Here is a 57,671-nt window from a genome sequence, read left to right as displayed (position 1 = left end):
TTGCGTTTCTGTCCTTTAACCGACTCCGATAAACTGTCTTTTACCCAGGCCAACCGTTCATGAGAATAGTCCACATCACTTCGGGGCTCAGCGTGGGCGGGGCGGAAATGATGCTGTACCGCCTCATCAAGACATCCCAGCGTGAGGGCGTTCAGCACACGGTGATCTCGTTATCGTCGGTGGACATGCTGGGGGATCGAATCAGAGCGCTGGGCGTCGAGGTCAAGATTCTGGGCATGTCCCGCAGTGCGCCTAATCCCTTCCTGCTATTCAAACTCGTGCAATGGATCCTGGCTTATCGTCCGGACGTCGTGCAAACCTGGATGTATCACGCCGATCTGTTCGGCGGGATCGCCGCCTGCATGGCACGATGGGTCGTCAGGTGGCGCGGCGTTGACGCCGAACGCCTGACGCTCGCATGGGGCGTGCATCAGACCGAATTTCCGCCCTTTAGCGCAAACAAGAAGCTGGCGCTGATTGCAAGGACCTGCGCCGTGCTTTCACGATACGTTCCGGATGTGATCGTGTGCTGCGCAGAGGCGGCCAAACGCACTCACAGCGCAGGAGGCTACTGTGCACCGCGCATGCAGGTCATCCTGAACGGCTTCGATCTAGAACTCTTCAAGCCGCAGGCGCGTCAGCACGATCCCTTGCGAGCGCTCCTTGGCGTGGCTGCCGATACGCCTATCGTCGGCATAGTCGGGCGCGTCGATCCGGCCAAGGACTACGAGAATTTCATCACGGCGATCGGCAAGACATCTCGCGCATTCCCGCATTGCCACTATGTGATGATAGGAAAAGGGCTCGATGCGACAAACGTCGAGCTCACATCGCTGATTCGCAAGGCGAAGGTGGCGGACGTGTGTCATCTTCTTGGCGCGCGGGACGATGTTCATCGACTGATTCCGTTCTTCGATGTCTTTTGCCTTTCTTCCCGCAGCGAGGGACTGCCGACGGTTGTCGGCGAGGCGATGGCTTCCGGCGTTCCATGCGTGGCGACCGATGTGGGAGATACCGCGACGCTGATCGGCGCGACGGGCCATCTCGTGCCCAAGGAGGACGCCGATGCGCTGGCGTCGGGACTGATCGCATTGCTCGGCCTGAGCGATGAAGCTCGCCTCGAACTCGGCATGAAGGCCCGTCAGCGTATGCAGACACATTTCTCGATCGACACGAGCTGGCGAACCTATGAAACCGCGTATGAGCGTGTGCGCAGCTTGTTTAAAGGCAAGCCGGCGATGCAAGGCCATTCAACCGGGGAGTATTAGCGAGAATTGAAGTCGAGTCGCCATTATTTTAATGTCCATGATCTTTCTTGAAGAATGGACGAATAAATCGACTCGACGGGCATGGCATTATGAGTGTGACGTGGTTTTCTAATAGGCGAATTGCGCATTACAGAAATAAAAAGGAAGTCGAAATTCGAACGACTGTGACGCAGATTGGGCACAATCTGCGCAGCGTTTATTCGCATCGCAATTATTTCAAGCGGTAATTGGGCGTTACATCGACCTCCCGTGCGGCCCTGCCCAGCCGTCCCGCCAGACTCCCGCACTGCGAATTCATCAGACGAAATCGCTCAATCTGACCGGTCGACCTTCAACCGGGCCGGTATTCTTCTGACGTTTTCAGCGCGCAATTTACTCGTGAACTGCGGCATCTACACGCAAACGGGCCACAAACTATCAACGGTACGTTGGTAATTCATACTGATGCCTTGCCGTGTGACCGGAAAGTTTTTCTCAGGTCAAGTACTCATACAAAGCGTTTCGAAGTGTTACAAAGATCATACGTTACTACAATTGAGAGCGGTTATCCTCGCGTTTCGTTGCAAAGTGTCTGTCGCAAACGTTTTAGCGCGATTTCTTCATACAAGTAATGAGGACAGCTTTGTTTTTGTGGCCGTAATGATTCTTCTTTTTTCTAATGCGCATTCATCTACTTAAATCCCTCTATAGCTCAATCCTTCCCTCCCGTTCCTCACAAAGCACTGGTCTTTTGTCGGTAGGATTGGCGCTCGCTTTCAGTGTCACGCTCTCCGCGTGTGGCGGCGACAGCGGCGCAAGCGACGCAGTCGACTCCACGGTCAAAGCGACCAAAGCCGCTGCGACCTCCACTCAGCCGTTCACGGCACCAACCCTCGTTAATCCGATCAATCCGCAGCAATACGGCGCAAAATGCGACGGCGTGACGGACGACTCCAAAGCCTTCCAGTCCGCAGTTAATGCCGGAGACGTAAAAGTCCCCGCCTCAAAGACGTGCTTGATCAATAAGACCGTCAATATCACGACCAGCTATCGACACATCGAATGTGCGGCTGGCGCTGTTATCAAACAGACGAACCCGTATGCGGGAAATGTCTTCCGTGTGTTTTCACCGTCGGGCGCATCGCTCAGCGGCGACAGCATTGTGAACTGCACATTTGTCGGTGCTAATTCGGTAGCGCCGAAGTATTACAACAACGACGACCGTCACTGGAACATTGCCGTCCAGACGGGCGACCGCGTCAGCAACTTCCTGCTCGCCGGAAACACGTTCAAGCAGTTCTTTGGACAAACAGCCTTCCAGACCTACGGTACGGTGGACGGCGGTAGCGGCGACCGTGTCGAATACAACACGTTCCAGAGCTGTGGCTACTACGGTCCGGCGTTCGTTGCGCACCGAAATGGCTACATGGGTCACAACAAGCTGATCGATTGCGCAATGGGCGTGGAGAATGACAACGCCTCGCAGAATACCGGCGGAAACGTCATCGAATACAACACCCTGACGGCCGTCCACGGTTATGGCGCGCCGGACATGAACAATTCGGTCATGTTGACGGGCGGCGTTGCTGGCAACGCGAACTATTCGACGAACATTGTCCGTAACAACACGGTCTCGGGTGTCAGCGATTCCGCGGCGTTCCAGCGTGCGGGTCTGCCCAGCGCGATCTGGCAACGGGCGACGGCCGGTGCAGCACAGTATCAGAACAACACCTGCTCGTCGGGCTGCCAGACGTATCGGTAACCGGGCGCCTTTCAGCGCGGTGAGAAGCGATCGTTCCTGATCCTTCTGCGCCGCGCGACTTGAGGGCAAACGCAAGGTTGTCGGCGCATCTACGCTAATCAAGCGTGATGCGCCGTTTTTTATGTGCGCGTGCTTTGCGCTCGCCGCGGTTCACTGGCCGTCAGTCGGCACTTCTGTTTCGAGCCGAACTTCGGCCACGCCGATGACCTTGCCCTTTGGAGCGTTGTTGCCGCTCACGCGAACCAGCGTGACGACCATCTGAGCCGTGGCCGGCACACCGAGATTCGCGAGCACTTCGTTGGCGCGGAACTTGATTTCGCCACCGCCGTGATGCGTTGCACCTGCAATCTCGAACGGGCCAAGCGTGCCTAGAAAGTACTTCGACAGATCGGTGTCCGGAAGCGGTCCGGCCGGCAAGTTGAGGTACACGTTATAAAAGTAGCCGCCTTTCTTGCCCAATCCGGTGACGGACAAGCCATCCATCACGACATTGATCACCGTCGCGGACGAAGGGGCCGCTTCCGTCGTCGCTGCTGCTGCGGGTGCCGCCGCCACCAGTCCCCTCAGCTTCGTGGTGTCGGCCGCCTGCACAGGCAACGCGATGCTCACCGAGTTGTCGGCAACGTTGAGGTTCTTGACGCCCCCGAGCGAGCGCCGGTTGGCTGTGATCGATTTGGCCGGCGAAGTCGTCAGCGCAGTCAGCGGCGGCCGGCTCATGAGCGGAGCAACCTGAGCCTGAACACGCACGATGTGGCCAGCATTGGCCTGCCGAGGCAAGGCGGTCGGGCGAGTGAGATTCGCATAGTCATAGCCGAGGCCCGTCGTGTCGTATGTTTGCGTCTTGGCGATGCTGACGTTTGGACCGTAAGTGAAACTTCCATTCCAGTAACGGTTGTTCCGCGCAGGCATGGTGCCGCCGGTGAGCGACCACGCGCGCCAGAGGCGGTCGATGTTCGAATGATGCAGGAAAAAAATTGGATCCATGGGCGAAATCATGTCGGCCATGTAGCCGCCGATCAAGTCATGCACCGGATTGTGCGGCGCATCTTCAAGCGAAGCCTCGAACGAATTCGCCGTGCCGCGCTGAAAGTTTTTGACGCTCGCTGCGAAAGGGGTCAGCGACAGCGCGTTATAGACATTCGTGCCCGTGCGAGACACATAGAGCGGATTTTTGCTTGCAGGATCGGTGAATTCGCTTGGAATGTTCGGATTGGCGTAATAATCCCAATAAGGCAGCGTCAATCCAGTGTCAGCGGACACGGTCCGCAACCATTGCTCGAAGTGGTAGATATAGCCGCGATGCCAGGCGAGAAAATAGGCGATGCCATGCGGGCAATAGTTGACATGGGCGTTGACCCAAAACTGCCACGACGACGGTGAGTTCGCGTTGCTATTCCTTTTCATGACGCTCACGGCAGTCAGGAAGGACGAAAGGTGCCCTGACGTTTTGAAATCTTGCCATTCGAGCCGCTTTAAGGTTGCTGCCTCTGAAGTGATCGGAAGAGTCAGCATTGCCACTGCGGCGGCCGATTCCTTTAGGAAGTCCCGCCGGCCGTTCTTCGTTAGTGTCATAGAGCCCCCAGGAGGAGATGTCCTTTTCAGGTTAATCAGCAATTCATCGCTGGCGCAGGACGCGTTGGCATTTCTTTTGATTCGTCTTACGCCAATTTGAATCGTAAGCCTGGGAGATCAAGGAAGGGATCGGCCGAAAGGCAAACGTTTGCGGGTGGCCGGGAAATCTGCTTTAGAAGTGACTCGAGGTCACATCAACCCAGGGTGGTGACAGCGTATCCACATTCACTTGAGCGCTATGTGCGCATGGACACATTCAACCATTAGTTTGAACGCTATAAAGACCCGTCTTGCTTACGCTTTCGACCATCCTGCAAAGAGCAGATGGTTCGGGTAACGTACGAACATAAGCGGCCGTTCCACTCGATGCTTGTCTATCAGTGGGTGTCGTTCGAATTGAGACTTCGCCGACGCGTCGATGTGCAAACGTCTGCAGTATCTGAGGCGATGCCCGTTTGTGTATGAAACGCTCAACCCAGTCGCATACCAGCCGTAAGTTCAATGGGGCATTCCATGAATACGACGACGATCTCGAGCTTCAAGACGCGGGTCAAGCGCAAGATAAAGTGGCCGTTGATCGCCGCTGTCGCAGCATTGCCCGACTGGGCGCAAACGCTGTTGTTCGTACCGGTGATTCGCCGCCTTGGGGAACGCGTTCCTGTATTGCGTGTGGTGTACAGCGGATGCTATCGCACGCATCCCATCGACCGGAGACTCGGCACCGATACAGGCGGAATCTATCCGCCGGAGTCGCTCAGCGGCACGGGCGTGGGAGCGGGAAACCTGCCTTATATGGGATCGCAACCGAGCATCGTGCGTCGGGCACTGGAGCAGGTCGGCGACGTCCGAGGGCGGACGTTCATCGATATCGGCTGCGGCAAGGGACGGCCGATGATCGTTGCCACCGAATTTCCCTTTGAAGCGGTCCTCGGCTACGATCTCGCCGCGCCGCTGGTCGAGATCGCGAACAGCAACGCAGCGATCGTGGCGCGCCGGTTTCCCCAAAGAACACCGATGCGCGCTTTCGTGGAGAATGCGCTCGAACTCAAGTTCTCGAAGGGCAGGCTCGTCATCTTCCTGTTCAATCCGTTCGGCGCCGCGCTCATGACGACGCTCCTGCACAATCTCGAGAAGGGGCTCGCGGACGGCACCATCGAAGAGATGACGGTGGTCTATATCTATCCTGTCTGCGCGCATGTGTTCGATCAATCGAAGAGGCTGACGAGGCAATTCGCCCTATCCATGCCCTACGCCTCGGACGAGATCGGCTACGGCACCGAAGCGCAACAGGACGTGATCATCTGGAACAGTGTGCCGCAGCGGTAAATGCGCGCCGCGAAACCCAACGTGCGCCGCGCAATACGACTTGCCGCGCACGACATATAAAACGCTAAAGACTGTGGCGACAGACCCGGCAACGGTGGACGAAGCGGCGCCGCGCGTCGAACTGTGCATCGGTCGGGCCGCCGCTCCCTTCATCGCCACGCTTTGACGCAGGCCAACACCCAGTTTCCCCCCGCTCCAAAACCCTGCCCGCCCGCTCCGCAATTCAGGAGGACGGCGCTCGATCGACCTCGCCATCGGCCGGAACAAGCGCCGAAAGAAGTTAAACAAGTTCGACGGAAGCCGCTTCGGGTATATCCCGAGACGTCGCCGCAAACGTCCGCCGGCAAAGCGACAAAGCCCCGCGAAGCCTTGTTTGACGGCCCACTCGACAAGGCGCATTTGCTTGACAGCAGCTTACGCGGTTAGCTATTTTCTGAGGTTTCAGAAGTACAAGAATGCCGGCGTAAGAATCGACCGGTCGCTTATCAAACGAAAAGAGTGAGGAGACACCATGAAGTTGCGTTCAACGTTGTCAGTCAGGATGGCGGCGCTGTGCGTCGCGATGAGCGCAGTGATGGCGACGGCCGCCCATGCGGCGGACCCCGTGTCGATCAATGTCGTCGATGTCGCGGGCAACCTGCAACTGACGCAAAAGGCCTTCGAGGCGTTCAAGGCGAAGAACCCGAATCTCGTCGCCAACATCACGTTCACGAATGCGCCCGCGCCGCAACTGCCCGGCAAGATCAAGGCGATGCAGGCCGCGGGCCGCTCGGACATCGATCTCGTGCTGACAGGCACCGATGCGCTCGCCGCCGGTATTCAGCAGGGGCTTTGGGAAAAGCTACTGCCCGAACAATCCGCCGCGTTCCCCGGCGTGCTCGACAAGTACGCGCCCGGTCCGCGCAAGATGCAGGACGTGGCACAAGGCTACGGGCTCGAAGTGACGTACATGCCGGCCGGGCCGCTGCTCGAATACAACCCGGCGAAGGTCACGGACGTGCCGAAGACGCCCGACCAGCTGCTCGCGTGGTGCAAGGCGCATCCGAACAAGCTGATCTACGCGCGTCCGGCGAATTCCGGACCGGGCCGCACGTTCCTGATGGGCCTGCCGTATGTACTCGGCGACAAGGACCCGACCGATCCGGTCAACGGCTGGGACAAGACCTGGGCGTTCCTCAAGCAACTGAACGACTGCATTCCGTACTACCCGGGCGGCACGTCGGCGGTCATGAAGGAACTGGGCGAAGGCACGCGCGACATGACCGTCACCGTGACGGGCTGGGACATCAACCCGCGCGCACTCGGTATCGTGCCGGCGGAGTTCAAGGTGCAGGCGTTCGACAACATGACCTGGGTGAACGATGCCCACTACATGGTGATCCCGAAGGGCGTGCCGAAGGAAAAGCTCGACGTGCTCTACAAGCTGATGAACTTCATGCTCGAACCGGCCCAGCAGGCGATGACCTATGACGACGGTTATTTCTATCCGGGCCCGGCGGTGAAGAACGTGCCGATCGAATCCGCGCCGGCGAAGAGCCAGGAAGTGATCCAGAAGTTCGGCCGCCCCGAGTATGCGAAGCTGCTGGCGGACCGTCCGCACGTCGTGCCGCTCAACGCCGCCGCGATGGTCGCCGCGTTCCAGAAGTGGGACCGCGAGATCGGCGCACAAAAGACCAAGTAAAGGCGCCGGAGCATCACACACGCGCGGGCGGCTGTCGTCTCGACCAAATTGGGGACGACAGCCGCCGCGTCATCGGGAAAATGTCATGAAGCATTCGTTTGAACAGTTGCGCCTCGACTCCGTGTCGCGCAGCTTCACCAACGCCGAAGGCGTGCAACTCGCGGCGTTGCGCGGACTCGACCTCGACATCCGGCGCGGCGAATTCATCGCGCTGCTCGGCCCTTCGGGCTGCGGCAAGTCGACCGCGCTCAACTGCATCGCCGGATTGCAGCCGCTGACAGGCGGCGGCATCTGGCTCGACAGCGATCGCATCGACGTGTTGCCGCCCGAGAAGCGCGGCTTCGGCATGGTGTTCCAGAACTACGCGCTGTTCCCGCACATGTCGGTGCTGGAGAACGTCGGATTCGGCTTGAAGATGCGCGGCGTGCCGAAAGCGGAAGCCGTGAAGCGCGCCAAGGCCGCCTTGCAACTCGTGCAACTGAGCGGACACGACGCCAAGCTGCCCGGCCAGCTCTCGGGCGGCCAGCAGCAGCGCGTCGCGATCGCGCGCGCGATCGTGATCGAGCCGCCGCTCGTGCTGATGGACGAACCGCTCTCGAATCTCGATACCAAGCTGCGCATCGAGATGCGCGCGGAAATCCGCCGCATCCACGGCAAGCTCGAACGCGCCACGATCTACGTGACGCACGATCAGGACGAGGCGTTGTCGATGGCCGATCGCATCGTCGTGATGAAGGAGGGCGTCGTGCAGCAGGTCGCGCCGCCGAAAGAAGTCTATTCGCGGCCGAAGAACCTGCACGTCGCGCGCTTCATGGGCTTTCGCAATGTCGCGAGCTTCACGCTCGAAGGCACGCAGGGCGAGGGCGTCGCGGTGACGGCCAACGGCGTGCGCCTGCTGGGCACGCCGATGGAGGGTTTCAACAGCAAGAGCGTGAGCGTCGCGCTGCGTCCCGAGGACATGGAACGCGCCGCGCCGGGCACCGAAAACGCTTTCGACGCGCAAGTCGAAACCGTCGAATACGGCGGACGCGATTCGCTGATTCGCGTGACGAGCGCGTTCGGCAAGCTGTGGGCGCGTCTGCCGGGCGAATTCGCCGAAGGCGAGCGCGTCACGCTGCGCGTCGCGCCGTCGCGCACGCTCGTCTACGACGGAGAAGCGCAATGAGCACCGTTGCGCTGCCTGTCCGGCGCGATCCAAAGGGCTGGCTCGTCACGCCCGCGCTCTTCTTCATCGTCGCGCTCTTCATCTATCCGTTCGCCTACGGGCTCGTGCTGTCGTTCACGCCGATGAACGGCGGCGGCGTGCTCGCCAACTACATCACGTTCTTCACCGACACCGCGATGTGGCCGACGATCCTCGTCACGCTCAAGCTCGCCGTGCCCGCGACGCTGATCAACGTCGGCGTGTCGGTGCCGGTCGCGTTCGCGCTGCGGCGCAATTCGCCGTACCAGAAGTTCGTGACGACGCTGCTCGTAATTCCGGTGACGCTCGGCACGGTCTTGATCGCCGACGGCATGCTCACGTACTTTGGCCCGAACGGCTGGTTCCCGCAGGCGTTGCAGGGGCTGCATCTCTATACCGACGAAGTCCGCCTCACGCACAACTACTGGGGCGTGCTGATCTCGCTGATCGTATCGGGCTTTCCGTTCGCGTTCCTGCTGACGCTCTCCTACGTGACGGGCATCGACCCGACGCTCGCGCGCGCGGCCGCGACGCTCGGCGCGAATCCGTGGCAGCAGTTCCGCCAGATCTACCTGCCGCTCTTGCTTCCGGGCCTCACGATGACCGCGTGTCTGTCGTTCGTGCAGGCGTTCTCGGTGTTTCCGTCGGCGGTCTTGCTCGGCGCGCCGGCCGGTCCGACGCGCGTCATTTCGATCGCCGCCGCCGAGGCCGCGTTCGAAAGCTACGACTATTCGCTTGCCTCGACGATCGCGATCATCATGGGCTTCGTGCAACTGCTGGTCGTCGGCGCGATGCTCGGCGCACGGCGCTTTTTCTATACCGGTCCGGTGACGGGAGGCAAGGGTTAATGGCAACCGATCATCACGCGGCGCCCGCGTTGCAGGGCGTGCCCGACGCGGCGCTCGGCAATGGCGCCAAACCCGGCCGGAAGCAGCACGCGAGCGTCGCGGACCGGCTGTGGAAAGCGTTCGTCTGGTTCACGATGGGCTTTTTCCTGCTCAACGTGCTGCTCCTGATCGCGACCGTCGCGGTCAATTCGATCGCCACACGCTGGTTCGGCACGCCGTTGCCGCAGGGCTTCACGCTGCATTGGTACGCGCAGGCATGGACCGACTTCCAGCTGACGAGCGTCCTCTGGGTGACGATTCAGGTCGTCGGCGCGGTGGTGATTCTGTCGATCGTGCTCGGCGTGCCGGCCGCTTACGCGCTCGCACGCGTGCAGTTTCCCGGCAAGCGCCTCGCGATGCTGATCTTCCTGCTGCCGCTGATGGTGCCGCCCGTCACCTACGGCATTCCGATGGCGACCGTCATGTACAAGGTCGGACTCGCGGGTACATTGAGCGGCGTGATTCTCGCGAATCTGGTGCCCGCGCTGCCGTTCGTGATTCTCGTGATGACGCCGTTCATCGAGCAGATCGATCCGAACCTCGAATCGGCGGCGCGCATTTTCGGCGCGAACACCGCGCGCTATTTCCGCTACGTGCTGCTGCCGCTTCTCGTGCCCGGCATGCTCGCGGCGGGTTTGCTCGTGCTGGTGCGCACCATCGGCATGTTCGAGCTGACGTTCTTTACCGCCGGGCCTTCGACGCAGACGCTCGTCGTCGCGCTGTACTACGCGGTGTTCTCGACGGGCGTCCGAGCGCCGCAGTCCATCGATGCGATGGCGATGATCTATATGGCGATCACGCTCGTGTGGGTGCTGATCGCGCTGCAGTTCGTGAGCCCGACGCAGCTCGTCTCGCGCGTGAAGGAGCAGAAGCAGTGAAGATAGTTGCACTGGATGCGGCGTCGCGCGTGAGCATCGCTTGCGGCGCGCACACGATGGACGTTGCGCCCGCGGCGGGCGGGCGCATCACGCGCTTCTCGACGACGATGGACGATGGGCGCGTGCACGAGTGGCTCGTGCCGATCGTGGCCGAACACTGGCCGTGCGACGCGTGGCCGAAAGGCGGCTGCTATCCGCTCGTGCCGTTTTCGAATCGCGTGCGCGACGCGCGCTTCACGGCGCCGGACGGCACGCGCGTCGCGCTCTCGACGTTTCCGGGCGCCGCTCACGCGCTGCACGGCTTCGGCCAGTACGCTGCGTGGACGATAGCGCAGCATCGCGCCGACGAAATCGTGCTGCACTACGCGCATCGCGCGGGCGACGAAGGCTGGCCGTGGGCGTTCGAAGCCACCCAGACCTTCACGCTGAACAATTCGGGCGCGCGGCTAGCGATGCGCGTCGTGAACCGTTCCGCGCAGCCGATGCCGCTCGGTTTCGGTTTTCATCCGTATTTTGGCGCGCAGTCGGCGGAACTCGACACGCAGGTGCTGTGGCGCCACGAAGAAGAAATCGCGATCGAGCCGACGCCCGGCGTGCCGGCGCGCTATCACGAACGCGAAGAAGCGGGCTACACGCGCTATCTCGGCGGCTGGGACGGACATGCGACGCTGTATTACCCAGGCGGAGCGACGCTCGCTCTGAAGGCGTCGGAGGCGCTGTCGCACGCCGTCGTGCATTGCCCGGCGGGCGCGGGCTATCTGTGTGTCGAGCCGGTCTCGCACGTGAGCGACGGCTTCAACCTGCATGCGAAGGGACTGCCCCGCACGGGCGTCGAGTTCATTGAGCCAGGTAGTGAAAGACAGGCGTGGCTCGCGCTGGAAACCGGCGTCCGCCCGGGCGCGCACGACGACGGCGCCGCCGCGTAGCCGCTTCGACCGTATCGGCACGCGACGCACGCGATGCACGCGCCGGCATGACACCCCGCGCGACGAGGCAATGGTCCTGGTTCATCACACACCTCCTTGCCGGGTGGCCGGCGCCGAAAAGAACGCTTCGACGAGATCGACGATCCGCCACGTCGAGCACGGCCTTCTGCAATGCGCATCGAAGCCGGCATCCTTGAGCGTCTCGACGGGGTCCGCCGGCCAGACGCCGCTCATCGCAACGAGCAACCGTCCGGTGATGTCCGCGTCCATGCGCAGCGTGCGGATGAAGACATAGCCCGACTCGCTGTCGAGGCTCGTATCGAGGACCAGCGCCTGCGGCTTCCAGTTCTGGACGAGCGAACGCACCGACTTCAGGTCCTGCGAATGGATGACCTCCAGACCCTTCAGCCGCAGCATCACGGCGAGCGACTCGGCGATCGACTTGTCCTTGTGCGCGATCAGGACGCGCCGGGTCGCGTTATGGGTTCGCACCCTCTTGATGCTCCACAACGCAAAATGCTTTTCCTGTTCGGCAGGTGATCGGCTGGTCATGCGCGTCTCCGTGATGCGGTGGATCGGATGAGCGCATTGTCGGCCGGTCACGCCGCGCGCAAAACCCGCAGCGAGAAGGGGCGAAGCGATCGAGAAGAGGGAGGCGACATCCCCGCGAATGGAGGGTGGCGAGCGTTTAATACGGGCGTACTATCGGTTCATGTTCTCGGGGACTCGCAATGGAAAACGGATATTTCAAAACAGTATTGCTGGTAGAGGACGAAGGGCTTACGCGCAGCGCAATGAAGACGCTGATTCTCGCGAATGAGCCGCTGCTCGAAATCGACGAAGCGGACGGCTTCGAGCAGGCGAAGGAAAAGCTATCCGCGGGTTCGTACGATCTGATGTTCCTCGACTACAACCTTCGGGGCAACGCGACCGGCATGGACCTGCTCAACTGGATACGCGAGGAAGAGCGCGAGGTACAGACCATCATGCTTTCGGCACAGGACGACCGCGACACCGTGCTCGAATGCATCAAGCACGGGGCCTGCGGGTTCATTTCCAAGGGCAGCGAGCAGGGCGCGGAGGTTTTTCGTGAAGCGCTCCGTACGATTCTCTCGGGTCGCGTCTATTTGCCCAATACAGTGCTCGGCAAGGGCGGCCACAGCCCGAAACCGGTCGCGACGCATTCGAGCCCGACCGTCGAGTCGCTCGAACTGCCGCCGCGTCTGACTGAAACGCTGCGCTATTTGTTGCAGGGACTGTCGAACAAGGCGATCGCGCGCAAGATGAACATCAGCGAGAACACGGCGAAGGAGTATTCGAGCGACCTGCTCGCGCGCTTTCACGTGACGCGCCGGACGTTCCTGATCGTCGAAATGGCCCGGCGCGGCATCGAGATGCCGGTGAGTCATCCGACGGCGTAGGGTAAGCTACCCGCCGCCGCCACGAGAACTCAGACAGCCTCGTCGGCGAAATCCGGGCAGCGGCCCGAGATCAGCGAAAGGATCTCCTGCCGCAGATCGGCGGGGCTGACCGGCTTGCTCAGCACGTCGTGTGTGCACGCGAGCGGCACGATGGTCGCCTGCGGCTCGCCCGTCACGACGAGCGTCGGACATGGCCGGCCGAGTTTCGCCGTGCAGAGCATCGCCACCTCGCGCGCGGTCTTGAAGTCGCGCAGGCGGTAATCGGTGATGACGAGATCCGGAAAACGCTCCAGCGACTCCAGAATCTCCTCGTACTCCTCGAAGGTCGCCGCCGAATCGTATAACACGCCCCATTGCGACAAGAGCGCCTCCGTCGACGCCCGCACGAGGCCGTCGTCCTCCACCAGGAGCACATACAGCCCGTCGAGATGCCTGATTTCGTCGGCATCGCCTTTTGCCGGCACGCGCGGCGCGGGTTTTTCGGGACTGGCGCCGCAAAGCGGCATTTCCAGCGAGAAGCGCGAGCCGAGCCCCTCGGCCGATTTCAGTTCGATCCGGTGCTCGTCCAGCATCGAAATCACCGCGTTGACGATCGAGAGGCCGAGCCCTAGCCCCTTGTCGCGATCCTGCTCCGGATTGCCGACCTGGAAGAACGGCTGGAAAATCGACTCCCAGTGCGCCGCCGAAATGCCGATGCCGTTGTCGACCACGTCCACGCGCGCGCGCGTCGGCGAGCGGATGACGCCCACGATCACCGTTGGCGTCGCGTCGTCGGTCGTCTTGGCGTACTTGATCGCGTTCGAGATCAGATTCGCGACCGCGCGCCCGAGCCAGTGGGCGTCGCTGCGCACGCAGACGAGACTTTCGCGCGGCAGGCGCAGCCTCAGGTCGACGCCGCGGCTTTGCGCGAACGGACGAAGCTGCGCGGCGGCTTCCTCGATGATGAGCCGCAGGTCGAAGACGTGATAACGCGGCACGACGCGCCCCGATTCCAGCCGCGACAGGTCGAGCACCGCGTTCAGAAGCCGCGCGAGGATCACGGACGAGCGCCCGCATTCGTCGATCAGTCGGCCGGCTTCGCGGAATTCGCCGCGCCGGATCGCTTCCGATGCCGCCTGCAGGAAGAGGTTGAGCGCGTGCATCGGCTGACGCAGGTCGTGGGTCGCGGCCGCGAGGAAGTTCGATTTGTCCCGGCTCGCGGTTTCGGCGGCGAGCATCTGCTGCTCCTTCAGCGCGAGCAGGGCGTTGGTCTTGACCTCCTGATCCTTCTCCGACACCTCCAGTTCGTCGTTCTTGCGCGCCAGTTCGACGTTGGCGTCGCTGAGTTCGCTATTGACCGACGCCAGCTCGCGCTCGGCGGCGTAGCGCTCGCGGGACACCCGCTCCGCGTGCACGCAGACGCCGTGGCCGACGATCGCCATGTTCACCAGATAGAACATCCCCGCGCCGAAATCGGCCGGCAATAGCACGTTGAACGCCGCCTGAATGAAGACGACCCCGCCGAGCGTCAGGATCGCGACGGTCAGCGCGTAGCGCGACTTCAGATAGAAGAACGAAAACTGGAAGAAGAGCGCGAGATAGAGGCCGGGGAAGTGCTGCGAATAGTTGAAGGGCGCCGGCGTGACGACGATCATCACCAGCATCAGGAAAATAAGTCCATAAATACCGGTGAAAATGACGCGCGCCGACATCACATGCAAACGGAACGACGGCCGCAGCACGAGCACGCCGACGCAGCACAGGAGCACGATGCCGAGCATGCGCAGCACGAGCAGGTCGGTGAACACGACGCTCAGGATCTTGCTCTGCCGCGCGACGGTCAGGTCCCAGGTGAGAAACGACGTCCACAGCACGAGCGCGAGCAGCGCCGACGCCCGCCGGAACGCGCAAAACCGCTGGCTGTGTTCTTCGAGGAACTGCGCTTCGAGGGCCGGGTCGGCGAACGGCTTGGGTATCGAAAGATTCTTGACGAGACTCGCGCCCGCTTCTCGCGCGGCGGCGGCATACGACCAGGACCTCGGGATGCCGGCGAACCGGTTCGGGACACGCATGTCGCGCTCGCATAGACAGGAGGGAGGTTAACTACTTTAGGCGACATCTCACCCGCGGCAAGCGCGTTTTTCGGACGAAATCAAGAAAACTTAGGAGTTACCCGAGTTCCACTGCGAAGGTCGGTGGCGGGCGATGAGCGGGCCCAGCCGGAAGGAAGTCGAAAGCGAGCGCTGCGATCGGTTGGGTGGCACCCTCGACACGGGGACGAGGGCTCGGGCCGGTCATACCTTTGTCTTGGCCTTCGTGGTGCGCTTGGCGACCTGCATGTCCTTGGCGCCCTGTGCCTTGCTGGGTGCCTGCTTCGTGCCGGACGCGCTTTTCTTGCGGCTCGACATTTCGGTTTCGGCGGGATGGCTCGCCGGCGCTTTTCTCGGGGATGGCATGTTGACCTCCTTCGCGTGTCGGAATGACACGGTTTAAACATAGGCGCCGCGTTGCCGGGAATCAAGAAAGTGCGTCGTGTCGTGATGTATCGGCGCGACAGTCGGGCTTTGGGTCATCGCACTCGTTTCTGAGAGCGAAGCAATTTCGGCGTCCGTCGCGTTCAGCCGATCAGCTTGATCCCGACTGGCAGCGACTCGCCGAACACGCGTCCTTCGTCGGCGCGGTCGAGTTCGACGGTCTCGCTGACCATCTGAATCCAGCTCTTCGACGCGTTCGCTGCCGTCAAACGCCGCACGACTTCCTCGCGGATATCGTCGGGCAGGTCGCGTGAGCGGTCGCCGGTCATGCGCGCGATCTGCACCGCCGCGAACGCCGCCGGCTCGATCTTCTTCCAGTCGAGCGCGAGGATCGTGTTGAGCCATTCGACCGCTGTCGCGGGCGGCACGACGCCGTGCGCGCTGCCGTAAAACGGCTGCCGCGCGCCGATGCGGCCCACCGCCCACCAGCTCTGCACGTTCTCGGACGGCTTTTTGAGCCGCGTGAGAAGCCACTGCCCGATCTCCGCCTTGCGCTCGGCCGGCACGCGTTCTAGCGATGCCGCGAGCCGCACCATGTCGTCGTAGCCGACTTTCGCCGTGCCCGCCATCTTCTTATAGCGCGAGGTGCCGGGCGGCTGGAGATAGAACGCGATGTCGTCGAGCAACTGCACCTGGGCGTCCGGCGGCAGTCCGCCCGCCGCACGCCGCCAAAGCGTCCACCATTCCGACCAGATCTGGCTTTCGTTTACGTACTGGATGCCCTGGTCGTAGAGCGCCGCGAGCTGCTCGACGCGCCATTCGTCGAGCGGATGGCCGAAGCCCGGCCGGATGCCGTAGCCGACGAGGTTCAGCCATAGCCGTTCGTGATCCGCCGAACGACGGCGCCGGCGCGCCCGTTCGATCAGCGTGCCGTAGAGTTCGCGCAACAGCGCGATGTCCCAGGTATCGCGCGGACCGAGCAGTTGTTCGAGCTGCGCGCGCAGCCGCTTGACCTCCTTCGGCCCGACGTCGTGCGACTTCGCGCCGAAGGTGCGGTCGATCTGCTCGGCGGCCTTCGGCCATGCGGCATGCAGCGCGGCTTCGCCGTCGCCCTGAGCCTCGTTGCCGCGCAGCTGGAAGGCGAGCAGCCAGCGCTGCGACGGATCGTCGGTGGCGATGCAGTGGACGTCGAGCGTGCCGACTTCGGTGAGCGTCGAGCTCAGGTGGACCGGCGTGTCGCGCGGACCGCTCGCGTCCTGCGGCGCGACCACGGTTGCGATCGGCGGCAGGCGCACGAAGTCGCCGCCGGCGGCCGACAGATCGGCGAGCTCGCCCGGCTGGCGGGCCGTATCCGCGACCGACGACACCAGGTGAAAGCGCACCGGCGCCCCGAGCCGCAGCGCAAACGTGCGGTCCGTCAGCGCGATTTCGTGACCTTCTTCCGTGCCGCGCGGCAAGAGGCAGATGCCGCGCTCGCTCTTGCTATCGTCGTCGAGCACGAGGAAGAAGCTGCGCGGCGAGCCGCCGCCGATGCGCGGCGCCTGTCCCGCGCGCGCGAGCGAATACGCGACCGCGCCGCGCGCGACGGCCACATCGGGGTTCGCGTTGTGCAGCACGTTGAGCGGCGCGCCGCGCCACGCGCCGAGCGTGCTCGCGAGGCGTTGCGTCAGCGCTTCTGCGCGGAACACGCCGCCGTTGAGGAGCAGCGTGTCGGGGACCGGCAGCGACGCCTCGGCGTGCGATTCGTCAAGCCCGAGCGCCTGCCGCGATTGCGCGGCGTGCTGCGCGAGAAACGCGGCGATATGGCGCGTGACCGCCGGATCGCTTGCATACGGCAGCCCGAATTCGACGATGCCGCCGCGCGTGCGCCCCGGCCGCTCGCCCGCCGACACGGCCGGAAAGAAGCCATCGACGATGATCCGCTCGACTTCCTCGCGCGACACATGCGCCGAGCGCGATCCGCCGACGAGCTTCGAGCCCGCGCCGAGCAGCGTGATCGACGCGGACTCGGGCGCATCGGCGCCGAGGAGTTGTTCCTTCGCGGCGCGGCTGCGCTCGACGAGCTGCGAGATCTGCGCCGCCGAGAGCCGCGCGCTGCCCGCGCTCAACCGCGCCTCCGCGAGATGCGCGAGCGCGAGATCCATGTTGTCGCCGCCGAGCATCAGATGGTTGCCGACGCCGATACGCGTCAGTTGCGGCTCGCCGTCGTGCATCTCTACCTTGATCAGCGTGAGGTCGGTCGTGCCGCCGCCGACGTCGCAGATCAGCACGAGACGCGTCTTTTCGAGTTCGGAGCCGAGCGTCGCGCGATGGTGAAACAGCCAGTCGTAGAACGCCGCCTGCGGTTCTTCCAGCAGCCGCAGCTTCGGCAGCTTCGCGATGCGCGCCGCCTCGACGGTCAGCGCCCGCGCGCCTTCGTCGAACGAGGCGGGCACGGTCAGCACGACGTCCTGGTCTTCGAGCGGCGCCTTCGGAAAGCGATGGTTCCACGCCGCGCGCACGTGCGCGAGATAGCTCGCGCTCGCGGCCACGGGCGAAACTCGGGCGACGTCGTCGCTTGCGCCCCACGGCAGGATCGGCGCCACGCGGTCCACCGACGCGTGCGACAGCCAGCTTTTCGCGCTCGCGACGAGCCGCCCCGGCACCTGCGCGCCGAGCGTGCGCGCGAGCCGGCCGATCACGACCTGCGTCTCTTCGCGCCCGGCCTGCTGCCACGGCAGATGCAGCGCGTTGGCGTCGAGTTCGCCGCGCGCCGCGTGATAGCGCACCGAAGGCAAAAGCGGCCGCGCGCCGACTTCGCCCAAACCGACGAGTTGCTCGACGTCGAACACGCGGATGTCGGACGAACCGGCTTCCGCATACGCGACGACCGTATTGCTCGTGCCCAGGTCGATGCCGACCGAATAGCGCTTCATCGGGTGCGCGGCGCCTTACGCACCTTGAGCGCCGCCGCGGACGTCGAATTCGACCTTCCAGCGCTCGCTGCTGCCGCGCGGGACGGCTTCGAGTTCGAGCGTGCCGGCCTCGGTGATGCGCGCATGCAGCTTCACCGGCACGATTTCGCCGGGCGTGCGGCCTTCGGTCGGCAGGGTCGCTTCGATTTCGTCGAGTTCCTGAAGTTCGTCCGGCTGCCAGTAGTCGAGCATCGTGCCGACCTGATCCTGACGCCGCACCGACGATCCGAAGAACCGGAAATGCACCGGCTCCCCGACGACGAGGCCGAATTCCAGCGCGGGCAGCGCGGCATCGGTGCCTTCCTCCATGCCGAACGGCGCGACGCACAGCGCCGATACGGGCGGTTCGAGCCCCGGCACGGCGGGCATCGCCGATTCGACCGCGACGTAGTACGCCTGCGCCGTGCCGCCGCGAATGCGCACGCCCTTGCCGCGCCGCACGTAGCCGTAATAAGCCGCGCCGCGCGCGACCGCGAGATCGAGATCGGCGCCTTCGAGCAGACGCGCGGGCGGCGCGCTTTCGTTCGCGAGCCAGCCGTTCAACGTCGACAGGATGCGCTCGACCAGGAGCGGTGACTTGAACACGCCGCCGTTGAAGAGCACGGCGGTCGGGTGCAGGAAGCTCGCGTTTGCGTTTGCGTTGGCGCTGGCCGCGCCGCCGAGTTCCGCGAGCGCGCCGACTTGCCGCGCGAGAAACGCAGCGAGATGACGCGTGACAGCGGCGTCCTGCGCGTACGGCAGTCCGAGTTGCGTCAGGCCGACGCGCGCGCGGCTCACCGGCCGCGCGTTCGCTTCGACTTGCGGGAAGAAGCCGTCGAGGATCGTCTGCGTGAGTTCGGCGCGCGTGAGTTCCGTGCGGATCGAGCCGCCGATCAGCTTCGAGCCACGGCTCGGAACGACGAGCGGCACGGCGTCGGTCGACGGGTCGGAGAGCAGCGTTTCCTTCGCCGACCGGCACGCGTAGGTGAGCGCGCGCAGTTGCCACGGATCGGGCTGCGTGCCTTGCGAAGCGAGCTTCCTCGCGACGACGTGCGCGAGCGCGAGGTCCATGTTGTCGCCGCCGAGCAGGATGTGCTCGCCGACTGCGACGCGATGCAGTTCCAGATTGCCTTCGCGCTCAACGACCGCGATCAGCGAGAAGTCGCTCGTGCCGCCGCCGACATCGACGACGAGGATCACGTCGCCGACGCGCACTTGCTTGCGCCAGACGCCGCCGCTCTTCTGAATCCAGCTATAGAGCGCGGCTTGCGGTTCTTCGAGCAGCGTCATGCGCGCGTAGCCGGCGGCGTCGGCGGCTTCGGCGGTCAGCTCGCGCGCGGCCGGATCGAACGACGCGGGAATCGTGACCGTGACGTCCTGGTCGGCGAACGGCGCGTCCGGATGCGCGTGGTCCCACGCCTCGCGCAGATGCGTCAGGTAGCGCACCGAGGCGTCCAGCGGCGACACGCGTTCGACTTCCTCGGGCGCATCGTTCGGCAGGATGGCCGCGCGTCGGTCGACGCCCGGATGGCACAGCCAGCTTTTCGCGCTGGAGACGAGCCGGATCGGCGTGCCGGCGCCGCGGCTGCGCGCCATTTCGCCGACCGCGAAGCCGCGCTCGGCGGTCCACGGCAGCGAGAGGTCGCCGGGCGCGAGTTCGCTCGGATGCGGCAAATACAGGAACGACGGCAGCAGATCGAGCGGCTCGATGGCGCCCGGTCCGGTCAGTTGCGCGACGGGCAGTACGCCTTCCACAGTCTTGTCGCCGTCGCTCGAAGCGATGTCGACCCAGGAAATCGCACAGTGCGTCGTGCCGAGATCGACGCCGATCGAATAGCGCGGATCGCTCATAGTTCCACCTCGGCGGGCGCGACGACGCGCGCGTCGTGACTATCGGCGAGTTTCGGCAGGCGGACGTCCGCGACCTTCCAGCCGCGGTGGCTGATGCTGCCGTGAAACGGCGGCTTGCCGACGACATTGCCCGTCACGCGGATCGCGGTGGCGTCGAAGCCGTCGGGCAGCGTGACGCGGCTGCCTTCGGCTTCGTCGCGCACCGGGCGGATCGTGAAATGCTCGCGCAGCACGGTGCGGCAGCCTTCGTGCACGAGGCGCGCGGCGGCGCCGATGTCGGCGTCGGTGTAGTTGACGATGTCCTCTTCGACGAAATCGATGAAGCGCGCATCGCGCTGGAGCAGGCCGAGCAACTGGAGCGCGGCGTCGGGGCTCGCTTCCTTGAGCATCACAGGGGCGGGCGCGGCGGCCGGAGCGCGCGCCGGCGCGGGTGCGGCTTCGGGCGCTTCGCGCAGGCGCTTCACGCGGCCGGCGAACTCGGCGTTGCCGAGAATGCTGAAAAACGTGCCGAAGGCTATCGACATCCTGCCGAAAAACGACGGGTTCAAGTCGGTCATGACATGCTCCTGATGGCGTTGCCCGAGGACGACTCTTCCTCAGGCGACGCTGAACTGGTTTGGGCTGCCGGTGGTGCTGGAATGCCGGGCGTCGATGCGCGCCGGGAGCCGGCGCGGGTGTTTTGTCCGACGGTTGCGCAGGCGCGCGCGCTTGCGCGCCTTCACTCGCGGCGTGCCGGTGGTTGCCCTTGCGGCCCGCTGCGGGCGGCGCGGCGAACGCTCCTGCCGGTTATACAGCATCCGCGTTTATTTCGTGACCGGACGCCAAAAACGCGTGCCGGGGCGCCCGGCCGGGCCGGGGCCCACATTCTCGCCAATATGGGGATCAAGTCAAGATGCTTCTGGCTGGCCGACCGGCTTACGCTTTATAGCCGATCTTGCGCAGCAGATCGTGCCGCCACTGGACATCCTCGGCGCCTTCGACGCCGAGCGGCGCGAATCCGTCCACGACGCCCACGATCCCGCGTCCCTGCTCCGTCTGCGCGACGAGCACCTGCGTCGGATTCGCGGTCGCGCAGAAGATGCGGCACACCTCCGGGACCGCTTTCACGGCGTTGAGCACGTTGACGGGGAAGAAGTTGTCGCACAGCACGATGATGAAGCTGTGACCGGCGCCGATCGACATCGCGTTCTTCTCGGCGAGTTGCTGCGCGGCGGCGTCCGTTCCCGACGAGCGCACGAGCCGCTTGCCCGACGCCTCGCAGAACGCGAGCCCGAACCGGATGCCCGGCACCGCGCCGACGAGCGCTTCGTGCAGGTCCTCCACGGTCTTGATGAAATGCGATTGTCCGAGAATGAAGTTGAGGTCTTCGGGCTTGTCGATGTCGACGGTGTGAAGTTCCATGCGTTCCTCCGCTTGGCGGGCGATTCGAGGTCGGGTTCTTCTAGGATGTTTTTACACCGCAACCCGATCGTAATCAACGACGCATGTCGAATCCATCGAGATAGACGCTCGCGTCGCCCTCCCACGCGCGGCCATCGCACAAAACGGCCGCACGCCGTTCGTCCGGCAGCGGCACGTTGGCGAGCAAAGCCGCCTCGCGATACAGCTCGGTCTGGCTGATCGCGGCGGCGAGGGCGGCGTCGTCGGCGGTGACGGCACCCTCGAGCATTCCCCAGCGACGATATTGCGTCACGAACCACAGCCCATCCGACGCACGCGGATAGTTCACCGCGCCGCCATCGAAGAAGCTGACGGCGAGCGCCTTCGGAAAGCGCGCCGGATCGTAGACGCCGGTCAGGCGCGGCTCGATCACATCGCGCGGCACGTTGAGGAGATCGGGCGCGGCCAGGTGCGCCGCGATCTTCGAGCGATGCGCCGCGCTGTCGACCCAGCGGCACGCTTCGAGCAGCGTCGCGACGAGCGCGCGCGACGTGTTCGGATACAGCGCGACGAAATCGCGCCGGCTCGCGAGCGCCTTCTCCGGGTGATCCGGCCAGATGCCGCTCGTGAGTGCGACGGTCCTGCCGACGCCGCGCGCTTCCGCGAGCGCGTGCCACGGTTCGCCGCAGCAGAAGCCGTCGAGTTGACCTTCGGCGAGCGCATCGCCCATGCGCGGCGGCGGGATCACGACGCTTTCGATGTCGCGCAACGGATGCACGCCGTTCGCCGCGAGCCAGTAGTAGAGCCACATCGCATGGGTGCCGGTCGGGAACGTCTGCGCGAGCACGGGCTTCCTGCCGAGCGACGCGAACGCGTCCTTCACGCTGCCGGTCTCGCGACAGGAGTCGGCGAGCGCGGTCGAGAGCGTGATCGCGCCGCCGTTGCGGTTGAGCACCATCAGCACGGCCATGTCGGCCTGCGGTCCGCCGATGCCGAGCTGCACGCCGTACACGAGACCGTAGAGTGCATGCGCGGCGTCGATTTCGCCCGACAGCAGCGTGTCTCGCACGGCGGCCCACGACGGCTGGCGGACGAGTTCGAGCGTGAGGCCGTACTTGCGGCCGAGGTCGAAGAGGCGCGCGGCGGCGAGCGGCGCGGCGTCCGACAGCGCGACGAAGCCGACCCGAACATGGGTTTTCTCGGGTGCACCGAAAGGCATAGAGGTATTCATAGCGTGCGGGTCATCCCAGTAGATCGGCCATCGACACGAGCTGGCGCGCCACTTCCGCGACCTTCATCCCGTGATCCATCGCCCGCTTGCGCAACGCGGCGTACGCCTCCTGCTCGGTCATCTGGCGGCGTTCCATCAGGAGACGTTTCGCGCGGTCGATGACCTTGCGATCGGCGAGTTCGCTTTCCACCTTCTGAAGCCGCTGGCGCAACTGCTCCTCGTGCGCGAAGCGCGCGAGCGCGACTTCGAGAATCGGCGCGAGCCGCTCGGCCGCGAGCCCTTCGACGAGATACGCCGTCACGCCCGCGCCGACCGCCGCGCGAATGAACTGCTGGTCGGCGTCGCTGCTGAACATCAGCACCGGGCGCGGCGCGGCCTTGTTCATCACCGCGAGCTGTTCGAGCGTGTCGCGCGAAGGCGACTCGGTGTCGATGATGACGACATCCGGCCGTTCGCGCTCGACGACCTTCGGCAGCGCGGCGGGCGTCGCGGCCTCGGGCAGCATCTCGTAGCCGAGGCGTGCGAGCGCCTGGCGCAGATCGCCGATCGGCTTGTCCGTGTCGGTGACGAGAAGGACGCGCAACATGGGTCAGACGCGGGGACGATTCATTCGGGGACGGTGCGGGCGGCGTGCCTCGCTTGGGGCGCACGCTTCTGGTTCAAGTATATCGGGGCGTCGGGTCGCGCGTTCCGGCGTTCCGGCGTTGAGTTCGGGCGTGATGGCGGGTCCGCGTCAGGCTGCGTGCGCGAGGCTGTCGCGAGAATCGTAGCGCGGCGCGATGGCGTCGAACGCCTCGGCTTCGCCGATCGCATCGCCGACGAGAATCACCGCCGGGCTGCCGAGCTGCGCCGCTTGCGCTTCTGCAGCAAGGCGTCCGAGCGTCGTGACGAGGCGGCGCTCGTTCGCGCCGCCCGCCCATTGCACGACGGCCGCGGGCGTTCCGGCAGGCAGCGTCGCCATGAGTTTCGCGCAGAGGTTCTCGATGCGGCTCATGCCCATGTAGATGGCGAGCGTCGTGCCGGTGGCGGCGAGCGTTGCCCAGTCCGGTTCGCCGTGGTCTTGCATGTGCGCGGTGATGAACGTCACGCCCTGGCAATGCTCGCGGTGCGTGAGCGAGATGCCGAGGCTCGCGGCCGCAGCGAATCCCGACGAGATGCCGTTGACGATGTCGAACGGAATGTCCGCGCGCTTGAGCGCCGCGAGTTCCTCGCCGGCGCGTCCGAAGAGCAGCGCGTCGCCGCCCTTCACGCGCACGACGTGCAGTCCCTTCGATGCATAGCGCGTCATCAGGCGCTGGATGAATGCCTGCGGCGTCGACCGGCAACCGCCGCGCTTGCCGACGCGAATCACGCGCGCACGCGGCGCGAGCGAGACGATCTCCGGATTGGCGAGATCGTCGAGGAGAACGACGTCCGCAGCGGCGAGCGCCTTCGCGGCCTTGATCGTCAGAAGATCGAGGTCGCCCGGACCCGCGCTCAGAAGCGTGACCTTGCCGGTGGTGAAAGTCGTCGTCATCGTGATGTCCTTTCCCGTTTCGCCGTGCGTGGCGGCGATGGCCTGCCTGAACCAAAACGGCGTCCGCCCGTGTGTCTGCACGAGGGGACGCCGTTGTCCTGAGTCTGCTGCTAGTCGTCCGCCTTTTCGTGCCGCGCACTGAAAGAAGACCTTGAATTCGTGCTCGCCGGCGCCGTTGCCGTGAGCGATCAGCACAATGCAATAAGCAGGCCAGTCGCGTTGATGGCGCCGAAAGCCTTAGCGGACAAGGCGCTTTCGAACGGCATCTGCCGTGCGGTTGCACTGCGCCTGTGCGGCGGGCCTTCGCGCTGCACACGATCGGCGCGGCACGCATTGAACGCGGGAATGAATTGCGTGAGCGTGAGCGTCGCACGCACCGTTCGCAGCGGTCGCGCTCCGCACGGCTACAGTGCTGCGTCGCACCATGCATGTGCCCGCGCGCATCACGATGAATCCGCCCTGGCCGAAGCGCGCCACCGCCGATTTCCCGCAAACCCGCATGAGTACAGGGATTCGGGCTCGATGGCATAGGCCTTGCCTTATGTCTCGCCATCGGGTCAACGGCGATCCGTTGCATCACGCGACATACGCGACCCCACACTACGAGCTTTTGGACAATGGCGTCCCCCGAACAGGTCAACTGCCTGCTTCGCGGGACGCCTTTTCTTTTTCTGGAAAGAAAATGGCAAACAAGGCAACCCGAATCGATCTGTTCAGTCTGCGCACCGCGCCGATGCGCGCCTTCCACCTCACGTGGATGGCGTTCTTCGTGTGCTTCTTCGCGTGGTTCGCCTGCGCGCCGCTGATGCCGCTCATCAAGCGCGAGTTCGGCCTCTCCGTCGACCAGATCGCGAACATCAACATCGCCGCCGTCGCCGTGACGATTCTCGTGCGCCTGATCGTCGGTCCGATGTGCGACCGCTTCGGCCCGCGCAAGGTCTATGCGGGTCTCCTGCTGGCGGGCGCGGTTCCCGTGCTGGGCGCGGCCATCGCGACGGGCTACGAGAGCTTCCTCTGGTGCCGGCTCGCGATCGGCGCGATCGGCGCGAGCTTCGTCATCACGCAGTACCACACGTCGGTGATGTTCGCGCCGAACGTCGTCGGCACCGCGAACGCGACGACCGCCGGCTGGGGCAACGCGGGTGCGGGCGCGGCGCAGGCGCTCGTGCCGATGCTGGTGGCGGCCGCGATCGCGATCGGTGCGGGCGAGCACTCGGCGTGGCGCGTGGCGCTCGTCGTGCCGGGCATCGCGATGCCGATCATGGCCTTCTTCTATTGGCGCTATACGCAGGACTGCCCGCAAGGCAATTTCGCAGACCTGCGCGCGCGCGGCATCGCCATCGACGGCGGCAAGAAGGGCGGCTGGGCGAGCTTTCGCGCGGCGTGCGCCAACTATCGCGTGTGGATGCTGTTCGTGACCTATGCGGCGTGCTTCGGCGTCGAAGTGTTCATCCACAACATCGCGGCGGTGTACTACGTCGATCACTTCCAGCTTTCGCTCGCCTCCGCCGGACTGGCGGCCGGCAGCTTCGGCCTGCTCGCGCTCTTTGCCCGCGCGCTCGGCGGCTGGCTCTCCGACAAGTTCGCCGCGAAGCGCGGCCTCGACGTGCGCTCGACGCTCCTCTTCGTCTTGATCGCCGGCGAAGGCATCGGCCTCTTCTGGTTCGCGCATGCGGGCAACGTGGCGCTCGCCGTCGTCGCGATGCTGGTCTTCGGGCTCTTCACGCACATGGCCTGCGGCGCGACCTACGCGCTCGTGCCGTTCATCGACCGCCGTGCGCTCGGCGGCGTGGCGGGCGTGATCGGCGCGGGCGGCAATGTCGGCGCGGTGGCGGCGGGCTTCCTGATGAAGGGCGTCGGCAACGTGCAACAGACGCTCTCGATGCTCGGCATGCTCGTCGCCGTCTCGGCGATCTGCGCGCTGGCCGTGCGCTTTAGCCCCGAGCACAAGGCACGCGAAGCAGCGCTGCGCGAGCATGCGCTGTCGGTCAACAGCGGCATCGCGAACTAACCCGCCCATCCAAGGATTCCTGTCATGAAAATCATCGTCATCGGCCACGGAATGGTGGGCCACAAGTTCCTCGAATGCCTCGCGGAATCTCCCGTCGAAGGCCTCGACATCACGGTGCTTTGCGAAGAGCCGCGTCCGGCCTACGATCGCGTGCATCTCTCCGAATTCTTCGCGGGCAAGACGGCCGAAGACCTCTCGCTCGTCGCGCCGGGCTTCTTCGAGCGCGAGAACTTCGTGCTCCGGTTGAACGCGAAGGCTGCCTCGATCGATCGCGCCGCGCGTACCGTCACGGTCTCGACCGGCGAGACGCTCGCCTACGACAAGCTCGTGATCGCGACCGGCTCGTATTCGTTCGTGCCGCCGCTCGCGGGCCGCGATCGCGCTGACTGCTTCGTCTATCGCACCATCGAGGATCTCGAAGCGATGCGCGAATGCGGTGCGCGCTCGAAGACGGGCACGGTGATCGGCGGTGGTCTGCTCGGCCTCGAATGCGCGAAGGCGCTGCGCGACCTGGGGCTTGAAACGCATGTGGTCGAATTCGCGCCGCGCCTGATGGCGGTGCAGGTCGACGAAGGCGGTGGCCGCGCGCTCCGGACCAAGATCGAGGAACTGGGCGTGACGGTGCATACCGAGCGCAATACGAAGGAGATCGTCGACGGCGAAACGGGCCGCAACCGCATGCAGTTCGCCGACGGCACGCATCTCGACACGGACATGATCGTGTTCTCGGCGGGCATTCGTCCGCGCGACGAGATTGCGCGTGCGGCGCGACTGGATGTGGGTCCGCGCGGCGGCATCGTGATCGACGACGCATGCCGCACGAGCGACGAGCACATCTACGCGATCGGCGAATGCGCGCTGTGGAAGGGCATGGTGTTCGGCCTCGTCGCGCCGGGCTACGACATGGCGCGCGTCGCCGCGAAGCATCTGCTCGGCGACGCGGCGGAGTTCGGCGGCGCGGACATGAGCACGAAGCTGAAGCTGATGGGCGTCGACGTGGCGAGCATTGGCGATGCGCACGGCAAGACGCCGGGCAGCCGCTCGTATCAGTATCACGACGAGCGCAAGCAGGTGTACAAGAAGCTCGTCGTCTCGGATTGCGGCAAGTTCCTGCTTGGCGGCGTGATGGTCGGCGACGCGACCGAATACGGCACGCTGCTGCAGATGATGCTGAACCGCATCGAACTGCCGGAGGCGCCCGAGTTCCTGATTCTCCCGCAATCGGATGGCAAGGCGAAGCCCGCGCTGGGCGTCGAGGCGCTGCCGGCGGCCGCGCAAATCTGCTCGTGCAACAACGTGACGAAGGCGCAGATTTGCGAAGCGGTGTGCGCGGGGGCGACGAGCATCGGCTCGTTGAAGACGGCCTGCAAGGCGGGGTCGTCGTGCGGCGGCTGCGTGCCGCTCGTCACGCAGGTGATGAAAGCCGAGATGAAGAAGCAGGGCATGAGCGTGAACAACCATGTCTGCGAGCACTTTCCGTATTCGCGGCAGGAGCTGTATCACATCGTGCGCGTCGAGGGCGTGAAGTCCTTCGGCGAACTGCTTGCGAAGCATGGCCGCGGTCATGGCTGCGACATCTGCAAGCCTGCGGTCGCGAACATCCTCGCTTCGTGCTGGAACGAGTTCGTGCTGAAGATGGAGCACGCGAGCCTGCAGGATTCGAACGACTACTACCTCGCCAACATTCAGCGCGACGGCACTTACTCGGTCGTGCCGCGCATGCCGGGCGGCGAAGTGACGCCCGAAGGACTGATCGCGGTCGGGCAAGTGGCGAAGAAGTACGGTCTCTATACGAAGATCACGGGCGGCCAGCGCGTCGATCTCTTCGGCGCACGCGTCGAGCAGTTGCCGTTCATCTGGGAAGAACTCATCGCGGCGGGCTTCGAGTCGGGTCACGCTTATGGCAAGGCGTTGCGCACGGTGAAGTCGTGTGTCGGATCGACGTGGTGCCGTTATGGCGTCGGCGATTCGGTCGGTCTCGCGGTGGAAGTGGAGAATCGCTACAAAGGGCTGCGCGCACCGCACAAGATCAAGTTCGGCGTGTCGGGCTGCACGCGCGAGTGCGCCGAGGCGCAGGGCAAGGACGTCGGCATCATCGCGACGGAGAAGGGCTGGAATCTCTTTGTATGCGGCAATGGCGGCATGAAGCCACGGCACGCTGAACTGCTTGCGTCGGACCTCGATCACGCGACGCTGATTCGCTACATCGACCGCTTCCTGATGTTCTACGTGCGCACGGCGGACCGGCTGCAACGCACGAGCGTGTGGCGCGACAACCTCGAAGGCGGCCTCGATTATCTGATCGACGTGGTCGTGAACGACAAGCTCGGGCTTGGGGCAGACCTCGAAGCCGAGATGGCGCACGTGATCGACACGTATGAATGCGAGTGGAAGAAGGCCGTGACCGATCCCGAGACGCGCAAGCGGTTTCGGCACTTCGTCAATAGCGATCTGGGCGATGCCAACGTGACGTTCGTCGAGGAGCGCGGGCAGATCCGGCCGGCAACGGTCGAGGAAAAGACGAAGACGTTTCCCGTGCCCGTCGTCGCCGTCGAAACGGTTTGACGCAGACGCGTCTTCAACAAAGAGACATTGAAAAGGAAACCCCCGATCATGAACGCCGAACGCCTCGATCAAACCTGGATCCCCGTTTGCGACCTGTCGGACATCGTTCCCGATACCGGCGTCTGCGCCCTCGTCAACGATGTGCAGATCGCCGTCTTCCACGTGGCAAGCAAAGAACCCGCGATCTACGCGATCGACAACTTCGATCCGAACTCGAAAGCCTCCGTGCTCTCGCGCGGCCTGATCGGCAGCCTGGGCGAGCGCATCGTCGTCGCCTCGCCGATCTACAAGCAGCACTTCGACCTGCGCACCGGCGAGTGCCTCGAAGCGCCCGAGCATTCGGTCGCGGCTTACCCGACCCGCGTATCCGGCGGCAAGGTGTGGGTCGCGGCATGAAGATCGAGCACGCAGCGGCGATCGCCAGTTCAGGATCGAGCGCGGGCAGCACGGCGCCGCGGCGTCTGCGGCTCGTCGTGATCGGCAATGGCATGGCGGGCATGCGCACCGTCGAAGAACTGCTCAAGCTCGCGCCGGATCTCTACGACATCACCGTGTTCGGCGCCGAGCCCTACGGCAACTACAACCGCATCCTGCTCTCGCCCGTGCTCGCGGGCGAAAAGCGTGTCGACGACATCATTCTCAACACGCGCGACTGGTACGCGCAAAACGGCATCGAACTGCATGCGGGCGACCCCGTCGTCGGGATCGATCGCGCGCGGCGCATCGTGCGCTCGGAGAAGGGCGTCGAGGCGCACTACGACCGCCTGCTGATCGCAACCGGTTCGAAGCCGTTCATCATTCCCGTGCCGGGACACGAGCTGCCGGGCGTTATCGCGTTTCGCGATATACAGGACGTCGAGACGATGCTCGCCGCCGCGCGCGACCATCGCAACGCGGTGATCATCGGCGGCGGATTGCTCGGGCTCGAAGCGGCGAACGGTCTGCAGCGGCAGGGCATGTCGGTGACGGTGGTGCACGTCTCCGATGCGCTGATGGACCGGCAACTCGACAGAAGCGCAGCGACGCTCCTGCAACGCACGCTCGAAGCGAAGGGCATGCGCTTCGAACTCGCGGCGAACACGACGCAGATCGTCGGCCCGGATCGCGTGAGGGCCGTGCGTTTCGCCGATGGCCGCGAGATTGCCGCCGACCTCGTTGTGATGACGGCGGGCGTCAGGCCCAACGTGGCGCTCGCCAAAGCCTCGGGCCTGCATTGCGAGCGCGCGATCGTCGTCGACGACACGCTGCAGACCTACGATCCGCGCGTCTATGCGGTGGGCGAATGCGTGCAGCATCGCTCGGCGACCTTCGGTCTTGTCGCGCCGATCTGGGATCAGGCGCGCGTTGCGGGCGCGCATCTCGCGGGCGCGGGCCATCGCCGCTATGTGCAGCGCGCGACCGCGACGAAGCTCAAGGTGACGGGCGTCGATCTCTATTCGGCGGGCGAATTCATCGGCGGCGCGGGCACCGAGGACCTCGTGCTGCGCGATCCGCGACGCGGCATCTACAAGCGTCTCGTGCTCGAAAACAGCCGCGTGATCGGCGCTGTTCTTTACGGCGACGTGAAGGACGGCGGCTGGTACTTCGACCTGATCCAGAACCGCACCGACATTTCGACGCTGCGCAGCCAGTTGCTGTTCGGCAAGACGCTTTGCGAGGCCCAGCCCGCGTGAACCGGAATACACCGTGAGCTTTCCTGTCATCCCCATCGCATCGGCTTCAGCTCGCGCGAGCGCGAGTGCGAATGCGAGTGTGAGTGTGAGTACCACGTGCCCCTACTGCGGCGTCGGCTGCGGCGTGCGTGCGACTCCGCGCGAAGAGAGTCAGCCCGACATCGCGGGAGACGAAGCGCATCCGTCCAACTTCGGGCGACTGTGCGTGAAGGGCTCGGCGCTCGGCGAAACCGTGGGGCTCGAAGGACGGCTCCTCGCGCCCAAGCTGCGCGATGCGCGTGACGGCGCATTGCAGGCGACGTCGTGGGACGACGCGCTCGGCACGGTCGCGAACACGTTCAAGCGGATCATCGAACAGCATGGCCCCGATGCGGTCGCGCTTTACGTGTCGGGCCAGTTGCTGACCGAGGACTACTACGTCGCGAACAAGCTGATGAAGGGCTACATCGGCAGCGCGAACATCGATACGAACTCGCGGCTTTGCATGTCGTCGTCGGTGGCGGGGCACAAGCGCGCGTTCGGCGAAGACATCGTGCCGGTCAACTACGAGGACCTTGAACTCGCGGACCTCGTCGTGCTGGTCGGTTCGAACACGGCGTGGTGTCATCCGATTCTTTTTCAGCGCGTCGTGAAGATGAAGGAGAAGCGTCCGGAGCTTACGATCGTCGTGATCGATCCGCGTTATACCGCGACCTGCGAAATGGCGGACCTGCATCTGCCGTTGAAAGCGGGCACCGACGTCGATCTGTTCAACGGCCTACTCGCGTTCCTGTCGGAGCACGACACCACCGACGCGGCCTTCGTCGATGCGCACACGTCCGGCTTCGACGCGGCGCTCGCGGCGACCGACGGCTTCGACCTCGCCAAGACCGCGAGGGCCTGCAAGATCGACGCGCACGATCTGCTGGCGTTCTATCGCCTGTTCGCACGCACCGAACGCGTGGTGACGGTGTATTCGCAGGGCGTGAATCAATCGACGGCGGGCACCGACAAGGTCAACAGCATCATCAACTGCCATCTCGTGACGGGACGTATTGGCAAGCCGGGCATGGGGCCGTTTTCGTTCACCGGACAACCCAACGCGATGGGCGGCCGTGAAGTGGGCGGTCTTGCAAACACGCTCGCCGCGCATCTGGAACTCGATCAGCCCGCGCATCGCGAGCTCGTCCAGACGTTCTGGGATTCACCGGCCATCGCCGAGCGTCCCGGGCTCAAGGCGGTCGATCTGTTCAACGCGATGGAGGCGGGCCGCGTCAAGGCTGTCTGGATCATGGGGACGAACCCGGTGGTGAGCCTGCCCGATGGCGAGCAGGCGAAGCGGGCGCTCGCGAAGTGCGAACTCGTGGTGAGTTCCGACATCATCGAGGACACCGATACCAACGCGTTCGCGCACGTGCTGCTGCCCGCGCTCGGCTGGGGCGAGAAGGACGGCACGGTCACGAACTCGGAGCGCCGCATCTCGCGCCAGCGCGCGTTTCTGCCGGCCCCCGGCGAGGCGCGCGCGGACTGGCGGATCATCTGCGATGTCGCGCGCCGCATGGGCCATGCTGGCTTCGATTTCGACAGCGTGCACGAGATCTTCGACGAGCACGCGCGTCTCAGCGCGCATCGCAACGACGGCGAAGGACTGCCGCGTGCGTTCAACCTGCGCGGACTGACGGGCATGGACCGCGAACGCTACGACGCGCTCGCGCCGATCCAGTGGCCGGTGCTTAGGCACGGCGACGCAGGCACGCCGCGTCTCTTCGAAGACAAGCGCTATCGTCATGCCGATGGCCGCGCACGCTTCATCGCGACGCCGCCGCGTGCGCCGGCCAACGCTGTCGACGACGACTATCCGCTTGTGCTCAACACGGGCCGTGTGCGCGACCAGTGGCACACGATGACACGCTCGGGCAAGTCGGCGAAACTCGCGGGCCACATCGGCGAGGCGTTCATCGACATGCATCCGCAAGACGCGCTTGCATGCGGCGTGCGCGAAGGCGAACTCGCGCGCGTATCGAGCCGCTGGGGGTCGATGGTGGCGCGCGTGCAGCACGGTGGCGGCATGTCGCGCGGCAGCGTGTTCGTGCCGATCCACTGGAACGATCAGGTTGCGTCGGACGCGCGCATCGGCGCCGTCGCGAACCCCGCTGTCGATCCGGTTTCAGGCGAGCCGGAGTTCAAGCACACGCCGGTTGCGGTGGAGAAATTCCATGTGTCGTGGCACGGCTTCGCGTTGAGTCGCACGGCCCCGCTACTCGATGACGTCACTTACTGGACGCGCATTCAGGGCACGCAGTTCGTGCGCCATGAGATCGCGGGACGGCGCCACTTCGAAGGCAGCGACGATCATCGCGAATGGGCACGCGCCGCGCTTCGCGTCGACGATCCGCACGCTGACTGGCTCGAATACGAGGATCGTTCCGCAGGCGTGTATCGCGCGGTGCATGTGGTGGACGACCGCATCGAAGGCTGTGTGTTCCTCTCCGAACGCCCGGACCTGCCAGCGCGTGCGTGGCTGTCGGGGCTCTTTGCAAAAGAGAAGCTTGACGACGAGGACCGGATCGGCTTGCTGCTCGGACAGCCCATCGGCAAGGGCGTCGACACCGGGCCGACGGTGTGCTCGTGCTTCGGCGTCGGGCGCAACACGATCTGCACCGCGATTCGCGAGAAAGGACTCAAGACCGCGGCCGAGGTCACATCGTGTCTCAAGGCTGGCGGGAATTGCGGATCATGTGTGCCGGAGCTGAAGAAGCTGATCGTCGAAACGGAGATAGCCCGTCTGAGCACGGTCTGATTCGATTTCCCTTGCCGTCGCCCGGACGAATGCGCCGGGCGTTTTCGTTTCTCTGCCGCAAGAAAGCGGTCGACAGAACCCCACCGCGTCAGCGAAAACCCTTGTTTTCAGCGCCTTTTCGTCTCTTCGTGCACCACGAATGAGCGCTCCCGAACGCATCCTTACTCGAAGCAATCAGATGTGAGGATTAGTGTTGGATGCCTAACGCATGACGCGGGCCGTCTTCCGTACAGTCACCCAAAACGTAGGAACAACGCGAAAACAACGAACCTACTTAGAAGCATCGGCACCAGATGCTACGGGGACAGTGATGAAGAACACACAAAACAACAAGCGCACCGCAGGCTTCGCCGCCATGCACGCTCATAGCGCATCGATCGTCGATGCAAGGCTTCGCCTCGCTGCTTACGCCATCTTTCCAGACCCTCACATAGCATTCGCGCGTCCCTGACGCGCCGCACGTTTCTCGGCTGTGCCGCGTCGCGCGGGGCATCGTTCAAGACAACGAACGATTCCGGTCGATGGCGCCCGCACGCCCCGACGTGATCCAACGAATTCTGCTGTACCTGCTACATATCGGCGTCGATGTAGCTGGATAACCGTGCGCCATCAAACCAAGGAGACACACCATGAAACGCAATCTGATCGTCGCAGCCGTTCTCTCTCTCGCCTCCGTCGCTGCATTTGCAACGGGCACGAGCTCCAGCTCAAGCTCGACCTCGGGCGGCTCTACCGCTGCCGGCGTGGTCGGCTTCGGCCACTTCAGCGCGACCGACGCAGGCGCCGCCAACGGCCACGCCACGGCAACTGCTGGTTCGGGCTACCTGAACACGGGCAACACCACCAACGCCACGACCGGCCACATCAACACGACGTCGGCGGGCGGCGTGGGCTTCGGCGGCGCGAAAGCGGGCGGCACCTCGGGCGCCGACGCCGCTGCGAATGCATGGAGCAAGCTGGGCGGCGGCTGGCGCTAAGCCGCGAGGCGGTTGGGATTTAAGTCAATAAGAGACAGATAATTTTTATCTAATAAGGAATGCAAATCATGAAACGCACGCTGATCGCTGCTGCACTGTTCTCGCTCTTCTCGGTCGCGGCCGTCGCCGGCACGACCACGCATTCGACCTCGACGTCTTCGTCGGGCGGCGAGACCTCGGCGGCCGTGAGGGGCTTCGGTTCGTTCACCGCAAGCGACTACGGCATGTCGAACGCGAACGCGCAAGCCGTGTCGGGCAACGGTTTCGGCGTGACCGGCAACGGCACCAACGCCACGACGAGCCACATCAATACGTCGAACGCGGGCGGCTTCGGTCACGGCACGTCGTCGGCGACGGGCGGATCGGGCGCGGACGCCGCAGCCAACGCATGGAGCTCGCTCGGACGCGGCTGGCGCTAAAGCGCGGCTTCGCTTCGCTGCCGGAACGAGGCGGCAGACGGTGCGCCGATGCAACGGCCGCCGCTGCGCCTCGCCGCTGAACCTGTACGCAGAACCATAACAATTCCAAGCCGTATCGAGGGATCGCACGAGCGTGACGTTCCCCTTCATTTCCGGAGAACTACAATGAACAAGACCACATTGCATATCGCATGCGCTGTTCTGTTTTGCGTCGGCCATGCCGCCCACGCGGACACGACCGCCAATTCGACATCGGGCTCCACCTCGGGCTCGTCGTCGGTCGGCGTCGGGCAGGGCGGGGGATCGAGCCTGAACAACATCGGGACGTCCGCGACGTCGTCGGCTACCACCAATTCCAATTCGTCGTCGATCGGCGGCATCGGCAGCGCCAACGCATCGGGCGGCCGCTCGAGCGCGACCGGCGGCACGTCGAACGTGAACATCTCGCTCACCATGCCTTCGCTCACCGCATCCAACAGCACGACCAGCAGCACGTCGAACGTCGCGGCGACGACGGGCGTAAACGGCTCGGGCACGACGGGCACAGCAGGCACGACGGGCGGCACGGATGCCACGAGCAAGGCCGCGACGACGCCCGGGTCGAGCCCGTACGACACGCGCGCCACCGTCGACTACAACCAGAGCTCGTACTCGGTGCGCACGACGCCGGCGATCGCCGCGCCGTCGCTTACGACGACGCTCTCGGACACCTGCATGGGATCGGCGAGCTTCGGCATCTCCGTGACGGGCTTCGGCGCGACCGGCGGCACGACGATGGTCGATCAGGCCTGCGTGCGACGCCTCGATGCGCGTGAGTTCCGAGCGATGGGTCTCACCGACGTGGCACTCGCGCTCCTGTGCCAGAGCGATGCGAACCGCCGCGCCGTCGAAGCGACAGGCCACTTGTGCCCGGGCACGACCACGCCGCTCGCGAAGTCGGGCGAAGGCGCGGTGCTTTCGGACGACGAGAAGTATCGCGACCCGCTGATCCGCGCGCGCCTCGGCCTGCCGATGACGGCGGCCAACGAGCCTGCGGTCTCGATGAAGACGCAGGCCGCGCCTGACGCCAAGAAGGCGACGCCGATCGACAGCGGCAAGATCGAAGTGTCGCTCGTCAAGTAACACGCCGATGTGCAATCAAAGGTGCAATGGCAACTTGCGCCGTGGAGAAAGGATAGCGGGTGGCGCCTTCTCCCATTTAGGGTTGGCCGTTGTTGATGGACCGGAAAGGCCAACCCTTGTTTTCCATTCGAGGCACCGTATGAAGAGTCGTCTGATGCTCATGCTGCTTTCGACGCTCGCAGCGGCAAGTGTGAGCGCGCAGACCGTATCCACGGGCGCGGTCACGTCGGCGACGTGGGCGGCGAATCCGGCGGGCGCGCAGCCGATGCCCAACGCGCCCCCGCTCACGCTGCTGTCGTTCAGCGGCGCTGTTCCATTGCGAACCGCCGAGGGCGGCAAGTGCCTGCTCGTCGCGCGCCGTGGCACGCAGATCGTCGCGGTCGAGTTGTCGCCGGTCGTGAACGGACCGGCCATTGTCGGATGGACGCCGCGCCAGATCGACATGAACACGCTCACGTCGAAGTGGGGCTATCACGCGTCGCAAGGGAATGCCGCAACGAACGCGTTCGGCAATCCCGTCACACGGACGATGGGCGCTGCGGCATCGGCACCGAACGTCTCATCGTGGAACGCGAACGTCGATGCGCATCGCAAGGACGCGACGCAAACGCAATCGGTTCAGAGCGTCATAGTCAACGGAAAGACCTATCGCCAGTACGGTCAATTCAAGGACGCATCGGCGAAGAACGCCTCTGACGAATACCTTTGCGAATGAGTCATCGAGAGCCGCGCAAGCGGCTTATCCGACCGAACGATGGCGCATGCCAGCACCCGTGTTTGCGTTCGTCGAAGTTGCTTGCGAGGGCGATGCGGGCGGCGGTCCCGAGGGCCGCGCTTCGGCGCCGAAGCGCGCCACCGAGAACGCGAACGTGTTGATGCCGTGCGCGCTCGTGGCGGAAACCGTGCCGCGATGCATCTCCGCGACGGCCTTCACGATCGCAAGACCCAGCCCATGATTTTCGCGGCTGTTGGTCCGCGAACTCTCCGCGCGATAGAAGCGGTCGAAGAGGTGATCGAGCATCGACGGCTCGATCGGTTCGCCCGGATTCGCCACGGCGATGCTGATGCGTCCGGGTTCGCGCGCGATCGACACCGAAATGGCCGCGCCCGGTGCGCAATACTGGATGGCGTTCATCACGAGGTTGCTGAGCGCTCGCCCGAATAGCGACGTATTGATGCATGCGCGCGCATCGCCCTTCAACGCGGCGCGCACCTGTGCTTCTTCCAGCGGAATCTCAAGGAATTCGAGCGTGCGCATGACCTCTGCGGCGAGCGATACCTCGACGAGTCCCGTGGCCCGCTCGCCCTGATCCGCGCGCGCGAGAAACAGCATGTCGTTGATGATGGCGCGCACGCGCTCGAACTCTTCCAGATTCGATTGCAGCGTATGGCGCAATTCGGCGATGGAGCGGTCGCGCGTCAAGGCGACTTCGGTTTGCCCGATGAGGATCGTGACCGGCGTGCGCAATTCGTGCGCGACGTCGGCGTTGAAGGATTCGAGCCTCGCGTAGGCGCTGTCGAGGCGTTCGAGCGCGCCGTTGAATGACTTCGCGAGGTCTTCCAGTTCGTGAGGCAGCGAGCGGGCGTTCAGGCGCTGCGAGCGGTTGTTGGGCCGCACGTTCGACGCGTCTTTCGTAAGCCGCGTGAGCGGCGCGAGTCCGATCTTCGCGACGGAGTAACTGAGCAGCAGCACGGTGATGGTGCCGAGCGCGGTCAGCGCGGTGAGGGCGAAGCCGAACACGCGCATCGTGCGCACGTTCGGCGAGCAGTCGATGGCGACCTGAAGCTGCAACGGCGGCCGCACGCCGTTGGCGGGTATCGTGACCGCCGTGGTGAGCATGTCGTAGGCGCGGCCGTTCGGACGAAGCCGCACGTAGCCGCCCGGAATCTGCTTGCGGACGCTGCCCGTGAGCGGCGTGCCGTAGGTGAAGCGCGGGTCCTGGCTCGATGCGGCGAAGAGCGTGGAGCTGTCGCGCGGCGTGATGTCGGCGAGCTTTTCCTTCGCCATCTTCCACTTCTCGGGCGTCGACGCATGCAGCACGATCAGGCGTGCGATCTCGGCGCGCGTGTCGAGCGACTCGCGCAGATGATTCTCCAGTTGCGAACGCAACACGAGAAAGAGGCCGGTGCCGACCAGCGTGAACACGAAGAGCGCCACGACCGCGAACATCGCGGCAAGGCGCCGGGAGATCGAGCGTTTCATGATGGCCTCGGGTCCTCGCGCGCTTCGCGCATCTCGCGCGCCTCGCGCACTTCCAGCACATAGCCCATGCCGCGCACGGTATGCAGCAGCTTCGTGCGGAACGGGCCGTCGAGTTTCGCGCGCAACCGCTTGATCGCCGTTTCCACGACGTTCGTATGGCTTTCGAAGTCGACTTCCCATACGAGTTCGGTGATCGCCGTCTTCGAGAGGATGTCTCCGTGACGGCGCGCGAGCACCGAGAGCAACTGGAATTCCTTTGCAGTGAGATCGAGCCTGACGCCGTCGCGGGTCGCGCGGCGGCCGATCAGGTCCACATACAGGTCGCCGACGGAAATGAGCGTGGATTCCTGCGCGCGCGTGCGTCGGGCGAGCGCGTGTAGGCGCTCGACCAGTTCGAGAAAGGAGAAGGGCTTCGTGAGATAGTCGTCGGCGCCTTCGCGCAGTCCGCGCACGCGGTCGTTGATGTGGTCGCGCGCGGTCAGCATGATGACGGGCGTGGACTTCTGCGTGCGCAGCGCCTTGAGCACCGCGAAGCCGTCGCGCTTGGGGAGCATGACATCGAGCACGATCACGTCGTAATCGTATTCGGTGGCGAGATGCGTGCCTTCCTCGCCGTCTAGCGCGATATCGACGACCCAGCCTTGCTCGGTCAGGCCCGAGCGCAAGTAATCCACTACCTTGTGTTCGTCTTCCACGATCAGGACTTTCATGCCGGCCTCTTTGTGTGCGTGCGCATCTGCGTTGTATCGACGACTACTATACGAGCCTTGCGGCCCGCATGCTTGCCTGCTTTCATCGCGATGCCTCCTCACTCGACGTCTGCCATCCGCCGCCCAGTGCCTTGACGAGCGAAACCGATAGCGTCATCTGCTGGCCGCGAATCTGCACGTCTTGCCGCTCGCTCGTGAGCAGCGACTGCTGTGCGGTGATCACATCGAGAAACGCGACGAGGCCGCCGGAATAACGATCGTTCGCGAGCGTCAGCAATCGCTGCGCATCGCTGACGGCTGCGCGCGACTCCTTCGCGGCACTATCGAGCACCGACAGTCCGACGATGCCGTCCTGCACCTGTTCAAACGCAGTGAGGACCGTCTGACGATAGTTCGCCTCGGCGGCCTTGTAGCCTTCATTGGCGAAATCGACGTTCGCCGCGCGCCGTCCGCCGTCGAAGATCACCTGGCTCGCCATCGTGCCGAGCGTCCACAAGAGGCTCGGCGCGGAGAGCAGGTTCGCGAACTCCGTGCTCTCCCAGCCGATGTTGCCGTTGAGCGTGAGGCTTGGAAAGAACGCGGCCTTGGCGACGCCGATCTGCGCGTTCGCCGCCGCCATCGCACGTTCGGCGGACGCGATGTCGGGACGGCGTTGCAGCACATCGCTCGGCACGCCGAGCGGAATGGCCGGCACCGCGCTCGCAACGACCATCGGCGCGATTGCGAACTGCGGTGCGGGCACGCCGACGAGCGCCGCGATCGCATGCTCGAACTGCGCGCGCTGCGTGTGCAGCAGGCGCGCTTGAACCCGCGTCGTATCGAGGAGCGATTGCTGCTGCAAGACGTCGAGCCCCGATACCGCGCCGAGATCATGCTGCGCCTTCACGTAGTCGAGCGCCTTTTGTTGCAACACGACCGAGCGGTCGAGCACGTCGATCTCCGCATCGAGTTCGCGCATCGAAAAGTAATCGGTGGCGAGATCGGTGGTGAGCACGAGGCGTGCGTTCGCGAGATCGTCGGCGGACTGTTGCGCCGAAGCTGCCGCGCCTTCCACCTGACGCCGGATGCGGCCGAAAAGGTCGGTGTCATAGTCGATGGTCGGGCCTAAGCGCAGATCGTTCTGCACGGTCGAGCTGTTCGGCAAGGCGTAGTTGTTGACCGGCCGGTTGCGGGAGATGCGCGCGCGCGATGCCTGCGCCGACAGATCGATCTCCGGAAGACGCTGCGCGGCCGTGTTCGCGAGCGTGGCTCTCGCTTGCGCGTAATGGGCGCTCGCGGCGACGAGCGTCTGGTTCTGCGCGAGCGCTTGCGTTTCCAGCCCGACGAGTTGCGGATCGTCGAACGCGAGCCACCAGTCGGGCGCGAGCGGCGCATGCGACGGCTCGGCGAGCCGCCAGTACGAGTCGGTCTTCCAGGTCGGCGGCGCGTCGGCCTGCGGCGCCTTGTAGTCGGGCCCGAGCGTGCAAGCCGAAAGAAGCAGCGCGCCGAGCGCCGCACAGGTGCGCTTCATGATGCCTTCTTGCCTTTCTGCTGGGGCGAAGCGATCAGCACATGATCGCCATCCGCGATCGAATCGCTCGGGTTGACGATGACCTTGTCGGTCGGCTCGATCCCACTTTCGATTTCAAGCGACTGCCCGAGGTCCTGCGCAATGTCGATCTTGCGCAGATGCACTTCGCCGTTCGCATCGACCACCGCGAGCCGCGGTCCCTCCGCGCGAAACAGGAGCGCGTTGCCGGGCACGAGAAGCCGTGCGTGGACGGCCGCTGGCAACGCGACCTGAACGTACGCGCCGGGACGCAGGCGGCCATCGGGATTGGGCAAGGTGACTTCGACCTGCAGCGAACGCGTCGGCACATCGATTGCGCCCGAGATGTGCGTGAGCGTGCCGTGAAATGGCTGGCCCGGCAATTCCGCCTGCGTCACGACCACGTGCTGGCCCACGCTCACGTTCTGCGCATACGCTTGCGGAAGCTGAACATAGACACGCAGCGGGTCCGACTGCGCCAGCGCGAAGAGCGCGCGGCTCGCGCCGCTTCCCGCATCGATCAGATCGCCGACATCGACGTTGCGTTGCGTGACCACGCCCGCAAACGGAGCGACGATCCGCTTGAACGATTCGAGCTGGCGCAGACGCCGCACGTTCGCATCGGCTGCCGCGAGATTGGCGACATCCTGGTTGTAGGTGCTCTGGCGCTCGTCGAGTTCCTGCTGCGAGACGGCATCGCGCTGGCGCAACTGCTGCCAGCGTTCGAGCGAGCTTTTGGCGAGGCCGAGGCTCGAACTCGTCTGGTCGCGTTGCGCGACGGCCTGCGCGAGTTCCTGATCGATCTCGGGCGTATCGAGGTCCGCAAGCAGTTGTCCCTGCTTCACGCGCGTGCCGATATCGACATACCAGTGCAGCAGATAGCCCGTCGCGCGCGCATGGATCGGCGACTCGACGAAGCCGCGCAGCGTGCCGGGCAAGAGCGTTTCGCCGCCGTTGTCGGTCTGCGTCGGCGTCACCACGTTGACGAACTGCTTCGCGTTTTGCTGCGTCGTCGCGGCAACCGAGCGGCTGTGCATCATGTCGACGACGACCGTGCGCACTGCGCCGAGCGCGAGCAGCGCGAGCACGATCAGAAGCGCGATCTTCGCGCGCCGCCACTCGACGTTGCGAGGCGGCAGCCCATGGCCTTCGTCGGGGTCGCGCGCGGGGATCGCAAGCGATGCATGGGTTTTCTCGGTCATGTCAGTCCGTCGCAGGGTGGCGTTTCATGCCGGATCCTGGTGTGCATCGGCATCGTCGGCATGGCGGGCCGCTTCACGGCGCGCAAGCCGGCTATGGATGCTCGCGAAGATCACAGGCACGAAGAACAAAGTGGAAACCGTGGCGAAGAGCAGCCCGCCGATCACGGCGCGGCCAAGCGGCGCGTTCTGTTCCGCGCCTTCGCCGAGACCGAGCGCCATCGGAATCATGCCGATGATCATCGCGAACGCGGTCATCAGCACGGGCCGGATGCGGCTCGCGCCGGCTTCGAGCGCGGCGGTGAGCGGCGGCGCGCCGGCGGTCAGCCGCTGGCGCGCGAACGCGACCATCAGGATGCTGTTGGCGGTCGCGACACCCATCGTCATGATCGCGCCCGTCAGCGCGGGCACCGAGAGATGCGTGCCGGTGAGGAAGAGCATCCAGATGATGCCGGCGAGCGCGGCGGGCAACGCGCTCACGATGATGAGCGGATCGATCCACGACTGAAAGTTCACGACGATCAGCAGATAGACGAGCACGATCGCCATCGCGACACCGATACCGAGCCCGAAGAAGGAACTGCGCATCGTCTGCACCTGTCCGCGCACGACGATCTGGCTGCCGCGCGGCAGCGCGCGGCGCGCGTCGTCGACGAGACGGTCGACCTGCCGCGCGACGCTGCCGAGATCGCGCCCTTCGACGCTCACGAACAAATCGATCACGGGCTTGATGTTGTAGTGCGTGACCACCGCGAACTGGTTCTGCGGACTGAGGCGCACGAGGTTGCCGAGCAGTTGCGTGGGACCGTTGACGCTGGCGGAGACCGGCGTGCGCAGCAGTTCGTCGATCGACGACACCTGATACTGCGGCGTCTGCACCGCGAGGTTGTACTCGACGCCGTTCCTGCTGTTGAACCAGAAGCCGGGAGAGGTTTGCGAGCTGCCGGAGAGCGAGATGAGCACGTTCTGCGCGACGTTGTTCGCGCTCAGGTTGAGCTGCTGAAGACGCGTGCGGTCCATTTGCAGATTGATGGCGGGCTCGTCGAGCTTTTGCTGAATATGTGTATCGACGGTGCCAGGGATCATGCGCACCTGCTTCATCAGCTTGCTCGCCACCTGGAAATTCGCTTGCTGGTTAGCGCCGGATATCTGCACGTCGACGGCAGCGGGCAGGCCGAAGTTGAGAATCTGCGTGACGATGTCGGCGGGCTGGAAGAAGAAGTCCACGCCCGGAAAGCGTTGCGGCAGGACTTCGCGCAGCTTGTCGATGTAGCTTTCGGTCGGCTCGTGATCCGGGGTCAGCGCGACCTGTATCTCGCCGTCGAGCGTGCCGATTGTGCCCGCGTTGCTGTACGACAGATTGATGCCGCTATAGGGCAGACCGAGGTTGTCGAGGATCGTCGAAAGCTGGGTCGGCGGAACGATCTGGCGCACGACCTTCTCGACTTCGTCGGCGAGACGCGCGGTTTCCTCGATGCGCGTGCCGGTCGGCGCGCGCAGGTGCATGCGGATGTCGCCTGCATCGACGCTCGGGAAGAAGTCTTCGCCAAGCACGAAGACGAGTCCCGCCGACAGTACGCAGAAGCCGAGAAAGAGACTCGCGAAGACGCGGCGACGCACGAGCAGGCTGCTCAGAATGACGATGTACGCGCCGCGCATGCGCTCGAAGCCGCGATCGAAACGCTTGTGCAAGCGCGTGAAGAGGCCGGGTCGGGCGTTCGCCTTCGGCTTGTGCGCGTGGCCCATCAGCAGCATCGCGAGCGTGGGCACGAGCGTGCGCGAGAGCACGTAAGAAGCGAGCATCGCGAACACCACCGCTTCCGCGAGCGGCACGAACAGGAACTTCGCGACGCCCGTCAGGAAGAACATCGGCACGAACACGATGCAGATGCAAAGCGTCGAGACGAGCGCCGGCACCGCGATCTCGCCCGCGCCTTCGAGAATCGCTTCGTGAAGGTCGGTGCCGAGATGCAGATGCCGCTCGATGTTCTCGATGGTGACCGTCGCGTCGTCCACGAGAATGCCGACCGCGAGCGCGAGGCCGCCGAGCGTCATGATGTTGATCGTCTGCCCGAGCGCATGCAGCGCGAGCAACGAGGAGAGAATGGAAAGCGGAATGGAGATTGCGATGATGCAGGTGCTGCGCCAGTTGCCGAGAAAGAGCAGGATCATCGCGGCCGTGAGGGCGGCGGCGATCAGCGCTTCGCGCACCACGCCCTGCACGGCAGCCTTGACGAACACGGACTGGTCGAAGAGCGCGGTGATCGAGAGGTCGGGCGGCAAGGCCGCCCGTGCGCCGGGCAACAGGTCATGCAGGGTGTTGACGATCGAAAGCGTCGATGCACTGCCGTTCTTCAGGATCGAGATCAGCACGCCGCGCTGGCCGTTCTGCCGGACGATGTTGGTCTGCGGCGAGAAGCCGTCGCGCACGTGGGCGACCTCGCGCAGATAGGTCGTCGCGCCGTTGAGCGTGCGCACCGGAATGTCGTTCAGGCCCGCGACGGTCGCGGGCGAACCGTTCATGTTGATCGTGTATTCCTTCGGCCCGATCTTCGCCGTGCCGGTCGGCAGGATCAGGTTCTGCGCGTTCACCGCGCTTACCACGTCGGAAGGCGTGAGGTCCTTGGCGAGCAGCGCGCGCGTATCCAGATCGACCGAGATGAGGCGCGTCTTGCCGCCATAGGGATAGGGCACGGCCGCGCCCGGAATCGTGACGAGCTGCGGGCGCAGGAAGTTGAGCGCCGTGTCGTTGAGGTCTTGCTCTGAGAGCTTCGGGCTCGACAACCCGAGCTGGATCACCGGAATGCTCGACGCGGAATAGCTGATGACGAGCGGTGGCGTCGCGCCCGGCGGCATCTGCCGAAGCTGCGCCTGTTCGACGGCCACCGTCTGCGCGATGGCGGTCTGGATGTTCGCGGTCGGTTGCAGGAACAGCTTGATGATCGCGATGCCGGGCAGCGACTGCGACTCGATGTGCTCGATGTCGTTGACGGTCGTCGTGAGGCTGCGCTCGTTCACCGACGTGATGCGGTTCGCCATCTCCTCCGCCGAAAGCCCCGTGTAGTTCCAGATGATGCTGACCACGGGAATGTCGATGTCCGGAAGCACATCGACGGGCGTCGTCAGCAAGACGAAGGGCGTCGCCAGCAGGATCATGATAGCCATCACGATGAACGTGTAGGGCCGCTTCAGCGCAACGTTGACTATCCACATTGATGCGTGCTCGAGCCATCCGGCAAGAAGGGATCAACGGCTAAGCGCGCAAAGGCGCCCTGCCGGACGGTGATAGACGGGGACGGTCGGCGTATGGCGCGCGATCGTTGGAGAGACGCGCCCGATCGGGTCTTGCGCGAACCAGCCTCTATGTTAGAAGGCCGGTGCCAACGCCGACATGACGCGAAAATGGCAGAACGGTCAGGCAGCGGCAACGGCGCGCGGCGCGACGTTCATGCGAAGGGAAAAGCGATGAGCGACGCGCGGTTTTCATCGACCGCGCACGGGGTCCGGGCGTGGCCGTCCGGGATCGTGCGTCGAAGGGAAAAAAAGACGCTTACTGCGAGTTCGTGGGCATCGCCGTACCCGAACCCGAGGTGCCTTCCACCGAAGGCCCATAGCTCGTCATGCCGGGCTTGGCGTTGACGTCGCCCGCCTGCACCTTGGCTTCGGCGGCCTGCAGGTTGTTCGGATAATACGGGTCCCTCAGCGCGGGATCGTAGCCGGCCTTTTCCAGTTGCACGAGTTCGGCGCGGACCTGCGCGCGCGTCAGGGGCTGCTCCGACTGGGCATACGTGACTAACGGCGAAACGGCCAGAACAACGGCTGCGGCGCGGATCAATGTCTTCATGATGAACTCCTCGGGATGAAAAGACGTGCGCGTTGCGCGATGAATGGACGCGAACGACCACGAGGCCCAAGTGTAGGGCGCATGTCGTGACGAGATGCTGGCGCCGAGATGGCGCAGCGGTCACTTAAGTGAGACGAAACACAACGCGGCGGCTAAAGAGCGATCGGAAGGTGACGAGAGGCTTTCATGCGTCAGCTTGCGCTCGCCTTTGCCGTGGCAAGCCACGCACGCCAGCCGCCGAAGTGCGTGATGTCGATGGCGCCATCGAGTCCGTATCCTTCGCAGACGAAGCCCGTCTCCCAACTGCCATCGGCGAGTTCGACCTTGCCGAGCGCGAGCGGCGCAGGGATGCCAGCGAGGAATGAGCCCAGTTCGGCGCTCGGCAACTCCCAGACTTCGACTTCGATCGCAGCGCCTTCGCGCGCGACGCGCTCCATGCCCGGACGGCGCGTCTCGCCTTCATTCGCCGGGAGCACATGCAGACGATAATGCGGCGCACTGGTGGTCGCTTCGACGAGGCGCGCGCCGCGAGCCCGCAACTGACCGTTGAGCGGCAGGCCGGCTAGATGCGCGCCGCACACGACGATCCGCACGCGGTCGTTGCGCGCCGGCTTCTTCGCTGGAGCGAAGTCGGGCGAAGCACCGCCGACGAGCGGCAAGCCGCAGGACCGCTGCAAGGTATCGGCGACGCTCAGCAAATACTGGTCGGTGAATGCGCGTCCGAACACGGTGATGCCCCACGGCAATCCGTTCTTCATGAAGGCGGTGGGTGCCGCGACGGCCGCGTAGTCGAGCAGGTTCATGAAGTTCGTGTAATAGCCGAGCAGCGAATTCGGGCCGATAGGATCGCGTTCGAGTTCGGCCAGCGTGACCGGACGCGGATAGCTCGGCGTCAGCACGAAGTCGAGATCGTCGAGCACGGCATCGCAGGTCTTCTTGAGCGCCTGCAGCCGATACTGCGCGCGAAATGCGTCGACGGCCGTCGTGCCCGGCGCCTTCGCGAGCACATCGCGGATTACGGGCAGAACGGCCTCGGGCTGCTTCTCCATCAACTCGCCCGCCACGCTGTAGCGCTCCGCCACCCACGGCCCTTCGTAGAGCAGTTTCGCCGCCTCGACGAAGGGCGCAAAGTCGATTTCGACGGCGGTCCCGCCTGCCGCCACGAGCGCCGCACGGGCTTGCTCGAACAGCGCAGGACTCTCCGCACAACCCGCGAACTCCAGTGACGCGGGCACGCCGAAGCGAAACGGCGGCAGCGCACCGAACGCGGCCGCATCGTTGAACTGCGGGTTGGCGCGGCTATAGGCATCGCGCGCGTCTTCCTTCGCGGTCAGCGCGAGCAGTTCGCTCGCTTCCCGCGCGGTGGCGGTGAAGTAGGTGACGCAATCCAGCGTGCGGCAAGCAGGCACGACGCCGGCCGTCGAGAGCAGGCCCTTCGTCCCTTTCAAGCCGACGAGGTTGTTCAGTGCTGCGGGCACGCGGCCCGAGCCGGCGGTATCGGTGCCGAGCGCGAAGCTCGCGACGCCCAGCGCGACCGCGAGCGCCGACCCCGCGCTCGATCCGCCCGACGGGTAATCCGGATGCACGCTGTTCTTGCACTTGCCGTAGGGCGAGCGCGCGCCGTTCAGGCCCGTCGCGAACTGATCGAGGTTCGTCTTGCCGATGGGCACGGCGCCGAGCGCGATCAACTGCGCAACGAGCGTCGCCGATTGGGCCGGCATATAGGCGAACGCGGGACATGCGGCCGTCGTCGGAATGCCGGCGAGATCGATGTTGTCCTTGATCGCGAAGGGGATGCCGTAGAGCGGCAGCGTATCGACGTCTTGCACTTCGAGTGCGGCGAGATACGGTGCGAGTTCGTCTTCGCTCAGCAGATGGATGAAGAGATTGAACTCGGGGTTGAGCGCCGCAGCCTTCGCGCGCAATTCGCCAATGAGCTTCGCGGGCGTCGTGTCCTTCGCGCGGTACGCGGCGCGCAACGTGGAGAGACGCAGGTCGAATGAGGGCATGGGTCGGTTTTCCTTAGAGGCTGTCGATGACGGCAACGCGTTGTCCCGCTTTCACGGGCGTTCCCGGTATCACGTGAATATCGCTGACGATGCCTGCACATGGCGCGCAAACGGAGATCTCCATCTTCATCGATTCGATGACGAACAGCAGATCGCCCGCCGCGACCCGTTCGCCCGACTTCACGCGCACCTGCCAGAGATTACCCGCGATCTCGCTCTCGACCGCGGTCTGGCCGTCTCCGAGGGCGACGGTTTCCGTGTCCGCCGCGACCGGTGGCTCGAAGCTGTCCTGTGCCTGCCCGGCTTCGCGCCAGCGCTCGCGTTCCGCTTGAAACGCGGCTTGCTGGCGCGTGCGGAATGCGTCGATACCGGGCGCTTCGCGATCGAGAAAGGCTTCGTAGTCGGAGAGAGACAGCTCTGTCTCCTCGATCCTGAGCGGATAGCGTCCGAGCGGAAAGTCCTCGCGGATGCGCAGCAGTTCGTCGGCCTTCACTTCGTAAAAGCGTATCTGGTCGAAGAAGCGCAGGAGATAGGGGCGGCCCGCGAAGTCCGCCGTCGCGCGATAGCGGTTCCACATCTGCAGCGTGCGCCCGACGAACTGATAGCCGCCGGGGCCTTCCATGCCGTACACGCAGAGATACGCGCCGCCAATGCCGACCGAGTTCTCCGCTGTCCACGTGCGTGCCGGGTTGTACTTCGTGGTCACGAGCCGATGGCGTGGATCGAGCGGCGTGGCGACAGGCGCGCCGAGATAGACGTCGCCGAGACCCATCACCAGATAGCTCGCATCGAAGACGATGCGCTTCACATCGTCGATTGAATCGAGGTCGTTGATGCGGCGGATGAACTCCAGGTTGCTCGGGCACCACGGCGCATCGCGGCGCACGGTGGTCATGTACTTGTCGATGGCGAGACGGCAAGCCGGATCGTCCCACGAGAGCGGCAGATGCACGATCCGTGAAGGCGCGCGCAAGTCCTTTTGCAGCAGCACGCGCTGCCACGCTTGCCCGACCGTGACGAGCAGTTGCGCGAGCGGCAGGCGTTCGGGCTGGTAATGAATTTGCAGCGAACGGATGCCGGGCGTCACGTCGATCACGCCGGGCAGCGCGAGCGCTTCGAGCGACTGCATCAGCGCATGGCCGCGAAAGCGCAGCACGAGGTCCAGTTCGGCGGGCCCGAGTTCGAGCAGCAGATGCGTATCGCCCGATACGCGCGCCACGAGCCGGTCGTGATTCGCGCCGACGTCGAGCACGATCGGTGAGATGAGCGGACCTGCGGTATGTTTCGGCGCGGGCTGCGCGGCGAGCGTATCCAGTTCGACGATACGCGCAGCGGCGGCCGCGCGCGCTTCATCGAGCCGGACCGGAACGAAGCGCACTTTGTCGCCGGCCTTTAACTGCCCGATCTGCCAGAGGTCCGCTTCGATGATCGTCACCGGGCACACGAAGCCGCCAAGGCTCGGGCCATCGGGACCGAGAATCACCGGCATGTCGCCGGTGAAATCGATCGCGCCGACCGCATACGGATTGTCGTGGATGTTCGACGGATGCAGGCCCGCTTCCCCGCCGTCTTCGCGCGTCCATTCGGGCTTCGGACCGATCAGACGCACGCCGGTGCGGCTCGAATTGAAGTGGATTTCCCATTCGGTATCCAGAAACTGGCCGATATAGCGCGCGCTGAAGTATTCAGGCGCACCATGCGGCCCGTAGATCACACGAAGCGTGCGCACCGGCTCGAGTGCGGGCGCGAACGCAAGGCGCGCGCCATGACTTCGGTCTTCGAGCGGATGCAGATGCAACACGTCGCCCGCGCGCAATGCGCGTCCGCCGTGCCCGCCGAACTGGCCGAGCGTGAACGTGCTGCGGCTGCCGAGATACAGCGCGACATCGAAACCGCCGCGCACGCACAGGTACGCGCGCGCGCCCGCGCCGCGAATCGTGCCCAGCGCGAGCGTCGAGCCTGCTGCGATGAAGAGCGTGCTGTTCATCGGCTGGTCGACACCGTCGATGGTCACGCTCAGCGCCGCACCCGTGATCGCGATCACCGCATCCGTGTTGAAGCGCAGCGTCGGGCCGCTCATCGTGATTTCGAGTGCGCAGGCGCTGTCGGCGTTTGAGAGCAGCCGGTTGCCGAGACGCAGTGCGCGGTCGTCCATCGGACCCGACGGCGGAATGCCGACCGCCCAGTAGCCGAGCCGGCCCGGATGATCCTGCACGGTCGTCTGCGTGCCGCCGCTTACGATCTCCACCGTGCTCGCACGGTAGCGCAGGCCTTCGAGACAGCGCGTCCACGGCTCGCCCGAGGCGAACGGCGTGTCGTCGATAATCTGGCGCAAGTACTCGCGATTCGTTTCCACGCCGTAGATGTGCGTCGCGTTCAGTGCATCGGCGAGCGCCTGACGCGCTTCGTCGCGCGTCGGCGAATACGCGATCAGCTTCGCGAGCATCGGGTCGAAATAGGGCGGCACGTCGCATCCGGCTTCTATCCACGTGTCGATGCGAAGCGCGTGTCCGTCGGCTTGCGGGAACACGACTTCGGTCAAGAGACCCGGGCTCGGCTTGAAATCGCGGCCGGGGTCTTCGGCATAGAGGCGGGCCTGGATCGCGTGACCGCACGGCTTGAGCGATGCGCGGAGTTCTTCGAGCGGCGCGAGTGTACCGGCCGCGAGTTCGATCATCCAGCGCACCAGATCGACGCCCCACACCTGCTCGGTGACGCCATGCTCGACCTGGAGCCGCGTGTTCACTTCGAGGAAATAGAATCGCCCGGCGCTGCTGTCGTACACGAATTCGACCGTGCCTGCCGAGCGGTAATGCACCGCTTTCGCGAGTCGCAGTGCCGCTTCGCAGAGCGCGTCGGTCATGCCTTCGGGCAACGAAGGCGCGGGCGTTTCTTCGAGCACTTTCTGGTTGCGCCGCTGCACGGAACAGTCGCGCACGCCGAGCGCGAGCGCGTTGCCGAGACCGTCGCCGAAGACCTGTACTTCGAGATGCCGCGCGCGTTCGATGTACTTCTCGATGAACACGCCCGCATCGCTGAAGTTGTTCTGGCCGAGCCGCTTCACCACGTCGAAATGTGCGGCGAGTTCGTCCGCGTTCCAGCACACGCGCATGCCGATTCCACCGCCGCCCGCCGTGCTCTTGAGCATCACGGGATAACCGATCCTCGCTGCTGCTTCGAGCGCGCCATCCACATCGTCGAGAAGGCCCGTGCCTTCGAGCATCGGCACGCCTTGTTCCGCCGCGATGGCGCGTGCGGTGTGCTTCAGGCCGAATGCGCGCAGTTGAGCGGGCGTCGGTCCAATGAAGGCGATGCCCGCGGCTCCGCATGCCTCGCCGAACTCCGCGTTCTCCGAGAGAAAGCCGTAACCGGGATGGATCGCCTGCACGTTCTCGCGACGCGCGATATCGAGAATCTTCGCGACGTCGAGATACGTCGCGGACGCGGCGCCTTCGCCGAGCGAGTGCGCAACGGACGCCTCGCTGACATGACGGCTCGCGAGGTCGGCTTCGCTATAGACGGCGACCCCTTGGACGTCGAGCGCGCGCAGGGTGCGAAGGATGCGGCACGCAATGGCGCCGCGATTGGCAATCAGGACTTTCTCGAACATGAGAGGAGGCTGGATGCGTGGGCGGGCCGTCCCGCCACGTGAAAAGATGTTTTCCGGGGTCGTCCCCGGCAGAAGTCTTTAGTGCTTCGCCTTCAGGTCGTCGCGCGCATAGGCGACGAGGCGACCCGCTCGCACGAGCAGCACGAAGTAAAGCCATGCGCGCAGGCGGGTCAGTCCCATATCAGCAACTCGGCAGGCGTCGGGTTATACGCGTTGCAGGGATTGTTCAACTGCGGGCAGTTCGAGATCAGCACGATCACATCCATTTCCGCGCGCAACTCCACGTATTTGCCGGGCGCCGAGATGCCGTCTTCGAAGCTCAGGCCGCCTTCGGCTGTCACCGGGACGTTCATGAAGAAGTTGACGTTAGGGCTCAGGTCGCGCTTGGAGAGGCGTCCGTCGTGTGCGCACGCACGCAGGAAGTTATCGCGGCAGCTATGCATGTAGCGCTTTTCCAGTGCGTAGCGAACGGTGTTGCTTTCCTGCGCGCATGCGCCGCCTAACGTATCGTGCCGCCCGCAGGTATCGGCGACGATGGTCAGCATCGGATTCCCGAGATTCGAATACAACACAGTGCCGGTCGTCAGATACAGGCTTTGCTGGCGACGCAGCGTGCGTTGCGGATCGAAACGTTCGCGCGGATCGTCGAGGCTGAAGAAGAGCGTATCGACGGCCTGATTGCCTTCGATGTCGCGAATGCGCAGCGTCTGTCCTGCCTTCAGTTCCTTGATCCACGGTTCGCCCGCGGCAAGCGTTTCACGATGGACTGCATCGTCGGCTTTCCGGTCGCTGGCGGTGAGGTAGGTCGTCATGGATGTCGGTCTCCGCTCAAAGATAGAAGCGATCGGTATTGATGAAGCCGCGCACGTTTTCCTCGCAGGACGTGCGGCAGATTTCAGCGACTTCGCGGTCGGCCGTCGCGAGCGTGAGCTTGACGGGCTGCGGCGAATAAACCGGGTTCGGGTCGAGGGGATGCTGAATCGCGGTGAGCACGACGAGCGTTTTCATCGGCGCATAGAGTTCGACGTAGTCGCCCGCCTTCGAATTGCCGCTCACGAAGCTGAGCGCGCCTTGCTCGTCCACGTCGACGCGGCTGAAGAGATTCAGCGTCATTAGCAGATCGGAAAGACCGAGGTTCCACTTCCCCATCTCGACGAGCAGGTTGTCCGTGCCGTTGCGATGAAACGCGTTGCGCAGTTCCTGATAGCGGCCCGCGCCGTACTTCTCGCATACTTCATCCGCGTTCGATACGCCGCCGATGCTGTCGTGCCAGCCGCACGTGTCCGCGACGATGGCGGCGAGCACGCGGCCCATGTCGGAGTAGAGGCAATCGCCGGCGGTCAGCTTCGCGGTGTGCTGGCACTTGAGCGTGTCCGGCAGGTTCAGGCGCTCGTTCTTCTCGGCGGCGTTGAACATCATGACGCTGACGTTCGCGCCGCCGCGCAGGTCGGTGATACGCAGCGATTGTCCGCGCTTGACGACGAGCGACGTGTGTCCGCCGCCGGGAACGGATTCTTCGAGTAGCAATTCCATCTCCGTGATGTCCTTTAAGCGGGTAGCGCTTCGGCGCGCGCGGCGCCTTCGACGGCGGCACGCGCGACATGGATCGACGAAGCCGCATCGCGGCTGTGATCGAGCGGAATGTTGTAGGTGATGCGCGCGCCATAGGCGCCGGGCGCCTGAGGATCGACACGCACCTTGTCGAACACGAGGACGCGGCTGCCGAGCGTGAAGCCTTCCTTCAGGTCGTGCGTGACCATGAAGATCGTCAGGCCCGACTCGCGCCATAGATCGAACAGCAGTTCGTGCATGTCGCGACGAATGCCGGGGTCGAGTGCGCCGAACGGCTCGTCGAGCAGCAGGATGCGCGGCTTCATCATCAGCGCCTGGGCGATCGCGAGCCGTTGCTGCATGCCGCCCGAAAGCTGATGCGGATACTTGTCGAGCGCGGCCGCCAGCCCGACGCGCTCCAGCATCTCGACCGCTTCGTCCTGTGCAACACGCCGGGCCGCGCCGAAGAGCCGCCCCATCAATTTCGACTGCCGCAGTTCTAGACCGAGCATGACGTTGCGCACGACGCTCAGATGCTCGAACACCGAGTAGCGCTGGAATACCACGCCGCGATGCGCATCCGGCTCGCCCGGCAGCGGCTCGCCGTCGAGCAGGATGTCGCCGCGCGTTGCGCGTTCCTGGCCGAGCAGCAAGCGCAAGAACGTGGACTTGCCGCAACCCGAAGCGCCGACCATCGAGCAGAACTCGCCTTCGCCGATCGTCAGGTTCAGCCGTTCGAGCACGACCTGATCGCCGTATTCCTTCCACACATTGCGGACTTCGATCATCGCGCGCCTCCGCCGTACCATGGAAAAGCCCACAGCGTGATGCGGCGCAGACCTTCGTCGATGAGCCAGGCGAGCAGCGTGATCCACGCGACGTAAGGCAGGATGACGTCCATCGCGAGATAGCGGCGCACGAGGAAGATGCGATAGCCGAGACCGTCGACCGATGCGATCGCTTCGGCCGCGATCAGGAAGAGCCAAGCCGAGCACAGCGCAAGGCGCAGCGCGACGAGCAGGCGCGGCATCAACTGCGGCACGATCATGCGCAGCATCAGCGTCCAGCTTGTTGCACCGAGTGTTTGCGCCTTGACCCACAGCTCGTTCGGAATCTCGCGGGCGCGCTGCTGGAGATCGCGGATCATCATTGGCGTGATGCCGATCACGATCAGCACGACCTTGGACAGCTCGTCGAGACCGAACACGATGAAGAGAATCGGCAGTACTGCGAGCGGCGGGATCATCGAGATCACGGTGATGAACGGCGAGAGCGTCGTGGTGACGAGCGGGATGCTGCCCGTCACGATGCCCGCGACGAGCGCGATCGCGGCGCTCACCACGAGCCCGATGCCAAGGCGCTTGAGGCTCGCCGCCGTGTCGGCCCACAGCAGGTACTGGCCGGTGCGCTTGTCTTCGGTGAACGCGAACTGATGGATCGCGTCGCTCATTTGCGCGGCGCTAGGCAGCACCTTGTCGTCAGGATTTTCTTTCAGACGCAGCGACGAACTGGTGAAGTACACCGCCAGCAGCACGATGAACGGCATCAGTAGCAGCATCATCGCGCCGCTTCGGCTCGGGTGTCGGTTGATGAGTCGCATCGCGCGGCCTCCTTCTGGTCTCGTGGACTTCAGAGCTTGCCTTCGGCGGCCAGACGCACGTAGGTCGGATCGAAGCGCAGCTTGACGTTGCTCTTGCTGCCGATCACGACACCGTTGTCGAACGCCATGCCGATCGCGTTCGCACTCGGCGCGCCTTGGCCGAGCAGACCGTGATCGAAGGAGAACTTGGCGACGCGCGTCATCGTGCGCGGCAGGTCGGCACTCGTCGCGAAGTCGAGCGCGGCCTTCGGCGTGTAGAAGAGCGCGGTGGTGGAGAGCTGGCCCTTGAAGCCCGCGAGATCAGTGCCCGACGCCTTCGCCATCGCGTTGATTGCAGCGGTGCTGTCGGCGCTCGTCGCGTGCATGAGCGTCATCATCTCGAACCAGGCGCCCGTCAATGCCTTGCCGAGCGCGGGGTTCTCCTGCAGCGTCTTCGTGTTGACGACCATCATGTCCATGATTTCGCCGGGGATCTTGCTCGAATCGAAGACTTCGGTGACGTTCGGCTTCGCCTTCAGGTCGGCGAGCATCGGGTTCCAGGTGACAGCCTGCTTGACCGCCGGCGTGGCAAAGGCCGCAGCAATGTCGGCGTCCGAGGTATTGACGACCTTCAGGTCGCGCTCGCTCATGCCGGCGGATTCGAGCGCGCGGGCAAGCAGGTAGTGCGACACGGAGAACTGCACGAGGTTGATCTGCTGGCCCTTGAGGTCGGCGATCTTCTTGCCTTTGCCCTTGACGAGCACGCCGTCGTTGCCGTTCGAGTAATCGCTCACGATGAGCGCGGTCGTATCGACGCCGCCCGCGGCCGGGATCGTCAGCGCGTCCATGTTGGTCATGGCGCAGCCGTCGAACTTGCCGGCCGTGTACTGATTGATCGATTCGATGTAGTCGTTGAGCTGCACGACATCCACGTTGATGCCGTACTTCTTCGCCCACTTGCTGACGATGCCCTGAGTCTTCGCTTCGCCCCACGGCATCCAGCCCGCATAGATAGTCCAGCAGACCTTGAAGTCCTGGCGGCCAGCGGCGAACGACGAAGAGGAGCACGCAAACGCGGCGAGGGAGAGGGCGGCGATGCCAAGGAGACGGGATAGCTTGCGCATGAGGTTGACCTCGAAGGGGCGGTTATCGGCGGCAGGAGCGGCGCGACTCTCGATCGCGTTCTCTCCCGGGCTTTTATCCCGCCGTGTAACCTCGCGCAGTGCCTTTGAGGTCGACAACTCTCGGACCAGCATCGTTGGGCTTCTTGCCCGCGGACCGGAACCCTAGTCGTCCATTTGCAGATTGTCTTTGCTAAACCGGATGATGCGCCGGCTCCGTGCAGGGCTTTCTATAGCGATAAGCGTGCCATCGCGCTAAAGCCTTGTAGTTGCGCCGATCAGGCGGTCGCCATGCACGCTGATGAAGCGAATTGTTCCGGGCGCCGCGCAATCACGCACGAATGCGGTGCAGGCGCGAGCGCTTTAGGGTCGTCGTCGTGACGGCTTGAGCGCCGTACAGTCCGACGACGACCGTCGATGGTCGACCGTTGGTCAGACCTGATCGCTTGCGTCTTTTGCTTCCTGTTGATCGTGAGCGGCCGATTCGAGCGCGCCCGCGCCCTCGAAGCGCGCGATGGCCGCGATACCCTTCGTCAGCAGCGACGCATTGGCATCGAGTTTTTCCGCAGCCTCGACGGCGGCCACGGCTCCGGCAATCTTGCCCACTTCGTCCAGAATTCCCATTGTCCTTTCCTCGTCCTTAGAAAGCTGACCGGTCGCCAGGCTCAGTGCGCCTTGTGGCAGACGTGATGCATGTGCTTCCAGTGACACTCCTTGTGCTGGGCTGCCTGCGCGAGGCCGGGCGTCAGCGTGGCAATCGTCAGTGCGGCCATCAGGCATGCGGACAGCAGGGCTTTCGTCTTGATCATGATGTTGCTCCAGTGAGTGCTCGCCTCTGCCGCGCCGAACGTGCGGCATGATCGCGAGTCAGTGGAGTAACGGGCCTGCCATCGTCACGTTGACCGATACGAGGTGGATATGACAATTCACATCATCCTTGCAGACGGCCGACAAGACCTCGCAGGCCGGAGACGAACCGCTCAGTCCGCCCTCCGTCCGCTGCCGTTTTCGGTCAACTGCTCGTAGACGTCGTGCGAGACGTCGAGCAGCACCTTGCGGTCGATCGCACCCGAGACCGCGTAGCCGAAGTCGCCGTCGACCCAGTAGAACACCTTCACCGAGCCGTCCTCGTAGAGCTTGAACGCGGTGACGTCGCTCTTAGGCTTGCGATGCGAGACGTTGAGCGTGATGCGCTCGCCGTTGGCATCGTGATACATGAACTGCGCGACCGGGCCGTCCTCGCCGGGTAAAAGGCGCCCGCCCATCAGGTTGAAGCCGACGCGCGTGAGGATCGGCGCGTGCACGTCTGTGCCGAGGCGGCTCGACAGCCACTTGACGAGTTCCTGTTCCTGATCCGCGCCGACCTCGACGGGACGCGTGACCATCGGCGCATAGGTGACGTAGGCGATGGCCGACTGCCGCGCGAACGATTCCTCCTTGCTCGCGCTCACGCGCCGCGCAGGCGAATCGCCGGTCGCCGACATCAGCATCTCGCGCGCGGGCTGGCTCGTCATGCCTCCCACGCCGACCCCGATACCGACGACGAGCGCCGCCGCAAGTCCCGCGAACTGCGGCCAGTTCGCGGCGGCGAACCAGCGCTTGCGAGCGACTTCGGCAACCGGCGCCGCGGGTTCGCGCGGCAACAGACGCTGCGGAACGGGCTCGCTCAGCACGCGGTCGTACCGCTCGTGCAGCAGGTTGCCGAGCGTGAAGTAATCGCTGACGCGTCGCGCGAGCGCATCGTCCGTTTCGAGCAGGCGTTCCACTTCCGCGCGCCGATGCTCGGCGAGCGCGCCGTCCACGTAGGCGTGGATATCCTCTTCGCTGATCGGTCCGTGTTGTTCGTTCATCGCACCACCTTCAGTTTTGCGCCCGGCTGCGCGCCCGCCATCAGCGCGCGCAACCGTTCGCGTCCGCGCGAAAGACGCGACATGACCGTGCCCAGCGGAATGTCGAGCGCGAGCGCGACTTCCGCATAGCTGAGTTCTTCCAGCCCGACGAGCAGCACGACCTGCCGCTGCTCAACGGGCAAGCGTTGCAACGCATAGTCGAGATCGCGCACTTCGAGCGACTGCGACTGCGTGCCCGCGACCGCGAATTCGCTTTCAGGCAACGCGTCGTCGTCGACGGAGACGTGGACCGCTCGCGCGCCCGCGCGGCTCGCCTGATTCGCGAACACGTTATGCATGATGGTGAAGAGCCACGCGCGCAGGTCGGTGCCGGACTGGAACTTGTCCGTGTGACGCAGCGCGCGTTCGAGCGTGTCCTGCACGAGATCGTCGGCAAGATCGCGGTTGCGGATCAGCGCGCGCGCATAGCGTCGCAATCGCGGCACGTGATCCATCAGCTGGTCTCGGACACTCATCTGCTTTCCTTGGCGATCGAGGCATCAGGTTCAAAGCCGGGTTCAGTCCTTCGTCAGGAGGTCGGCCGCGCGCATCAGTCCGCGCGTGCCCGCGTTGCCGCCGACGATCATGCGAACACCGGCGGCAGAGGTCCATTCGAACAGGCGCGCGCCGCCGAT

At 64.5% G+C, this 57,671-nt stretch carries 47 protein-coding genes and 1 riboswitch (1 of these 48 only partly in view); of the genes, 18 read left to right on the top strand and 29 right to left on the bottom strand.

Going from position 1 to position 57,671, the window contains the following annotated elements:
- Positions 1-59: 59 nt before the first annotated feature.
- Together AWB66_RS08970 and AWB66_RS08965 are read left to right on the top strand one after the other, a co-directional pair.
- Positions 60-1,268 carry a glycosyltransferase gene (locus AWB66_RS08970; RefSeq protein WP_235021050.1) on the top strand — a complete coding sequence of 403 codons (1,209 nt, stop codon included), beginning with the start codon at positions 60-62 and terminating at the stop codon, positions 1,266-1,268.
- A 742-nt stretch (positions 1,269-2,010) separates the two neighbouring features.
- Positions 2,011-3,009, top strand: coding sequence for a hypothetical protein (locus AWB66_RS08965; RefSeq protein ID WP_125469691.1), 999 nt, complete (start codon positions 2,011-2,013; stop codon positions 3,007-3,009).
- Between the two features lie 150 nt (positions 3,010-3,159).
- Here the strand turns inward: AWB66_RS08965 and AWB66_RS08960 are convergent, their stop codons facing one another.
- Positions 3,160-4,581 (bottom strand): tyrosinase family protein, encoded by a 1,422-nt coding sequence (locus AWB66_RS08960; RefSeq protein WP_087629925.1) that lies wholly within the window; start codon positions 4,579-4,581, stop codon positions 3,160-3,162.
- Between the two features lie 513 nt (positions 4,582-5,094).
- Between AWB66_RS08960 and AWB66_RS08955 the strand changes: the two genes are divergently transcribed.
- From AWB66_RS08955 to AWB66_RS08930, 6 genes are all read left to right on the top strand, one after another.
- Entirely contained in the window at positions 5,095-5,907 is an 813-nt protein-coding gene (locus AWB66_RS08955; RefSeq protein WP_125469690.1) for a class I SAM-dependent methyltransferase, read from the top strand.
- A gap of 541 nt (positions 5,908-6,448) precedes the next feature.
- Positions 6,449-7,588, top strand: coding sequence for an ABC transporter substrate-binding protein (locus AWB66_RS08950; protein ID WP_407642278.1), 1,140 nt, complete (start codon positions 6,449-6,451; stop codon positions 7,586-7,588).
- Positions 7,589-7,673: 85 nt separating this feature from the next.
- A complete protein-coding gene (locus AWB66_RS08945) occupies positions 7,674-8,753 on the top strand; it encodes an ABC transporter ATP-binding protein (RefSeq protein WP_087629922.1) in 1,080 nt (359 codons plus the stop codon).
- Positions 8,750-9,619 carry an ABC transporter permease gene (locus tag AWB66_RS08940; RefSeq protein WP_087629921.1) on the top strand — a complete coding sequence of 290 codons (870 nt, stop codon included), beginning with the start codon at positions 8,750-8,752 and terminating at the stop codon, positions 9,617-9,619. The genes AWB66_RS08945 and AWB66_RS08940 overlap by 4 nt, the downstream gene beginning before the upstream one ends.
- Positions 9,619-10,536, top strand: a complete 918-nt coding sequence (locus tag AWB66_RS08935; protein WP_087629920.1) for an ABC transporter permease — start codon at positions 9,619-9,621, stop codon at positions 10,534-10,536. Before AWB66_RS08940 ends, AWB66_RS08935 begins: the two co-directional genes overlap by 1 nt.
- Entirely contained in the window at positions 10,533-11,462 is a 930-nt protein-coding gene (locus tag AWB66_RS08930) for an aldose epimerase family protein (protein ID WP_235021048.1), read from the top strand. Before AWB66_RS08935 ends, AWB66_RS08930 begins: the two co-directional genes overlap by 4 nt.
- Before the next feature lie 84 nt (positions 11,463-11,546).
- Here the strand turns inward: AWB66_RS08930 and AWB66_RS08925 are convergent, their stop codons facing one another.
- Positions 11,547-12,014, bottom strand: a complete 468-nt coding sequence (locus AWB66_RS08925; protein ID WP_087629919.1) for a response regulator — start codon at positions 12,012-12,014, stop codon at positions 11,547-11,549.
- Between the two features lie 179 nt (positions 12,015-12,193).
- Here AWB66_RS08925 and AWB66_RS08920 point away from each other — a divergent pair, with 179 nt between their 5' ends.
- On the top strand, positions 12,194-12,883 hold the full coding sequence (locus AWB66_RS08920) for a response regulator (RefSeq protein WP_087629918.1): 690 nt from the start codon (positions 12,194-12,196) through the stop codon (positions 12,881-12,883).
- 29 nt (positions 12,884-12,912) lie between these two features.
- Here the strand turns inward: AWB66_RS08920 and AWB66_RS08915 are convergent, their stop codons facing one another.
- The 9 genes from AWB66_RS08915 to cobA form a co-directional block, all read right to left on the bottom strand.
- Positions 12,913-14,934, bottom strand: coding sequence for an ATP-binding response regulator (locus AWB66_RS08915; RefSeq protein WP_087629917.1), 2,022 nt, complete (start codon positions 14,932-14,934; stop codon positions 12,913-12,915).
- 222 nt (positions 14,935-15,156) lie between these two features.
- Entirely contained in the window at positions 15,157-15,318 is a 162-nt protein-coding gene (locus tag AWB66_RS33650) for a hypothetical protein (RefSeq protein ID WP_159462895.1), read from the bottom strand.
- A 161-nt stretch (positions 15,319-15,479) separates the two neighbouring features.
- Positions 15,480-18,251 (bottom strand): Hsp70 family protein, encoded by a 2,772-nt coding sequence (locus AWB66_RS08905; protein WP_087629915.1) that lies wholly within the window; start codon positions 18,249-18,251, stop codon positions 15,480-15,482.
- Positions 18,252-18,266: 15 nt separating this feature from the next.
- Complete coding sequence (locus AWB66_RS08900; RefSeq protein ID WP_087629914.1) at positions 18,267-20,120, bottom strand: Hsp70 family protein; 1,854 nt, start codon at positions 20,118-20,120, stop codon at positions 18,267-18,269.
- On the bottom strand, positions 20,117-20,677 hold the full coding sequence (locus tag AWB66_RS08895; RefSeq protein WP_087629913.1) for a DUF2760 domain-containing protein: 561 nt from the start codon (positions 20,675-20,677) through the stop codon (positions 20,117-20,119). The genes AWB66_RS08900 and AWB66_RS08895 overlap by 4 nt, the downstream gene beginning before the upstream one ends.
- 358 nt (positions 20,678-21,035) lie before the next feature.
- Entirely contained in the window at positions 21,036-21,521 is a 486-nt protein-coding gene (locus AWB66_RS08890) for an adenosine-specific kinase (RefSeq protein WP_087629912.1), read from the bottom strand.
- 73 nt (positions 21,522-21,594) lie between these two features.
- Entirely contained in the window at positions 21,595-22,719 is a 1,125-nt protein-coding gene (locus tag AWB66_RS08885) for a CmpA/NrtA family ABC transporter substrate-binding protein (protein WP_235021046.1), read from the bottom strand.
- Positions 22,720-22,741: 22 nt separating this feature from the next.
- Positions 22,742-23,317: an ANTAR domain-containing response regulator gene (locus tag AWB66_RS08880; RefSeq protein ID WP_087629910.1), complete on the bottom strand. Its 576-nt coding sequence runs from the start codon at positions 23,315-23,317 to the stop codon at positions 22,742-22,744.
- Between the two features lie 147 nt (positions 23,318-23,464).
- On the bottom strand, positions 23,465-24,247 hold the full coding sequence (cobA, locus tag AWB66_RS08875) for a uroporphyrinogen-III C-methyltransferase (RefSeq protein ID WP_087630015.1): 783 nt from the start codon (positions 24,245-24,247) through the stop codon (positions 23,465-23,467).
- Between the two features lie 682 nt (positions 24,248-24,929).
- On the opposite strand from cobA, the gene AWB66_RS08865 reads away from it, so the two are divergent.
- From AWB66_RS08865 to AWB66_RS08825, 9 genes are all read left to right on the top strand, one after another.
- On the top strand, positions 24,930-26,258 hold the full coding sequence (locus AWB66_RS08865; RefSeq protein ID WP_087629908.1) for an MFS transporter: 1,329 nt from the start codon (positions 24,930-24,932) through the stop codon (positions 26,256-26,258).
- 24 nt (positions 26,259-26,282) lie between these two features.
- Positions 26,283-28,823 (top strand): nitrite reductase large subunit NirB, encoded by a 2,541-nt coding sequence (gene nirB, locus AWB66_RS08860; protein ID WP_087629907.1) that lies wholly within the window; start codon positions 26,283-26,285, stop codon positions 28,821-28,823.
- A gap of 48 nt (positions 28,824-28,871) precedes the next feature.
- The gene (nirD, locus tag AWB66_RS08855) at positions 28,872-29,219 is read left to right on the top strand and encodes a nitrite reductase small subunit NirD (protein ID WP_087629906.1); all 348 of its coding nucleotides are present in this window, start codon (positions 28,872-28,874) and stop codon (positions 29,217-29,219) included.
- A complete protein-coding gene (locus AWB66_RS08850; RefSeq protein ID WP_087630014.1) occupies positions 29,216-30,496 on the top strand; it encodes an NAD(P)/FAD-dependent oxidoreductase in 1,281 nt (426 codons plus the stop codon). Before nirD ends, AWB66_RS08850 begins: the two co-directional genes overlap by 4 nt.
- 79 nt (positions 30,497-30,575) lie before the next feature.
- Entirely contained in the window at positions 30,576-33,275 is a 2,700-nt protein-coding gene (locus tag AWB66_RS08845) for a nitrate reductase (protein ID WP_235021045.1), read from the top strand.
- 629 nt (positions 33,276-33,904) lie between these two features.
- Entirely contained in the window at positions 33,905-34,252 is a 348-nt protein-coding gene (locus AWB66_RS08840) for a hypothetical protein (protein ID WP_087629905.1), read from the top strand.
- Between the two features lie 68 nt (positions 34,253-34,320).
- A complete protein-coding gene (locus AWB66_RS08835) occupies positions 34,321-34,671 on the top strand; it encodes a hypothetical protein (protein ID WP_200818952.1) in 351 nt (116 codons plus the stop codon).
- A 165-nt stretch (positions 34,672-34,836) separates the two neighbouring features.
- Entirely contained in the window at positions 34,837-35,793 is a 957-nt protein-coding gene (locus AWB66_RS08830) for a hypothetical protein (RefSeq protein ID WP_087629903.1), read from the top strand.
- A 139-nt stretch (positions 35,794-35,932) separates the two neighbouring features.
- Positions 35,933-36,508: a hypothetical protein gene (locus AWB66_RS08825; protein ID WP_087629902.1), complete on the top strand. Its 576-nt coding sequence runs from the start codon at positions 35,933-35,935 to the stop codon at positions 36,506-36,508.
- A gap of 24 nt (positions 36,509-36,532) precedes the next feature.
- Here AWB66_RS08825 and AWB66_RS08820 read toward each other — a convergent pair whose 3' ends face one another.
- From AWB66_RS08820 to AWB66_RS08740, 18 genes are all read right to left on the bottom strand, one after another.
- Positions 36,533-37,996, bottom strand: coding sequence for a heavy metal sensor histidine kinase (locus AWB66_RS08820; RefSeq protein WP_087629901.1), 1,464 nt, complete (start codon positions 37,994-37,996; stop codon positions 36,533-36,535).
- Entirely contained in the window at positions 37,993-38,706 is a 714-nt protein-coding gene (locus tag AWB66_RS08815; protein WP_062637091.1) for a heavy metal response regulator transcription factor, read from the bottom strand. Before AWB66_RS08815 ends, AWB66_RS08820 begins: the two co-directional genes overlap by 4 nt.
- An 82-nt stretch (positions 38,707-38,788) precedes the next feature.
- Positions 38,789-40,216, bottom strand: a complete 1,428-nt coding sequence (locus AWB66_RS08810; protein ID WP_087629900.1) for an efflux transporter outer membrane subunit — start codon at positions 40,214-40,216, stop codon at positions 38,789-38,791.
- On the bottom strand, positions 40,213-41,436 hold the full coding sequence (locus AWB66_RS08805; protein WP_087629899.1) for an efflux RND transporter periplasmic adaptor subunit: 1,224 nt from the start codon (positions 41,434-41,436) through the stop codon (positions 40,213-40,215). Before AWB66_RS08805 ends, AWB66_RS08810 begins: the two co-directional genes overlap by 4 nt.
- A 24-nt stretch (positions 41,437-41,460) precedes the next feature.
- Entirely contained in the window at positions 41,461-44,646 is a 3,186-nt protein-coding gene (locus AWB66_RS08800) for an efflux RND transporter permease subunit (RefSeq protein ID WP_087629898.1), read from the bottom strand.
- 337 nt (positions 44,647-44,983) lie between these two features.
- Positions 44,984-45,277: a DUF4148 domain-containing protein gene (locus tag AWB66_RS08795; RefSeq protein WP_087629897.1), complete on the bottom strand. Its 294-nt coding sequence runs from the start codon at positions 45,275-45,277 to the stop codon at positions 44,984-44,986.
- A 191-nt stretch (positions 45,278-45,468) separates the two neighbouring features.
- The gene (atzF, locus tag AWB66_RS08790) at positions 45,469-47,286 is read right to left on the bottom strand and encodes an allophanate hydrolase (RefSeq protein ID WP_087629896.1); all 1,818 of its coding nucleotides are present in this window, start codon (positions 47,284-47,286) and stop codon (positions 45,469-45,471) included.
- A gap of 13 nt (positions 47,287-47,299) precedes the next feature.
- A complete protein-coding gene (gene uca, locus AWB66_RS08785) occupies positions 47,300-50,896 on the bottom strand; it encodes an urea carboxylase (RefSeq protein WP_087629895.1) in 3,597 nt (1,198 codons plus the stop codon).
- A gap of 170 nt (positions 50,897-51,066) precedes the next feature.
- Positions 51,067-51,708, bottom strand: a complete 642-nt coding sequence (locus AWB66_RS08780; protein ID WP_087629894.1) for an urea amidolyase associated protein UAAP2 — start codon at positions 51,706-51,708, stop codon at positions 51,067-51,069.
- A 16-nt stretch (positions 51,709-51,724) separates the two neighbouring features.
- Complete coding sequence (locus AWB66_RS08775) at positions 51,725-52,429, bottom strand: urea amidolyase associated protein UAAP1 (RefSeq protein ID WP_087629893.1); 705 nt, start codon at positions 52,427-52,429, stop codon at positions 51,725-51,727.
- A gap of 14 nt (positions 52,430-52,443) precedes the next feature.
- Positions 52,444-53,235 carry an ABC transporter ATP-binding protein gene (locus AWB66_RS08770; RefSeq protein ID WP_087629892.1) on the bottom strand — a complete coding sequence of 264 codons (792 nt, stop codon included), beginning with the start codon at positions 53,233-53,235 and terminating at the stop codon, positions 52,444-52,446.
- Positions 53,232-54,047 (bottom strand): ABC transporter permease, encoded by an 816-nt coding sequence (locus AWB66_RS08765; RefSeq protein ID WP_087629891.1) that lies wholly within the window; start codon positions 54,045-54,047, stop codon positions 53,232-53,234. Before AWB66_RS08765 ends, AWB66_RS08770 begins: the two co-directional genes overlap by 4 nt.
- Before the next feature lie 29 nt (positions 54,048-54,076).
- Positions 54,077-55,150 (bottom strand): putative urea ABC transporter substrate-binding protein, encoded by a 1,074-nt coding sequence (locus AWB66_RS08760; protein ID WP_087629890.1) that lies wholly within the window; start codon positions 55,148-55,150, stop codon positions 54,077-54,079.
- A 60-nt stretch (positions 55,151-55,210) separates the two neighbouring features.
- Positions 55,211-55,327: riboswitch (guanidine-I (ykkC/yxkD leader) on the bottom strand.
- 252 nt (positions 55,328-55,579) lie between these two features.
- Positions 55,580-55,771, bottom strand: coding sequence for a hypothetical protein (locus AWB66_RS08755; RefSeq protein WP_087629889.1), 192 nt, complete (start codon positions 55,769-55,771; stop codon positions 55,580-55,582).
- Between the two features lie 41 nt (positions 55,772-55,812).
- A complete protein-coding gene (locus AWB66_RS33645) occupies positions 55,813-55,956 on the bottom strand; it encodes a hypothetical protein (RefSeq protein ID WP_159462894.1) in 144 nt (47 codons plus the stop codon).
- 171 nt (positions 55,957-56,127) lie between these two features.
- Positions 56,128-56,997 carry an anti-sigma factor family protein gene (locus AWB66_RS08750; RefSeq protein ID WP_087629888.1) on the bottom strand — a complete coding sequence of 290 codons (870 nt, stop codon included), beginning with the start codon at positions 56,995-56,997 and terminating at the stop codon, positions 56,128-56,130.
- Positions 56,994-57,512 (bottom strand): RNA polymerase sigma factor, encoded by a 519-nt coding sequence (locus AWB66_RS08745; RefSeq protein WP_087629887.1) that lies wholly within the window; start codon positions 57,510-57,512, stop codon positions 56,994-56,996. Before AWB66_RS08745 ends, AWB66_RS08750 begins: the two co-directional genes overlap by 4 nt.
- Positions 57,513-57,554: 42 nt before the next feature.
- A protein-coding gene (locus AWB66_RS08740) for an anti-sigma factor family protein (RefSeq protein ID WP_125469689.1) crosses the window boundary here: on the bottom strand, positions 57,555-57,671 show its end. It continues 504 nt past the right edge of the window; the window shows 117 of its 621 coding nt (coding positions 505-621); its start codon lies beyond the right edge, outside the window; its stop codon occupies positions 57,555-57,557.

Source organism: Caballeronia telluris (genome assembly GCF_001544495.1).
Lineage (GTDB): Bacteria > Pseudomonadota > Gammaproteobacteria > Burkholderiales > Burkholderiaceae > Caballeronia > Caballeronia telluris.
This window is presented reverse-complemented; position numbering and strand designations above follow the sequence as displayed.

Coding starts and splice junctions, on each gene's coding strand:
- AWB66_RS08745 (WP_087629887.1), bottom strand. CDS start 57,512: ATGAGTGTCCGAGACCAGCTGATGGATCACGTGCCGCGATTGCGACGC.
- AWB66_RS08830 (WP_087629903.1), top strand. CDS start 34,837: ATGAACAAGACCACATTGCATATCGCATGCGCTGTTCTGTTTTGCGTC.
- AWB66_RS08770 (WP_087629892.1), bottom strand. CDS start 53,235: ATGATCGAAGTCCGCAATGTGTGGAAGGAATACGGCGATCAGGTCGTG.
- AWB66_RS08945 (WP_087629922.1), top strand. CDS start 7,674: ATGAAGCATTCGTTTGAACAGTTGCGCCTCGACTCCGTGTCGCGCAGC.
- AWB66_RS08760 (WP_087629890.1), bottom strand. CDS start 55,150: ATGCGCAAGCTATCCCGTCTCCTTGGCATCGCCGCCCTCTCCCTCGCC.
- AWB66_RS08805 (WP_087629899.1), bottom strand. CDS start 41,436: ATGACCGAGAAAACCCATGCATCGCTTGCGATCCCCGCGCGCGACCCC.
- AWB66_RS08840 (WP_087629905.1), top strand. CDS start 33,905: ATGAAACGCAATCTGATCGTCGCAGCCGTTCTCTCTCTCGCCTCCGTC.
- AWB66_RS08955 (WP_125469690.1), top strand. CDS start 5,095: ATGAATACGACGACGATCTCGAGCTTCAAGACGCGGGTCAAGCGCAAG.
- AWB66_RS08950 (WP_407642278.1), top strand. CDS start 6,449: ATGGCGGCGCTGTGCGTCGCGATGAGCGCAGTGATGGCGACGGCCGCC.
- AWB66_RS08925 (WP_087629919.1), bottom strand. CDS start 12,014: ATGACCAGCCGATCACCTGCCGAACAGGAAAAGCATTTTGCGTTGTGG.
- AWB66_RS08940 (WP_087629921.1), top strand. CDS start 8,750: ATGAGCACCGTTGCGCTGCCTGTCCGGCGCGATCCAAAGGGCTGGCTC.
- AWB66_RS08895 (WP_087629913.1), bottom strand. CDS start 20,677: ATGACCGACTTGAACCCGTCGTTTTTCGGCAGGATGTCGATAGCCTTC.
- AWB66_RS08850 (WP_087630014.1), top strand. CDS start 29,216: ATGAAGATCGAGCACGCAGCGGCGATCGCCAGTTCAGGATCGAGCGCG.
- AWB66_RS08885 (WP_235021046.1), bottom strand. CDS start 22,719: ATGCCTTTCGGTGCACCCGAGAAAACCCATGTTCGGGTCGGCTTCGTC.
- AWB66_RS08755 (WP_087629889.1), bottom strand. CDS start 55,771: ATGGGAATTCTGGACGAAGTGGGCAAGATTGCCGGAGCCGTGGCCGCC.
- AWB66_RS08780 (WP_087629894.1), bottom strand. CDS start 51,708: ATGACGACCTACCTCACCGCCAGCGACCGGAAAGCCGACGATGCAGTC.
- AWB66_RS08820 (WP_087629901.1), bottom strand. CDS start 37,996: ATGAAACGCTCGATCTCCCGGCGCCTTGCCGCGATGTTCGCGGTCGTG.
- AWB66_RS08915 (WP_087629917.1), bottom strand. CDS start 14,934: ATGCGTGTCCCGAACCGGTTCGCCGGCATCCCGAGGTCCTGGTCGTAT.
- AWB66_RS08815 (WP_062637091.1), bottom strand. CDS start 38,706: ATGAAAGTCCTGATCGTGGAAGACGAACACAAGGTAGTGGATTACTTG.
- AWB66_RS33650 (WP_159462895.1), bottom strand. CDS start 15,318: ATGCCATCCCCGAGAAAAGCGCCGGCGAGCCATCCCGCCGAAACCGAA.
- AWB66_RS08810 (WP_087629900.1), bottom strand. CDS start 40,216: ATGAAGCGCACCTGTGCGGCGCTCGGCGCGCTGCTTCTTTCGGCTTGC.
- AWB66_RS08765 (WP_087629891.1), bottom strand. CDS start 54,047: ATGCGACTCATCAACCGACACCCGAGCCGAAGCGGCGCGATGATGCTG.
- AWB66_RS08970 (WP_235021050.1), top strand. CDS start 60: ATGAGAATAGTCCACATCACTTCGGGGCTCAGCGTGGGCGGGGCGGAA.
- AWB66_RS08775 (WP_087629893.1), bottom strand. CDS start 52,429: ATGGAATTGCTACTCGAAGAATCCGTTCCCGGCGGCGGACACACGTCG.
- AWB66_RS33645 (WP_159462894.1), bottom strand. CDS start 55,956: ATGATCAAGACGAAAGCCCTGCTGTCCGCATGCCTGATGGCCGCACTG.
- AWB66_RS08865 (WP_087629908.1), top strand. CDS start 24,930: ATGGCAAACAAGGCAACCCGAATCGATCTGTTCAGTCTGCGCACCGCG.
- AWB66_RS08800 (WP_087629898.1), bottom strand. CDS start 44,646: ATGTGGATAGTCAACGTTGCGCTGAAGCGGCCCTACACGTTCATCGTG.
- AWB66_RS08835 (WP_200818952.1), top strand. CDS start 34,321: ATGAAACGCACGCTGATCGCTGCTGCACTGTTCTCGCTCTTCTCGGTC.
- AWB66_RS08825 (WP_087629902.1), top strand. CDS start 35,933: ATGAAGAGTCGTCTGATGCTCATGCTGCTTTCGACGCTCGCAGCGGCA.
- nirD (WP_087629906.1), top strand. CDS start 28,872: ATGAACGCCGAACGCCTCGATCAAACCTGGATCCCCGTTTGCGACCTG.
- atzF (WP_087629896.1), bottom strand. CDS start 47,286: ATGCCCTCATTCGACCTGCGTCTCTCCACGTTGCGCGCCGCGTACCGC.
- AWB66_RS08960 (WP_087629925.1), bottom strand. CDS start 4,581: ATGACACTAACGAAGAACGGCCGGCGGGACTTCCTAAAGGAATCGGCC.
- nirB (WP_087629907.1), top strand. CDS start 26,283: ATGAAAATCATCGTCATCGGCCACGGAATGGTGGGCCACAAGTTCCTC.
- AWB66_RS08905 (WP_087629915.1), bottom strand. CDS start 18,251: ATGAAGCGCTATTCGGTCGGCATCGACCTGGGCACGAGCAATACGGTC.
- AWB66_RS08900 (WP_087629914.1), bottom strand. CDS start 20,120: ATGAGCGATCCGCGCTATTCGATCGGCGTCGATCTCGGCACGACGCAC.
- AWB66_RS08750 (WP_087629888.1), bottom strand. CDS start 56,997: ATGAACGAACAACACGGACCGATCAGCGAAGAGGATATCCACGCCTAC.
- AWB66_RS08920 (WP_087629918.1), top strand. CDS start 12,194: ATGGAAAACGGATATTTCAAAACAGTATTGCTGGTAGAGGACGAAGGG.
- AWB66_RS08880 (WP_087629910.1), bottom strand. CDS start 23,317: ATGTTGCGCGTCCTTCTCGTCACCGACACGGACAAGCCGATCGGCGAT.
- cobA (WP_087630015.1), bottom strand. CDS start 24,247: ATGACGACGACTTTCACCACCGGCAAGGTCACGCTTCTGAGCGCGGGT.
- AWB66_RS08890 (WP_087629912.1), bottom strand. CDS start 21,521: ATGGAACTTCACACCGTCGACATCGACAAGCCCGAAGACCTCAACTTC.
- AWB66_RS08795 (WP_087629897.1), bottom strand. CDS start 45,277: ATGAAGACATTGATCCGCGCCGCAGCCGTTGTTCTGGCCGTTTCGCCG.
- uca (WP_087629895.1), bottom strand. CDS start 50,896: ATGTTCGAGAAAGTCCTGATTGCCAATCGCGGCGCCATTGCGTGCCGC.
- AWB66_RS08935 (WP_087629920.1), top strand. CDS start 9,619: ATGGCAACCGATCATCACGCGGCGCCCGCGTTGCAGGGCGTGCCCGAC.